Raw genomic sequence first — 57,671 nt, 5'->3', positions numbered from 1 at the left:
AAATTAAACTATCCATAACAAAAAAGAAGCATCAATCGATGCTTCTTTCCTATAAGAGTCTATTTGGCTTTTGCTTCAACCGGAGTTTTCCGATAAAGTTTTTGGCTGATTAAAGTTTGAATCGTTAAAAATGTTCCTCCGACTACCCAGTAGAGTGGCAGGGCAGCTGGAGCGCTAAACGAAAACATGACAATCATCAGCGGCGACATTAACCCCATTATTTTCATCTGTTCACGCTGCTGAGCAGGCATCGTCGATTGCGATACTTTAAATTGAAAATAGTAAATCAGCCCGGCAATGATCGTAATGATAATATCAGGGTGTCCAAGACTGAACCATAAAAATTTATGGGTAGCTATTTCTTCTGAACCCCGAATCGCATAGTAAAATCCGGTCAAAATCGGCATTTGAATTAGAATTGGCAGACAGCCGATATTTAATGGGTTAACACCGTGCTTTTGATAAAGTCCCATCATTTCTGCTTGAAGCTCTTGCTTCTTCTTAGGATCTTTTTCAGCTTTCAGCTTCTGCTGAATGGTGTCCATTTCCGGCTTTAAGGCATCCATCTTTTCCTTCATAATCATTTGATTTTTATATTGCCTTAACATTAAAGGCATCAAGACAAGCCGGATGATCAAGGTTACCAGGATGATAGCCAAACCATAGTTACCATGGAAAAATTCGGCAATATATTCGATACTGACAGTAAACGGTTGTACGAAATAGGTGTGAAAAAAGCCATCATTATTTCCGCTAGTGCCGTTTGTTGCCTGTGACGAACATGCCGATAACAAGATCGTGGTGAAAGCTAAAAGAGCCATTACTAGAATTGAAGATTTTTTGGTTTTCATATTTCCTCCTAATTAATCCGTGTTATTGTGATAATTGGGTACATAGGAAGGAAATAGGTTCTTCGTCATCCTCTTTGGAATATTCTTTTCTGCGAATATATTTAACGATTCTAATCAGAATCATGCTGACATTTAGATGGTAGTTCCTTTTATAGAAAATCAGTGGGTGAATAATTTTGGTGTCCGCAGAATTTGACAACGTTTCGGAAAATGAATATTCAACTCGGTAAGCCCAGATAAATTTCAAAATCATGCCAAAGTAAATACTTATATATAGGGCTGTTATAGTATTATAATCCGAATGATCGATAAGCAGTTGAAACAAAAAATTTCACCTCGCACCTAAGCCGATGATATGAGTATATAAAAGAAAAGGCAAATAATCAATTTTAAATATAATGCCAATGTCTGGGGATTAGACAAGAAAAAGCGGATTTTTCCGCTTATGCCCAATAAAATCACACCAAGCAAAAAGGAAGCAAGGAGGGGAGAGCTCTGTGTCTCATTCATAAAAAATCACAATCGGGCTGTTCAAGGTTCTGCTTATCGAGCTTAACAGTTCGTACATAAAGATGCACCTTCTCACAAAATGGAACTTGTAGTTTACCATCTTACCATACTATAAAATTAAAAAGACGGTATAAAGATTCGGCCTTGTTCACAAAAGTGTAAACACACTAATTCCGAAGGGAATTAGTGTGTTGCAGGCTGGTTCCAATGTGCTGTTAACATTTGAGAGGCAAAGTCCACCTTTTCTTGGCTTGGCGGTTCCACATGATGTAATTGATATTCGTGACCAAGTGCTTCCCATTTGTAGACTCCAAGTTTATGGTAGGGAAGAATGTCAATCTTTTGGACGTTTTCAAGTGTGCCGATAAATTCTCCAAGCTTTTCAAGGTCCTCCTGATCATCGGTTACAGTTGGAACAAGAACATGGCGGACCCATACAGGTACTTTTCGATCAGATAAAAACTTGGCAAATTCAAGAATATGATCATTCGCCATCCCAGTAAGCTGGATATGTTTTTTCCGATTGATATGTTTTAAGTCAAGCAAAATTAAGTCAGTATACTGGAGCAGTTCTTCAAGCTGCTCAATAAACAGCTTTGAATGGGAAAAACAACCGCCGGATGAATCAATGGTTGTATGAATCCCTTTCTTTTTGCATTCCTTAAACAATTCGGTAAGAAACGGGACTTGAAGCAATGGCTCGCCGCCGCTGACAGTAATGCCTCCTCCTGATGCTTGAATGAAAGGCAAATAGGATTCCAAATCATCGATGATTTCGGAAACAGACATTTGTTTCCCGGTACCGATCTCCCAAGTGTCAGCGTTATGGCAAAACTGGCAGCGCAGCAGGCAGCCTTGCGTAAAGACGACATAGCGGATTCCAGGACCATCGACGGTTCCCAATGTTTCAATTGAATGAATATTTCCAATCATGATGATTCTTCTCCTTTTTTAAAAAGGGTCTGACGCGCGCTAGATATAAGGTCCGGCAGATAAGACTTCTTTACGCCAGATATTATTTAGCGGGGTCAGACCCCTTAGCTATTTATTATAGTGACTCGTGGAACGTACGGTTGATGACATCAAGTTGCTGTTCTCTTGTCAGTTTGATGAAGTTAACCGCATAACCCGATACACGGATGGTTAATTGCGGATAAAGTTCAGGATGTTCCATCGCATCCATCAATGTTTCACGGTTAAAGACGTTTACATTCAGGTGATGACCTGTTTTGATTGCGTAACCATCCAAGATGGAAACCAAATTGCGAACTTGGTTATCTTCTTCTTTTCCTAAAGCCTTAGGAACAATGGAGAAGGTGTTGGAAATTCCATCCATTGCATAGCTATATGGCAGCTTGGCAACAGAAGAAAGGGAAGCCAATGTTCCTTTTGTATCACGGCCATGCATTGGGTTAGCGCCTGGTGCAAATGGTTCCCCGGCACGGCGGCCGTCAGGTGTATTTCCAGTTTTCTTGCCGTAAACAACGTTCGAAGTAATTGTCAAGATAGATAGCGTATGAACAGAGTTGCGATAGGTTTGATGCTTGCGCAATTTTGTCATAAAGCTTTTTACAACTTCAACGGCAATGCTGTCAACACGATCGTCGTTATTTCCGTATTTAGGGAAGTCCCCAGTTGTTTCAAAATCAACCGCAAGGCCGTTTTCATCACGGATCACTTTTACCTGTCCATACTTAATGGCGCTCAGTGAGTCGGCTACAACACTCAATCCGGCGATGCCAGTTGCCATTGTTCTCAAAACTTGTGTATCATGAAGTGCCATTTCAATTCTTTCATAGCTGTATTTATCATGCATATAATGAATGACGTTCAAGGTATTAATGTAAAGACCGGCAAGCCAATCCATCATTTTATCAAATTTTTGGATAACTTCATCATACTCTAACACATCTGAAGTAATTGGTCGATAGTCAGGTCCGACTTGTTTCTTCAGTTTTTCATCGACACCGCCGTTGATGGAATAGAGCAGGGCTTTTGCCAGATTGGCACGGGCACCAAAGAATTGCATTTGTTTGCCAATTTCCATTGCAGATACACAGCAGGCAATGCCGTAGTCATCGCCATACTCAAGGCGCATGATATCATCGTTTTCATATTGAATGGAGCTTGTTTTGATTGACATTTTAGCACAATACTTTTTAAAGTTTTCAGGTAACTGCGTAGACCATAATACAGTTAAGTTTGGCTCTGGAGCAGGTCCCAGGTTATCAAGAGTATGAAGGAAACGGAACGAGTTTTTCGTCACAAGCGGGCGTCCATCGATGGCCATACCGCCGATTGATTCCGTTACCCATGTAGGGTCGCCGCTGAACAATTCGTTATAATCTGGTGTACGGGCAAACTTGACAAGACGAAGCTTCATGACGAAATGGTCAACCAATTCTTGAGCGTCTTGTTCTGTTAATGTCCCATTTTGCAAATCTCTTTCAATATAAATATCAAGGAAAGTAGAAACACGGCCAAGGCTCATCGCGGCACCGTTTTGCTCCTTAATGGCAGCGAGGTATCCAAAATACAGCCATTGGAATGCTTCAGCAGCATTTTTAGCTGGACCTGAAATATCGTATCCATAACTTTCTGCAAGTTCTTTTAGCTCTTTTAATGCGCGATATTGCTCAGAAAGCTCTTCACGTAAGCGGATATTGTCTTCTGTCATTACCTTGCTAGTGTTATTGAAATCTTTTTGTTTCTCTTTTATTAAGAAATCAACACCATACAAAGCAACCCGGCGGTAGTCGCCAATAATCCGGCCGCGTCCGTATGCGTCAGGAAGACCAGTGATAATGCCTGCTTTACGTGCAAGCAACATTTCGCTTGTATAAGCATCAAATACACCTTGGTTATGCGTTTTTCGGAACTCAGTAAAAATTCTTTCAATTTCAGGATTTAGTTCATAACCATAGGCTTCACAAGCTGCCTTAGCCATGCGAATTCCGCCAAATGGCTGAAGGGAACGATTAAAAGGCTTGTCAGTTTGTACGCCGACCACTTTTTCAAGGTCTTCGTCTAAATAGCCAGGTCCATGAGAAGTAATCGTAGAAACCGTTTCGGTGTCCATATCAAGGACGCCGCCTTTTTCACGTTCCTGTTTTGTAAGATCCATCACTTGGTCCCAAAGCTTATTGGTAGCATCTGTTGCACCAGCTAAAAAGCTGTCATCGCCTTCAAACGGAATGAAGTTTTTTAAGATAAAGTCGCGGACATTAACTTCTTTTTGCCAAACTCCTTTTGTAAAACCTTTCCATTGTTCCATTTTATTCACCTCTTATTTTAATAAACGAAATATAACAGAGTTGAAGTATCTCTCACACCTTGAGTATAACAGTTTTTGTGGTGAGTACAGGGGGAAATTGTTAACAATTTGTGAAAATGTGAACAAAACGGTGTTTGAGGGGGTTTTTCGTGAACAATTTATGAACAGTGCTAATAGGAGAAAGAAACTGTACTATAAAAATTGTTAGGTGTGTTTCATCTGTTATATAAAGGGAATGTTATGATATCAACGTTTTAATAGTGGAAACCTGTGAAACAGCAAAAAAAAACAGGAGAAACATCCTCCTGTCTGCTAGTCGACAACAATATCGGCAATCATCGGCCCATTGTGATTACGGGTTGAATGTGCTTCACATATTAAATGATAGATGCCCTCTTTATTTATATGGAGGTCAACCACAGTTTGTTCGCCCTTTTTTACTTTCCCTTTGATATCGGTGCCTTCAACATAAAAAGGATGCTCCTCGCCATTGATTCCGGTAATGTACAATTTTACCTTTTCGCCTTTTTTAATCGAAATGGTACCGGGATCCCAGCGGTATGCTTCAATTTCTTTCCCATTTTTCAGCTTTGACTTATATTCGACTGTCACCATATGAATCTCGCGAACTTTTCCTTCGTCCTGTTGATTAAAAACCGCGGCGTCCCCTGCTTTTAACATGAACCATGCCGATACAGATGCCAGCAAGACACCGATTGCTACAAAGAATAATAGCGTTTCCTTTTTTAAGACTAAAAATTTCATTTCAAACCCTCCATATCTATTTGTCCTATTTATACATATGCCTATTAGGTAAGAAAACTTGTCTACTTTTTAAAATATTGATTGTAATAGGAAAATAGGCGGGGGTTGAAGCTGTCGCAAACTGTCAACAATAATGGATGGACTGCTTTTATGAAGATATTTGCTTTGGCTGATAGGGAAGCATAAGTGTCGCTCTGTCTTCGCCCTGGAGGGGCGGCATTCGGTAAGTTCTTTAAATTTCCTGTAGAAACGTTTATAGTAAAGTCAGGAATCAAAAAAATAGGTGGTCGTTTTGTTGGTTATAAAAAAGGATAAGGTCTTAAAAGCGTTAAAGTTTATCTTTCCATTGCTTTTGTTAATATTTGCTGCGAACGAAATAAAAAAATTCGCCGGAAACGTTGATGTAGGGCTGTTAAGAAATGAATTGAATCAACTGAGCTTTATAAGTTTGGTATTACTTATCTTGATTACAGTCTCAGCAGTTCTCCCGATGCTATTTTATGACGTAATACTGGTCCGGAGCTTGGGCGGCGAGGTTCCTCGACGGATGCTTTTGGAACAATCATTTATTGCCAATTCTTTTTCCAATATGATCGGATTTGGCGGTTTAGTGGGAGCGATGCTAAGGACCTACTTCTTTAATAAGCTCGAGCGTGATAAACGCAGGCTCGTTAGTCTAATTGCGACCATTTCCTTGTATTATTTAACCGGGATTTCGCTGCTTTCTTGGATTGTCATATTATGCTACCGCGGGAATCCCCTGTTTCAGGATACAAGATGGCTCTATTTCGCTGTTCTGGGGATTGGTTTATATTTTCCGCTATTGTTTATCATACATATTTTTAAAACAAACAGAGATCAAAAACCGTTAATTTCAGGAGAAGAAACGATTAAACTTGTTGTTGTTTCCCTTTTGGAATGGGTTTGTGTGTTTCTGGCAATCTGGCTTTTAACCAAAATGCTGGGGATTTCGATTTCAATCGGGGAACTTTTTCCGGTGTACATCGTTGCCGCAAGTGCCGGAATTATCAGTATGATTCCTGGCGGTTTGGGATCGTTCGACTTGGTGTTTATTTGGGGGATGCAGGACTTGCATGTTCCCGAGGAACAGGTTCTGGTTTTGCTGTTATTTTACCGGCTTGGCTACTATGTTATACCGTTTTTTGTAGGATTGGCATTGTTTATAAAGCTGTATTGGGTAAAGTGGAATCAGTCCTGGAATGATCTGCCCAAGACGATTATCCAGGGCGTAAGCCATGTCATTCTGACAATGCTTGTGTTTCTGTCAGGGTTAATCTTGCTGTTATCGGCCAGTGTTCCCGGAATCATGTCAAGGCTGAAATTGGCTCAGGAGCTCCTGGCCTTTCCAATTATCAATGTATCCCATCAGCTTTCGGTAGCGGCTGGATTTTTGCTGCTCGGATTATCCCGCGGAATTGAATACAGTGTAAAACGATCCTATGAATTAACGATTATGGCACTTATTCTTGCCGCACTCTTCTCCATATTTAAAGGGATTGATTATGAAGAGGCGATTTTTTTAATCATTGTTGCCCTGCTGCTGCGATTCTCCAAGGGACAGTTTTACCGTGAGAGTTATGTATTGACGTGGGGGAAGACGATATTCGATATCACCATTATTCTGATTATTACCTCCATGTACCTTATTATAGGCTACTTAAATTTGCCGGATGCGAAATTCGCCATCCCGGCTAAAATGTTGCCCTATGTGATCGTTGATTATCTTGATTTATTTAAAAGTGCCTTTATCGGGTTAATTATTGCATTGTTAATCCTGGTATTTGGCTATTTAATCAGCTTGCCTAAAAAGTGGAAACTCGAAGCTTCTCGGGAACATGAAAGAGAAATCAGTGGGCATTTAGCCAAATATAGAGGAAATGTATTGTCCCATTTAATTTTCCTGCATGATAAATATATTTTTTGGAACAAAAATAAAACGATTTTAATCTCATTTCAAAAATATGCCGATAAACTGGTCATATTAGGGGAACCGATCGGGGAAAGAAGTGACATTTCAGAAGCCATTGAAGAATTTCAAGAAATTGCGGACTTGTACGGTTACACTCTTGTATTTTATCAAGTTGGGGACGAGATGCTGCCGCATCTGCACAACCACGGATTTGCTTTCTTTAAACTTGGGGAGGAAGCAATTGTTGATTTAAATTCATTCTCGCTCGCGGGCAATAAAATGAAAAGCTTTCGTGCCGTAAAAAATAAATTTGCCCGGGAACACTTTATCTTTGAAATAGTGGATCCTCCACATTCCAAAGCATTATTATGCGAGTTGCAAGAAATTTCCGATGATTGGCTTAAGGGACGAAGAGAGAAAGGATTTTCGCTTGGTTTCTTCGATGAAGGGTATTTGAATAAAGCGCCAATCGCACTCGTTAGGGATGCTGACAAAAGGATAATCGGATTTATGAGCATCATGCATGTCTATGATCAATTTCAATCCCTATCCATTGATTTAATGAGGTTCCGAACAGAGGCTCCACCCGGAACGGTCGATTTTTTATTTCTGTCATTGATGGAATGGGCAAAGGACAAAGAATACAAACGGTTTAATTTGGGGATGGCTCCGCTTTCGAATGTCGGTGTTTCAAGGTTCGCATTTTTAAGTGAAAAAATCGCCGCTCAAATTTTTCTGTATGGTCACTTTCTTTACCATTTTCAAGGTCTTAGAAAATACAAAGAAAAATATACGGATTTTTGGGCACCGAAATATATGGCCTATCGCAGAAAATCTTCATTACCAATCATAATGGCCCAAATTTCCCTGTTGATTTCTAAAAGAAGGACATAGATAATAAAAACTGGTGGAAACAATGCCAACCAGTTTTTTTATTGGAAATTCTCTGAAAAGACTCTTATTTATATTCATAATCTGTTAAAATCAATAGGTAAAAAGTAATCAGTAAGGGTGTTGCATTTGTCAAAGATTAGCGCATTTTTTATAGCTTTTGTCATGTTTTGGTCCTATCAAGCGAATGTATATGCTGAGGAACAGCCTCAGCCTGAGGTAATAAGCGAGGCAGCATGCCTTCTGGATACGGAAACAAATGCCGTTCTTTATAATAAAAACGCCGATGTAAAAATGTATCCCGCGAGCCTGACAAAAATAGCGACGGCCATCTATGCAATTGAAAAAGGGGACCTGGACAGTGTGGCTGTTGTTAGTGGAAACGCCGTGCGTCAGGATGGAACAAGAGTTTATTTGGTGGAAGGGGAGCAGCTGCCCTTGAAGATGCTGGTTCAGGGAATGCTCGTTAATTCCGGAAATGATGCGGCTGTTGCCATCGCCGAGCATCTTGATGGAAGTGTTGAAGCATTTTCGGCCAAAATAAATGATTACCTGAAGACAAAGGTCGGTGTTCAAAATACACATTTCATGAATCCAAGTGGTTTGCATGACGAAAATCATTATACAACTGCCTTGGATATGGCGGTTATTACAAATTATGCGATGAAAAATCCGATTTTTGCAGAGATTTACGGAACCAAGAAACTTTGGTGGGAAGGACAATCGTGGAAGACTAATATTTTGACCCATCATGCGATGCTAAAAGGAGAATTTCCTTACTCCGGAATTATCGGCGGAAAAACTGGTTATACGTCACAATCTAAACAAACATTGGCAACTACAGCTGATAACGGCAAAATAAAATTAACTGCCGTTGTTCTGAAATCGGAGCAGAAACAGGATAAATATAGGGATACAGCTGTTCTGTTTGATTATGGTTTTAGCGGCTATCAACACTCAATATTAAACCGAAATGAGACGTTTACAAGCGAACAAGAGGAATTTTTTCCGAAACAGGACACCGTGATTACGGAGGATTTAGCTGGGACGGTTAAAAAGGTAAATGACTCCGGCTTGTTAACAATTGAAAATCATAATGGCCAGTTGCTTCAATCAGTCCAATTGATGTCTAAAAAAGAGACAGAACATGCATCAGTTTCTCAACTAAGTGAGGGTAAAAAGAAGATAGAAAAGGAAGAACAAAAACAAGGACTAGATGCTGTAAACTCTGTTTATGGAGTATTAATTATTGGCGCTGCCCTAATCATCATAACTGCCGGAAGAAAATTTGCTAAAAAAGTATGAGCCATGGAAGGATTGCCTTTCATGGCTTTTTTTGCGGTAGATTAGTCGTAAATAACATGAGAAAGGATATGAGAATCATAGAGAGGACCAACAGCCAGGCCAATTCCATATTCCCCGATTCCATAGCGATATATATCGCGGTAGGCGCCGTTTGGGTCTTGCCGGGTATATTCCCCGCAAACATCAGCGTTGCCCCGAATTCTCCCAATGCCCGGGCAAAGCTGAGGATTAACCCGGTAATAATTGATTTAACAGATAATGGAAGGGTAATCTGAAAAAACACATGTAGCTCATTCGCCCCGTCCACCCTTGCCGCCTCTTCAATGTCCTTATCGACAGATTGAAAGCCTGTTTTAACAGTTTGGTACATTAAAGGGAACGCAACGATTGTTGAGGCGATTACGGCAGCCAACGGAGTAAAAATAATCGACCGCGCAAATAAACCTTCAAAAAATGAACCGATCGGACTATTTTTGCCAAAAAAGTATATTAATAAAAACCCGATAACAGTCGGCGGCAACACTAGAGGCATTAATAAAAAGGTTTCCAATACCATTTTTCCCCTAAATCGCCTAAAGGCTAGCAGCCTACTTGCCAAAATTCCCAAAACTAATACAATCGCAGCCGAAATGGAAGCCACCTTGAGCGACAATAGAATGGGGGGCCAAAATTCACTGTGCATTTACATTCATTCCTTTAACATGATGCATTGTTCAATAACATCCTAATAAGATGTTCTTTCTACCTCATTATAACGAATGGGGAATCGTCGTAAAAGAATAAAAAAAACTGCCGAATGGCAGAAAGTTCACTTTTCTCGTTCAGTTAACGGGGCCTTTATAAGGCAAGATGTGGAAAATAATGATTATTTTTTTTGAGTTTGACTCGTAAGATGGATTAAGGTGCTGCTTTGAAAGGGGGTAGAGGAGATGGATATGGAAAAATTAAAGCAATGGCTGGATCTTGCCAAAAATATGCAGGGCGGCGACTTCTGGGGCAATATTTTCGACCAGGAATTCGCCAAGCAATTTATGAATGACCAGCAAATGAAAATGCCCCCCGCCAATCAGCAAATGGGTATGGAAGCGCAAAGACATCAATCATTCCCGAATTATGAAATATTGGAAGGCAGTGAAGATGTGGTCGTGATTATTGAACTTCCAGGGATTATGAAAGAAAATATTGAATTGGGAATTAGCAATAATATTCTGACTGTTAAAGGAAAGGCCATGCCATTTCAACCCAATTTAACAATTTCCTATTCGGAACGGTTTTCCGGGGAGTTTCATCGTCAAATACAGCTTCCTGATTCAGTGAACCCTGGTGATATAGGGGCAAAGTTTTGGAATGGGCTGTTAATTGTCAGTTACCGGCGGACGACCCAGGTCGGCGACGTTATTCCAATTGAATGACTTCAAAGTCCATACTATAATTAGTGGACATGATAATCGTTTATGCCCATATATTTTATATAAGGTATAAACTTAAGGGAGCGTTTGTCGGATGGCATTAAACTTCTTATTCCATATATTCCGAAAAACTGAGACAAAAGTGGAATGGCAAAAAAGATTGCTTTCTTTAGAGAAAAATATTGCCGAATTAGAAAAATTGGTTTGCGTGCTGCAAGAACAAGCCAAACCGGACAAAGCCAAGAAAACAAATGATCCCCCGATTATCATTGAAAAAATAAATATTGAAAAAATTATTCTTGATAAATATGAGCTTAACAATAATCTAGGACAACTGGGAATTAAGGAGCTTAAGGGGAAATTAAATATCGGGGCTACCTATGGAAGTGAGTTTACACCAAGTCTTGCGGAGGACGAAAAGAGTAAAAAGTCAAAGGTAGAGAAGAGAGAGCAGCAAACACACGAGAAAGGACCTAAGGTTAACATTAACGCAAAAAAAGACTAAAGTGAATCCTTTAGTCTTTCGAAAAAGTTATTGAAGTCTGCTTTCCACTTCCCGGCATACTTCATCTGCAGACATGCCGTTCGCCTCTATTACCGGAGCTTTCGTGACGGTATCATGGATGCCCATTACATTTGAATCAAGACCGGTTATAACGCAGCAATCAACATTTTGCACATCTGATTGCTGTTTTAATTCCACTACGTCGTACCCCTTTTCCCGCAATGCCTGTTGAACATTTGTAAGAGATTGTTCTACTCCAACCTTAGCCATACAAACACCTCCTCCTGTAGATTATCATGCCTAAATTTACTGTCATTATTCTGAATAAGCGTCTTTTAGGTTTCAAAAGCTAAGATGGGAGGTGTTTAAATTGAGTAAACGCAGAAAAAAGAAGGCAGATCCATCTACGATAGGATTAAATTCTCCGCAAGTGGAAGGGCAGGGCACAACAACATCAGAAACCGGTTCAAGAATGGAACCGTCTTCAAGAAAAAAGACGAAGATATTTTAAACAGAGAACGGGCACCAATTCTATTGGTGCCCGTCAGAATTTAGCTATACATTTCTGCTACTTGCTTTTGGATCTCCGCATTTTCCAGGTATTCATCATAAGTCATTTGTTTATCAACCAGGCCGTTTGGCGTCAGTTCAATAATCCGGTTGGCAATGGTTTGGATGAACTGGTGATCGTGAGATGAAAAAAGCATCGAGCCTTTAAAGTTAATTAACCCATTGTTAAGGGCGGTGATGGATTCCAAATCCAAATGGTTGGTCGGTTCATCTAGAAGCAACACATTGGCGCCGCTCAACATCATTTTGGAAAGCATGCAACGCACCTTTTCGCCTCCAGACAAAACACTGGCTTTCTTTAACACTTCTTCTCCAGAGAACAGCATTCTTCCTAAAAAGCCGCGCAGGAAGCTCTCGCTGTCATCCTTCGGTGAAAATTGCCGGAGCCAGTCGACTAGATTTAACTCGCAGTTTTCGAAAAACTCAGAGTTGTCCTTTGGGAAATAGGCCTGCGAGGTAGTAATTCCCCATTTAAAGCTCCCGCTGTCCGCTTCTAACTCACCCATTAGGATTTTAAAAAGAGTAGTTTTGGCTAGTTCGTTGGTTCCAACAAGGGCAATTTTATCCCCTTTGTTCATGATGAAGCTTAAATTATCCAGCACTTTTATGCCATCAATCGTTTTCGTCAATCCATCTACTCTCAATAAGTCATTTCCGATTTCGCGGTCGGGTGTAAATCCGACATATGGATAACGTCTAGAAGATGGTTTGATATCATCTAAAGAAATTTTATCCAACAGCTTTTTCCTGGATGTTGCCTGCTTTGATTTTGAAGCATTGGCACTAAATCGAGCTATAAAGCTTTGCAATTCTTTTATTTTTTCTTCCTTTTTCTTGTTGGCGTCCTGGGCCATTTTTAAGGCTAACTGGCTGGATTCATACCAAAAGTCGTAGTTGCCGACATAAATTTGAATTTTTCCAAAATCCAAATCTGCGATATGGGTACAAACCTTGTTTAAGAAATGACGGTCGTGGGACACCACGATGACCGTATTTTCAAAGTTTATTAAAAATTCCTCGAGCCACTGAATCGCTTTGATGTCGAGGTGGTTGGTTGGCTCGTCAAGAAGCAGGACATCTGGTTTGCCGAATAATGCTTGAGCAAGCAATACTTTCACTTTCTCGGATCCGCTTAATTCTGCCATTTTTTTGTCGTGAAGTTCTTCGCCAACGCCTAGTCCTTTTAAGAGGATGGCCGCTTCCGATTCAGCTTCCCATCCATTTAATTCGGCAAATTCACCTTCAAGTTCGGCTGCCTTCATCCCGTCTTCATCGGTGAAGTTTTCTTTCATATAGATGGCATCCTTTTCCTGCATCACTTGATACAGTCTTGTATGCCCCATTATGACTGTCTTTAATACTTCATGCTCTTCGTATTCAAAATGGTTCTGTTTTAAAACAGCCATTCGTTCATTAGGACCCATCTGTACGGTTCCGGATTGCGCTTCTATTTCCCCAGAGAGAATTTTTAGAAATGTGGATTTACCCGCCCCGTTAGCGCCAATCAGACCATAGCAGTTCCCTGGTGTAAACTTGATATTTACATCTTCAAACAGTTTACGGTCTCCATATCTTAAACTAACATTACTTACAGTGATCATATAACTAGCATTCCTCCAAAAACATATTGCCTTAAATTATATCATTAAATAGAGGAAAGAGCGAATTTTTCAAGGGGAACACTAGATAACATGAAAAATTTTCTAAAATTTTTTTTGCGTTTTCACACTTTATTCATAATTTTGTTGTAAAATTAGCTTAAAGAGGGTGATATACGTGGCCAAAAAACAGCTTGCCGAACTCGTTAACAAGTTAAAAAAGGCAGGAATAAAAGCGAGTCTAACCAAACCAAAGTCCAATTACCATTTATCATTACAACAAATAAAAAAACTTCATTCATCCGTGAATTAAATCGGAAAATTGGAATAAAAAGCGATTACTCCAAGGACTAATCGCTTTTCTTATTACCTAATTTCATCCAAGATTGTGTCGTAAACTTCTTTTTTATTAAAATCTTCCCCCATCGGAAACTTTTTGACAAATTTATTATTTTCATCGATAAGATAGGTGAAGGTTGTATGGACAAATTGGCCGTTCCCGGGATCCTTGTATTGAAATTGCATTGCTTCGCCAATCTTCCGAATTTTTTGCTGTTCTGTTTTTATGTTTTGTTTATCGCCGGTCAGGAATAACCAAGAATTGCTGCTCTTTATTCCGAAATCCTTCATATATCTTTTCAAAATCTCAGGAGTATCACGATAAGGATCAATGGTTATCGTGATAAATTCAATATCCTTGCCAAAGACACCGGCTTTTTCCAAGTCCTTTCTTAACTCAACCATCTTAATTGTTGTAGTCGGGCAAACGTCAGGGCAATGGGTGTACATAAATTCGATTAATTTTAATTTTGTGTTATCCTTGCCAAACTTATATTGTTCGCCATTTTGATTAATTAATGTAATATCTCCTGGTATTGCTGTGTTTGCATCGCGTATAAGAAAAAATGAGATTCCGGCTGCAACCCCGATAAAAACGGCAAGACTGCAAATAAGATAGATTTTTTTCATTGGTTCCCCTCCTACCATAAACATAAAGAAGTTTTTTTAAAAAAGATATGGATATTTTGTGAATAAATGAAAACTCGCAGATTGGCGAGTCCGTTAGGACGATGACAGAGGCATAGTTGAATTTATACTTTCCTATTAGTCAAAAAAGCAATTGGCCGTAAAAAAAGCTGCCATTAATCTGACAGCCTTTTCACAATATCTATTTATTTCTCAAATATTGCTTTGCCAATAACTGTTTTACCTCATTGTAACTTAGTCCCGATTGACTGTTTAATCTTTTTACTTCCTCTATATCTGTTCCAGCAATTGTGTAGCGTTTCTGTTTGGAAGTCATAACTTCACCTCAATGATAAAATATTTGGAAATGGAATGGCGATTTTTGGACATACTATTTTTAAAAGGAGGCGGTTCCCATTTTTTTTGGCAGACGGACAAAAGATGAAGAAATGGAAACAATTCTGGTAGACACCGAAATTTATACATGTATGGATGATACATGTATAGGCTGGATGAGAAAGGACTTTGTTTCGGATGACATGCTTTGCCCGATGTGCGGAAATGGCATGGTTCAGGAAATTCGTGAGCTTCCAAAAATATAACGATCAAGTGAGCAAAGACTGTCTGATGTACTGACAGTCTTTTTCATATCATAAATTTTCATTTTGCTGACCAATTTCTCCTGATGCAATTAAGGTATTGGCCTATTCTAACCGGGCATGCTCATCTACCGAATCCCCAGGTACATTTTTTTTATTCTGAAACACAGCTCCATTATTTATGGTCATAACTGCTTTTTTAGGGGCAGTAGTTAGGTAATCTTCCTTCTTTGCCATATGATCATCTCCTTATTAAAAAGGATTAGCGATTATTTAAGATGCTATGCCTGAATAATTCTAACCTTATTAGTAATTCTTGCAAAAAAAACTCTCCGATAATTTCGGAGAGTTCAGTTTACTCTGCTTTTTTGGCAAGGCAGCGATCGCATTCCATCAAATATGACTCTGCTTGCTCCTCCAAGTGCTGGCCGCACTCAGCACATTCTTTTTTAGGCAAATTACGAAAAAATTCAACCGGACTCATTAACATAATAGGCATCCCCTTCATTAGCACAGATTTTTTATTATCATATTGTTGTATAACAGATGTAAGAAAAAAATATATTACTCAACTTTCTTGGACAGGCAGCGTTCGCATTCCATTAAGTATGATTCTGCTTGTTCCTCCACATACTGACCACACTCAGGACATTCCTTTTTAGGCAGATTGCGGAAAAACTCAACTGGACTCATTAACATTTTAAAATTCCTCCTTTATTAATACAGTTTATTTAATTACCATTTGTTATAGTACAGTATAAACAAAAAAATTGAAAATGTGTAGACTTTTTTTAAAAAAATTCAAAAAATTTTTTAATGATTGGCCGTTTGAGATTTAGCGTTTGTTCAATAAACAGCATGTAATGCTCATGAAGGGTGCCATTAAGGTTAAACTAATCATCAAATAATGACGAAAAAAATATTTTCACTTCCATATCGAATTACTTTCCATTACAATCATAGTAGAAAAAGGTTGAATTGGGGGTGGATGCGAGTTCATGACTGCTATTATTGGAGAATTTCATCCGTTTTTATTCATCATCGCAATTGGTTTAACCATTATGGCATCCTATACCGCACTGGATATGTTTACATTAATCAAATCCTCAGGGCAAAATAAAAGCCTTTTGTTCTTGAGCGGGACATTGTCATTGGGGGTTGGAATTTGGGTTACAAATTTTATGGGGTTAATGGTAACAGAAAGCGGCAGAATTACCCATTACTATATACCACTTACGATCCTATCCATTTTTATAGGAATTTCCTTTACAGGAATGGCCTTTATTTCATTTTTTAACAAAGTAGTTGGTTTCTTCCAGTTAGTGATTGGAAGCTTATTTTTAACCTTCGCGGTGCTTGCCATTCATATTATCGGCATCTATTCAATAAACGTTTTATTTAAATTTAATGTTTTTTTATTTGCTTTTTCTGGGTTGCTCATTTTTGGTTCCTTTTTATTTGCTTTATGGCTGCTGTTTTCGCCAAAAAGCTTTACCAGTGAGAACCAGATATGGTTAAAACCTGTAAGTGCCTTAATCATGACCGGAGCAATAGCCGAAGGGCATATCCTGCTAAAAAAATCGACTGCTTTTCTCGCTGGTACTGAGATGATTAAAGGAACAGCGGGAGATAATTCCTTTTTTATTTATTTGGTATTATTTGTTTCAGTTTTAATTATGAGTGGACTAATTGTTTCGAGTGCATTGATAAGCAAGCAGCTCGCAGCGTCTGACACAAACCTGAAGGACATAAAAGCTGCGCTTGATGCCTCCACCATCGTGGCCATTACGGATCCAAAAGGAACGATTGTTTATGTGAACGATAAGTTCGAAGAAATCTCAAAGTATACGAAAGAAGAGATTATAGGAAAAAATCATCGTATCTTAAATTCTGGGTATCACCCCAAGGAATTTTTCCGCGATCTTTGGACTACGATTGAATCCGGAAAAATTTGGAGGGGGGAAATACGCAATAAGGCAAAGGATGGTTCCTTTTATTGGGTCGACACAACCATCGTGCCGTTTATCAATAAAAAAGGAAAACCAGTCCAATATATTGCGATTCGTTCAGACATTACCCAACGGAAAAATGCGGAAAGAAGCTTACTGGAATCAACAAAAGAGGTTCGAGATATTACCTTTGCCCTTAATCAATCGTCCATTGTAGCCATAACCGATGAAAAAGGCAGGATTACCACAGTTAACGAAAAATTTTGTGAGATTTCCAAATACAGTCGTGAAGAATTGATTGGAGAGGATCACCGAATTTTGAATTCCGGGTACCATTCAAAGGACTTTTTTAAAAATCTGTGGAAAACGATTGGGACTGGAAAAGTGTGGAAGGGTGAAATTCGGAATAAAGCGAAGGATGGATCATATTACTGGGTTGACACGACCATTGTCCCGTTTTTAAACGAACAAGGTAAACCATATCAGTATTTGGCCATTCGTAATGATATTACAGAACGGAAGCGGCAAGAAGAAGTTCTGCATCGCCAAGATAAGCTTGCGGCAGTGGGGCAATTGGCTGCTGGTGTAGCCCATGAAATTCGCAACCCGCTGACTTCGATGAAGGGATATGCCGAATTCCTTCAGTTGGATGAGCAAGACCCGGAGCGGCTGGAATTTTTAAATATTATTCTCGATGAAATTGAACGAGTCAACACCATTGTCGAAGACTTTATGGTGCTCGCAAAACCAAAAGCCGTGGAATTGGAAGAGAAGAATGTTGTGCCGGTGATCAGGAATGTGATTTCGCTGCTTGAGTTCGAAGCCAGAAAGAAGAATGTCCGACTTCATTTCAATTGTAATCAGGATATTATCCAAATTGAATGTGATGAAAATCGGTTAAAGCAGGTATTCTTAAACTTCATTAAAAACGGAATGGAAGCGATGCCGAATGGCGGCGACCTGCACGTGAAAACGATGATTCATGATAATAATGTGCAAATTTCAATTCAGGATACCGGAGTTGGAATCCCTAAGGAGAAGCTAAAGAAGCTTGGTGAACCGTTTTTTACTACAAAGAAGAATGGCAATGGCCTAGGCCTGATGGTCAGCTTTAAAATAATCGAAAGCCATAATGGCAAAGTCTTTGTTGAAAGCGAACCAAACAAAGGTACCACCTTTAATATTATGCTGCCGGCCAGAACGGCCTAAAAACGGGAGAGGTAAACTTCTCCCGTTTTTACTTTTTAAAAAATAGACAAAAATTTTTACAAAAAATGAAACAATTGGCTAGTTAAATAGATTAATATGATTATATAAGTATTAATGTTTTTATTGGGAGGGAATAGAGTGAGCGAAGCTGGTTTAGTTAAAACGATTTGTGGATACTGCGGAACTGGCTGCGGATTAATTCTCGAGGTAGAAAATAATAGAATAAAGAAAATCCGCGGCGACAAGGATGCTCCTGTAAACAAGGGACAAACATGTGTAAAAGGGGCGTTTGCTTATGAATATGTCCATGCGAACAATCGCTTGACCACACCATTAATCCGCAAGGCCGGACAATTGGTCGAGTCTACTTGGGATGAGGCTTACCAATTTATCGCGGGAAAACTGTCCGAAATTAAAACAACGTGGGGACCTGAAGCAATTAGTATGTTTGCTTGTGCGCGAAGCACAAATGAATCAAACTATGTTACACAAAAATTTATGAGAACGGTTATTGGCAGCAACAATATTGACGGCTGTAACCGAACCTGACACGCTCCGAGTGTTGCCGGTCTGGCAACTGTTTTTGGAAGCGGTTTCCCGACAAATACACTGGAAGATTTCGATAAAGCAGAGGTACTATTGTTAATGGGCTCAAACACAACGGAAGCCCACCCGATTATTGCAAATCGCATGAAGAAAGCCATAAAATCCGGACTTAAAATTATTGTGGTTGACCCGAGAAAAATAGATATGGTCAAAGTTGCCCATCGTCATTTGCAAATAAATGTCGGGACTGACATAGCCTTAATTAATGCACTCATTCGTGTCATCCTAAAGGAACGCCTTTATGACCAAAGCTTTATTGAGCGGGTTACTTTGGATTATGAAAAGCTTGCCAAGCAAGTCGAGCCATACACTCCTGAATATGCTGCCGCAATAACTGGGGTGGCAGCAGAGGATATTGTGGCAACTGCACGCGAATATGCAAGTTCAGCCGGTTCCATGATTGCTTATACATTAGGGATTACCGAGCACCATTGCGGGGTAAATAATGTATTTGACATTGCTAATCTTGCTTTATTGACTGGCAATATAGGTAGACCAGGTACTGGAATTATGCCGCTTAGAGGGCAAAATAATGTCCAGGGTGCCGGGGATATGGGCTGTCTGCCTAATCAATTGCCAGGAGCAATGAGCCTGGCAAACGACGAATTCCGAACCCGCTATGAACAGGAATGGAAGGTTACATTAAATCCAAAAGTAGGTGACACGCAAACACGAACATTCGACAGGCTGGAAATGGGAGAATTGAAGGCACTGTATATCATTGGTGAAAACCCGCTTCTTGCAGACGTTCATATGAATCATACAAAAAAGCTATTTGAAAAGTTGGACTTATTAATTGTCCAAGATATTTTTATGACGGAAACGGCTAAATATGCCGATGTTGTTTTACCAGCGCGTTCGTGGGGCGAGGTAGATGGAACATACACGAACACAGACAGGAGAATTCAACGGGTCCGCAAAGCGGTCGAAGCCCATCCAAGCACAAAAGAGGATTGGGAAATTCTTTGTGAACTGGCCACCATTATGGGCTATCCAATGCATTATCACAACAGTGAAGAAATTTGGAATGAGGTTCGAAAAATGGCGTGGGAAATGTATGGCGGTATTTCCTATAATCGACTCGACAAAGAATACAGTGTCCACTATCCATGCCCTGACGAAAACCATCCGGGAACATTTATTATGCACGAACGCTTCCACCAGGAGCCTGAAACCAAAAAAGCGCCGTTTGTACCGGTAGATTATACTGCGCCGATGGAGCTGCCGGATGAAGAATATCCATTTACTTTGACTACAGGCCGCCGTTACGAGTCTTATAACACCCACACCCAAACGCGGCATTATGCAGCAGGTGTGAAAATCAAGCAAACCGAAGAAACGGTGGATATTCATCCGAATGATGCAGAGGCGCTGGGTATAACAGATGGGGAAGTCGTTAAGGTCCGATCCCGAAGAGGTGAACTGGAGGTAAAAGCCAAGGTTACCGAACAGGTTGTTCCTGGTTTGGTATTCATGAGCTTCCATTGGTATGAGACCCCGACCAATGTGTTAACCTTAAACGAATATGACCCGATATCGGGTACCGCGGAGTATAAGGCATGTGCGGTGGCGATTTCGAAAATTTAAGCTGCTAAAATGTGAAAGAAGTATGGGAAAACGGAACTTCTCAAATTGTCGAGAAAGGGTATCTTTCTCGACAATTTTTTATTCTATCGAAATTTCAATTGCGTTTTTTATTAAGAAATCCTGCTATTGGGCCTGTTGATTTCCACTCCAGGTGCTTCGCTTTCCGCGGGCGGTTCGGGGAGCCTCCTCGGTGCGTTCCGCGCCTGCGGGGTCTCCCCTGTCCCGTACTCCCGCAGGAGTCTTCGCACCTTCCGCTCCAATCAACAGGGTGGAATTAACTAAAGGATTGCAACACACATAGAATTTCCCTTAAACATTTCATAAAATGCCATTTCATGACGCGTTTGACTTGATTTTCTCCTCACTCGTTTCATAGGAACGGTCTTATAACGCGTTTGGCTTGATTAATTCGCTAAACACGTCATAAAAGGCGACCTTATAACGTGTTTGACTGGATTTTCTCCTTATACCTGTCATAAGAGGCAATCTCATAACGCGTTTGGCTTGATTAATTCGCTAAACACGTCATAAAAGGCGACCTTATAACGCGTTTGACTGGATTTTCACCTTATACCTGTCATAAGAGGCAATCTCATAACGCGTTTGGCTTGATTAATTCGCTAAACACGTCATAAAAGGCAATCTTATAACGCGTTTGACTGGATTTTCTCCTTATACCTGTCATAAGAGGCAATCTCATAACACGTTTGGCTTGATTAATTCGCTAAACACGTCATAAAAGGCGACCTTATAACACGTTTGACTGGATTTTCACCTTATACCTGTCATAAGAGGCAATCTCATAACACGTTTGGCTTGATTAATTCCCTAAACACGTCATAAAAGGCGACCTTATAACGTGTTTGATTGGATTTTGTCCTTATACCTGTCATAAGAGGCAATCTCATAACGCGTTTGGCTTGATTAATTCGCTAAACACGTCATAAAAGGCGGTCTTATAACGCATTTGATTGTATTTTTCCCTCAGACGCGTCATGTGAGAAGGACGCTTAACGCGGAGATCGGGATTTTCCCCTCAAACATGTCATGAGATCTGATTTTATAGTTTTTTCTTTGGTTGCATGGAGTATTCTTATATTATAAAGGATCTGTTGAGATGCGCGGAAGGCACGAAGACTCCTGCACCCCCGTGGAAAGCGAAGTCCCTGGAGCGCATATCAACAGACATGTCGAATAATCAATTTTTAACTAATATTAAACTAAATTAACGCGATTATTTGTAAAGTTATTAAATAAAATTAAGGCTGTCGAGAAACTCTCGACAGCCTGAGAAGTACGGGTAAACCGTACTTCTTTACTATGTCCTAAATAAGTCAACAATTGGTTTAACTTGCTTGTTTGAAGTTGTATTGCACTTCTTCCGTTGTTGTCTCCCTTTGGTAAAAAAACCAGTTTAATGCAATCGAGATGACATAGAATGCGATAAAGAAATAGAATGCTGTCGCATAGGAACCAGTGCTTCCGACGGACCATGCAAATAATTTTGGTATTAAGAAAGAACCGTAAGCTGCAAAGGCTGCAGTAAAACCGATGACAGGTCCTGCTTCCTTTACCGAAAAGATAAATGGAATCATTTGGAATGTAGAAGCAGAACCGATTCCTGCTGCAACAAACAAGATTAAAAAGGAAGTTAGGAACCCTGGAAATTGTTTCGTGCTTAAGAAGTAAATGACTCCTAAAACACCTATTGACATAACGATCAAGACAAATGCTGTTACTCTTTCGCCACCGATTTTATCGGAAATCCAGCCTCCTGCCATCCTTGCAGAAGCAGCAACTAACGCTCCAAGGAAGGCGAGTGATACGTATTCAGGAAATTGGGATTTCAATAACAACGGGAACGCTGCAGAATATCCAATAAAGGAACCGAAAGTCGCCACATAAAGGATTGTCATGATCCAAGTGTGTTTTCGTTTAACAATGACAAATTGTTCTTTCACTGATTGTTTTGCGGCAGGTACATTATCCATTTTAAACCAAGCAAGCACTGTCATAATAATAATGGGAATGACCCAGATAAACGCAGCGTTTTGTATCCAGACCGCTTGACCGTTAGCTGATACTTGTTTGTCGCCAAATAAAGCAAAAGTTCCGGAGGCAATGATTAATGGTGTTACGAATTGTACAACAGAAACTCCCATATTACCTAGACCGCCATTAATGCCAAGCGCAGTTCCTTTTTCTTTTTTCGGAAATAAATAACTGATATTGTTATTAGAGGATGAGAAATTTCCTCCCCCTAAACCACAAAGTGCCGCTAATAACATCATAACAGAATATGGTGTGTCAGGATTTTGAACTGCTATACCAACGCCAATTGCTGGAATGACCAATACAGCAGTCGAGATTACAGTCCAGTTTCGTCCGCCTACTGCTCCTACAGCGAAAGTGTAAAAAAAGCGAAGCGTTGCTCCTACTAGACCCGGTAATGCTGCTAGTGTCAATAATTGAGCCTGTGAAAAGTTGAAACCAACATCGTTTAGTCGAACGGCAACCACTGACCAAATTTGCCAAACAATAAACGCTAGCATTAAAGATGGTACTGAGATCCATAAGTTTCTTCGTGCATGTTTTTTTCCTTCTGTGTTCCAGAACTTTTCATCCTCTGGATTCCAATAAGTTATTCGTGGCATTTTATTTCCCCCTAGGTTCAATGAAATTTTTAATTCGTGTGTTAGTTTTGCTGTTTGCATTATTACTATAAAACAGATGGTAACATGATTTTTGTGACGTATGTCACAAAAAAAGTGAAGGAAATGTGAACTCAGAATGTTTGACAAAAAGTTGTAATAATTAGCCCGATTCCAATAAAAAAAGACCCTCCAAACATGGAGGATCTCTTGTTTCAACTTTATTTTGAATGGCCCGTTTCTTCTTTGAACATTCCTACATAATGCTTTGTTTCCCCGAAATCATCCTTGATTGCAGTAATCGTTAACCACTCTCTATAAAGCTCTTGATTTTTTCGTTTGTTCCAGATATATCCTTCCCAAATGTCATTTGTGAGTAAACTTTCCCACATGTCTTTATAAAAGACGATATCATGTTCACCTGACTGAAGGACGCTTGGTGTTTTTCCGACCACTTCTTCCTGGGTATAGCCCGTTATTTTTGTGAAAGCCGGATTCACGCGTTGAATCAGCCCATTTGTATCGGTAACACAAATGCCATCAATGGTATGATTGACAATTTTATCGGACAAATCCAATTTTTCGTGATAGTACAACCAAACGACGATGACGAAACTCGCCAAGGAAAATTCCGACAATATCATAAATCCGATTGCATAATGATTTGTTAATGAAAATAGTATCGTAAGGATAATCGGCGGGAAAAAACCCCCGATTCCACCCATTGCCGAAACAATGCCATTGACGATTCCGCTTTGTTTTGAAAAATATAGCGGAACCAATTTGAAGATTGCCCCATTTCCTATCCCAGCAAAGAATGCAACCAATAAACAACCGAACGAATAGATTGGCAGGGAGGGAGTAAAGGACAGTAGAAATCCGGCAAAGGTAAGGCTGAAGAAAACCGCCATTAGAATCAAGAATGGGTTAACCTTATCTCCAAGCCAGCCGCCTATCGGCCTGAAAATGGTTGCCAATGCAATAAACCCGGCAGTTCGCATTCCGGCATCCACCTTAGTTAAATCATAATGATTGACCAAGAAGGATGGCAAATAGATAGTGAAGGCGACAAACGCGCCAAATATTATAAAGTAAAAGAAACTTAAGCACCATAGTTTTGGATTTTTGTAAATTTCTTTCATTTGTTGTGATAAAGGTTGAATGACCTTCTTTTCCCGGCGGTCGCCAAAGAGAAAATTGATGACAGCAAACAATATAGCGATAATTAAATAAATTTTGATAGTTGTTCTCCAGCCGTATTCATTGGCAAGTATAGGTGCAAGAAAAGAAGTAATGGCTGTACCGATATTGCCTGCTCCGTATATCCCGTTAATAAAACCATGTCTGGCTTTCGGGTAATATTTTGGCAGCGAGGTGACGCCGATTGAAAACACGGAGCCGCCAATACCAAGCAGAAACCCGCCAAGGATCAGCATCGTCATTGAGTTCGCATAACTGATCAAAGCAATTGGCACAAGTAAAATGATAAAACTAATAGCAAATAAAAATCTCGCTCCAAGTCGATTTGTCCAATAACCGATTGGGACACGAAGGACGGAGCCAAGAATTACAGGTACAGCGGTTGCCCAGGCAATTTGTGTTGAAGAGAGCTGTATATCTGCTTTAATAAATGGCATTAGCGAAGAGAGAAGCACCCAAATCATAAAGCCGGCAATGAGACTTCCTGTTTGAATAAATAGCTGTTTTGTGCCTTGCATCAAGAAAATCCCCCTTTTCGTCCGTACAACATTTGATAGGTAGATTTATATAGTAAAAAACATGAATGTAATAGAAAGGTTTTCCCCCGATGAATTATAATACATAATTCTGTCACAATCAGTGAGGAATCACACATTTCATCCTGAAAATAGAGCAATTCACATAATTTTATTGATATCCAAAAGGCAAAATAAAAATGGGTAATTTTTTATATCAAGGAGGATTAAAAAAAGATGGCTGATCAATTTGCAGTTATTGGGTTAGGTAGATTTGGATTAAGCATAGCCAGAAGTTTATTTGAATCAGGCCAAGAGGTGCTCGGAGTTGACGTTAATGAGGAAAGGGTAGAAAATGCTCATCCCTATGTAACCCATGCAATAATAGCGGATTCGACGGATGAAGAGACGTTAAAATCAATTGGAATCCGTAATTTTGATACGGTCATCGTGGCAATCGGAAATGATATTCAGGCTAGCATACTAAGTGTTTTGATGATAAAGGAGCTTGGTGTAAAAAAAGTGATTGCAAAGGCGTTAAATAAGCTTCATGGCCAAGTGTTAACCAAAGTCGGGGCAGATTGGGTCGTTTTTCCTGAGCGGGACATGGGAATCAGAGTAGCCCACCAGCTTTTATCCCCAAACGTACTAAATTTTATTGAGTTATCAAAGGATTATAGTGTTGAAGAGATAAAAATCCCGGAGCAAATGACCGATAAAACATTAAGGGAGCTTGATTTGCGGGCCAAATTTAATCTAAGTGTCATTGCCATTCGTCATGAGAACGACATAAACATCTCACCGTCTCCCGATAAGATCATTGACCAGGGAGACGTGCTTGTAGTAATTGGAGAAAATCGTGACCTGGAGAGATTTGCAAATCTTCAGTAGCGATAAAAGAACGAAGGCAGGAATCCATTCCTGCCTTAGATCATGTCTTCATTTTCCTTTTCAATTTCGCTCGGCTGCGGCCTCTCTTTTGATACGACGCTTCCCAGAACTTCCCGTTCAAAAGGACCGACATCTTTTCCTGCACCAGGTGCAATATTCGCCATTGGCAGCTGCTCTAATTCTTTCCCTCTAGGCATATGTCTTCCACCCTTAACCTTTCATGTTAATCTTCGATAAGTTCACTGATTTCTACGATCGTCCGCTCTTCAAGTGGTCCTCTTAGATGGACGGTCGCCGTCCTTCCATCCTCATTCAACTGGTCAATCCAGACAGACGTACCGTTATACTTAACATTAATGTCGGCTGATGATGACAAAATTTGTTTAACACGATTGGCATTCATATGTTGTCACTCCTTGAAAAATAATCATTTTATTCTTTGTAAGGCTAGGTTTTTTCATACATCACGATTTAAATGTAACAACTTCCTACTATTTTATAAATCCATATCTATGGCCACTCGATATCATTGCCTTCGATGGTACCAGGCTGTGAAACATCTTCAAGGCTTTGTAAATAATTTTCTAGTTCGATCTGCAATTCCTTTGGTGCCCCTGGACGCAAATGCCAATTGCCAGGCTCATCAACAAAGTATGGACTCTTAGTAAAATCAGGTCTGATTCTTGGCAAAATATCTCCTCTTTTCTTTGTTCAGTATCTTCATTCCTATTGTTTGCAAATTGTGTTGTTTAAATGAGCCCTATTTAAATGAGTCTTATTTCGGATTGCGGAAGTTGACTTTCATGTATATGATAACTAGAAGCGATGCAGAAGTTTTAGACCTGCATTTTCTAAAACAGGCAGAAAATAAAAAAATATTTAAAATCAAAATTGTTGAAACTAATTGGGATCGTATTCGTCTTATATAATTAAGAAACGGACAGTCATGTCCCACCGTGTACAGGCATAAAAATAAAAGGGATAATTTAGGGGAAACAGATTTGCGATATTTGTCATTAATGGAGGGAAAATGGCGGTATCTTTTGTGCAAAACAGCGATAAATAGGCGCCATCCTGGTTTTTCTTTTATAGGAAAATATGGTATAGTAAGTGGGGTTCGTTTACCGAAGTTGATTTGGTAAGTGAGAGGAGAAATAAAATGAATAAATTGCAACTTTTCAAAAAAATGGATAAAAGTCATATAACATTTTTTGCTATTGCCGTCGTATTATTTTGGCTTAAGACTTACGCGGCATACCAAATTGAATTTAACCTGGGAATTGATAATACTCTTCAAAAATTTTTACTATTAATAAACCCATTAAGTTCAGCGCTGTTCTTTTTTGGGCTTGCCTTGTTGTTTAAAAAGCGGTTTAAGCTTGTTTTGATCGTGACTAACTTTTTTCTATCGTTTTTGTTATACGCAAACATTGCCTATTATCGCTTTTTTAATGATTTTATTACCGTACCTGTTTTAATGCAAACCAAGACAAATGCTGGACAACTTGGGGATAGTGCCTTATCACTAATGTCTCCATTAGATATCTTTTACTTTACAGATTTCTTTGTCCTGATTGCTCTTGCGTTAACTGCTTTCAAACAGATAACCGTAACCAGTAAAAATACCTTTAAAATTGTGATTCTGTTTGCGATAACGACATTTCTTTTTAATTTAGGTTTGGCAGAAAAGGACCGACCACAGCTGTTAACACGTTCCTTTGACCGAAATTATCTGGTGAAATATCTCGGTGCGTATAACTTTACCATTTATGACGCAATTCAGAATATTAGATCTTCGAGCCAACGGGCGCTAGCGGACTCAAGTGACGTAACCGATGTGGAAAACTATCGGAAAGCTAACTATGCCGAACCAAATCCAGATTATTTTGGCAAGGCAAAAGGGATGAACGTCATTTATATTTCTATGGAATCGTTACAAACGTTCATGATTGATTACAAAATGCCGGATGGCCAGGAAGTAACACCATTTTTAAATTCATTAACCCGTGATAAAAATACATTCTATTTTAAAAACTTTTTTCATCAAACTGGCCAAGGTAAAACCTCAGATGCAGAGTTTTTAATGGAAAATTCGTTATATCCAATGGCCCAAGGAGCTGTATTTGTAAATAAGGCACAAAACACGTATCAGGCGATGCCCGCTATTTTAAAGGGACAGGGATATAGTTCAGCTGTCTTTCACGGGAACTATAAAACATTCTGGAACCGGAACGTGATTTATAAAGCATTTGGCTACGACCAATTTTTTGATGCCGAATATTATAGCATGACTGATGAGAATACGAAGAACTATGGATTGAAGGATAAGCCGTTTTTTACGGAGTCCATGCCGATGCTTAAAAGCTTGAAGCAGCCATTCTATACTAAAATGATTACACTATCTAACCATTTCCCGTTTGAGATGGATCCAGAGGATACAGACTTCCCGGCTGGTGATTTTGGCGATACGGTAGTTGACCAGTATTTCCAGTCTTCCCATTATATGGACCATGCACTTGAACAATTTTTTAATGATTTAAAGGCATCAGGACTTTATGAAAACACAGTGGTTGTTATGTATGGTGACCATTACGGAATTTCTGAAAACCACAATGATGCAATGGCACAAGTTCTCGGGGTAGAGGAAATTACTCCGGCGCTAAATGCAAAATTACAGCGAGTACCTCTATTTATTCATGTCCCTGGTGTTGATGGCGGGATTCAAGAGCAGTTTGGCGGCGAGGTGGATGTTCGACCGACTGTCCTACACCTGTTAGGGATTGATACAAAGGATTATTTGGAATTTGGATCAGATTTATTATCTAAAAATCACCGTAATTGGGCCTTATTTAGAAACGGCGATTTCGTATCGCCTGAAGTGGTTCAAGTAAAAGGTAAATGTTATGGAACTGAAACAGGTGAATTGCTGGAGAATTCTGATACATGCAAGAGCATCGAGGAAAAGGTAAATTCTGAGCTGCAAATGTCGGATGAGGTGGTCTACAAGGACCTTCTCCGCTTCTATCAACCGGATGGATATAAAGCAATCAATCCAAATGACTATGAATACCTAGGTCCCAAAATGAATAAGGGAAGTAAAGCTTCCACAAGTAATTAAATAAGAAAACGCTGTGCATTCATGCACAGCGTTTTCTTATTTAAAAAAGCACTGGGCTATACATTTGTCAAAGTAATTTTAGGAAAATATTGAAAAATCCTTAAAATAGTGTAAAATTTCACTAAAGGAAATATTTTCAACTAATAAGGAAATTTATATTTTTAAGGGGCGATTTTTTATGGAGCCTTTCAGCAGGGAAGAGAAAAGAAGAATTTTTCGAAATGAGTTATTTAGCCTGAAAGAAGAAGGGTATTTATCAGATGGTATTGTTGAAACTGTTGCGAAAGCCCATCACCAATACCATACTGATTTGTTAGCTTTGGAAAAGGCGCCAGAACCAGTCAGCATTAAGGCTCAACCAGCTAAAACCATTATTAAAACGAAGCCTGTGAAACCTCCCAAAGTGAAGAAAACGCTAAGTCCCGAGGAGATTCGCGAACGGAATATTACTTGGTCGTTAAATATTGGGGTAATCTTTTTATTAATTGGGGGTTTATTTGTCGCAACCAGTACATGGGAATCTATGACAAGCTTAATGAAAAGCGGTTCGATTGCCGTAGTGTGCCTGTTATTTTACGGAATTGCTTACATAGCACAACGAATATTAAAAATTGAAAAAACCTCATTTGCCTTTATTGTTCTGGGTAGTTTGTTTTTGCCGATTTTTATATTATCTCTTGGCTGGTTTGGATTATTAGGACCCTATTTATCCATATTCGGAGAAGGAAAATATGTACTGGGAATGTTGGGAAGTATTCTTCCTATCGGGGTCTATCTGGTTTTTGCCAAAAAGCTGTCAGCACGGCTATTTGTTTGGTTCTCCTATGTATCCCTTTCAGCAGGGGCGGCATTTATGTTAGCCAGCTTAAAATTAAAAACCGATTATTTTTATTTGGGAATGATGGCGTTTACCGCCCTATTGATTTATTGTTACCATTTTTTTAAGGGCAATGCTTCCTATCAATTGTTTACGAAGGAATTTATTCCTTTTGTTCAAGTTAATCTTGTTCTAGTATCATTATTCATGCTGTACTTTTATGATAACGAGGTAATCTATGGCTTTAACCTTATTTTGACAGCGATTGTTTATCTTTCAATGATGTATGTGAGCGGAAGGAAAGAATATCACTTTGTTTTTACCGCGATGATCGTTTATGCAGCCTACCAGTTAATCGAAAACAGCTTCTTGGATTATTTTAGTGAGGCCGTTTATGCCCTAGTTGGGTTCGGGTTTGTCTTTGTTCCGAGATTATTAGGTGATCAATTTCAATTAACCAAGGTATTCCAATATACAAGTGCCATCATTTCCGGCTTTGCATTTATTTACATCACGGTTGAAGGAATTCTGCTTCGAGCCGGTGACCCATCGATTGTATTGATGCTGGCATATTTCATTATTGGAGCAAACTTTGTCTATTTGTCACTTAACAGTGCGATGGCGTTGTTTCCGTATTTAAGTGCTGTTTTTACGGCCTCAGGGATTTTCGAAGCCGTGTCACTTATCGTAAAGCCGATTGAGGGCATTGATTTCTCGCTGATCCTGTTTATGACTGGTTTTTCTCTGTTTCTTGTTTTCGGCATGATCCTGAAGGTTAAATGGCTTGCCGTTATTAGAACAAGTTCAAAGGATATAGGGCTTGCTGCCATATTTTTGGGGCTTTTGTACGCACTTGTTTTCTACCAATGGCGGGAACTGGGTTTCATGCTCCTGCTATCGCTTTTGATTGCTTACTTATTGATAAAGAAAGAATCAAGGTTATTTTTCAAGGAAGCAGCTCTTTGGATATTGCCAGGGTCGCTCGGTTTCTCGCTGATCTTTTTTGGCGAAGAACTCAGGGCATCGAATAGCGTATACGCAACGGAATTTGGCAATGCTGCAAACTTTGCTGCAGGGGCACTGCTTGTGCTTATGTCCAGTTTCATTTGGAATAAGGTTCGTGAACGGGAATTAAGCCAAACTTCGTTATATGTTTCGGCCATTTTGTATGCAATTGCCAACGCACATGGAATAATCGGGCCGGTGAATCTGCAATGGTTCCAACCGCTGATTTTCCTAATCGGAATCGGGATGTATTATTATCTTTATAAAAAAATCGGTACGAAGTTGGCACCGTTTTTCGTCAGCAGTGAAGCGGTCTTGTTTTATTTCTCTGTCATTCAGGCCATCTTGCTGCAATGGGAATTCACTAGAACCGTACAATCGCTAATTGCATCTACTTGTGCGGTGCTCCTGTTGTTGATCGCTTACCTCTTTCGGAAACAAGATGCCAATCTATCATATGCTTTTGCATGGACAGGACACAGTCTTTATCCATTGGCGCTGTTATTTACCTTGTTTTTCTATCATTCAGAAGCAGTTTATAGCTTTTTAATTGCTATACTGGTTTACGCAGCGAGTACGATAGTAGCTAGAGGGGAATGGCAAATTAAAGTGTTCCTATACGGAAGCTTCACAACAATATTCTTTGTGGTTTCGACTGGCTTGGAGCATTTCTTTGGCCGTCAAAATGGCCAATATGAGTTTCCTGTTACAACAGGGATCATTTTGTTATTTACCATGCTTGTAAATGATGAGTTCAAGAAGCGGACAATATATTATTTGGTGCCATTTTCAATCATTGGGATCGCTATTATGTTGTATTCGTACCCGTTTGAATTGGTCCCATATCTTGTTACAATCGCCTATATTCTCCTGACTGTATTTTATCTGCGTAAAATTAACTGGGATGTATTGGGGATCATACCGCTGTTTTTACTGTTTGTGGCAACGGGCGAATATTTATTCTTGACTGAAATGGCGCCAATTTCTAAAATGCTTCTCGCCGGATGTATAGGTGTATCATTGGCGGTAATTGGTCAATTCGTTTATAAAAAATTAGTTGAAACGGGATCAAAACTTACAGCGATAAAATGTGACGGTTTTACTTTCATATCCTTCCTGTTTTTCATGCTAATGTACATTTTTGTGACTGAAGCCCTGTGGACGCAGCCGATTCCTGGATTATTGATTGCCGGCACTCTTTTTATGCAAAGAAAAAGAGTGCCCGGAAATTTCGCGGTGCTGCCAGTCATCCTGGGCGGTGTTTATTTGCTGCAACCGTACTATGCTGTGATTAACGGGCTTACGATCCATCCGCTTTGGGACAGGGAAGTCCGGGTATTGCCGTTTATCATCCTAATCATCTTTATCCGGAGAATGTTAAAAGGGCGGTATGCACAGGTTACGAAGGCAATACAGTGGGCCGTATTAATCATCGTTTCGCTTTTGTTAATTCAAGATGGGTTAGCCAGCAATACGATTTATGATGCCATTATTGTCGGATCATTATCACTGCTGTCGATGATTGCAGGTATGTCTCTCCAAGTAAAGTCATACTTTTTTACTGGTGCAGGTGTTTTGCTGCTTAATGTATTCCTCCAAACAAGACCCTATTGGGGAAATATGCCATGGTGGGCCTATCTATTAATTGCCGGGTTTATTCTGATCACCGCTGCAAGTTTAAATGAATGGAATAAACAAAAGACCTTAAAAGGCGAAACAACCTTTATAACGTTCTTGAAAGAAAAAATGGTAGATAGGGTAAAGCAATGGGAGTAAAGGTTAAGGTGACGTTGCTAGATGGGGAGGATTTAATAGTGTGTTTTTTTAAAAAAAATCAGGCTTTTTTATCTCTCAGAATGATGAGTTTCAAATATTTATTTGAAAAATTATAAAAGCTTTTTGAATTTTACTTAAAAATACCCCCTAATTAGGCATTGTCTGTTCGAAACATTTAGTAAATGACAAACTTAACTCGGGAGGTTAGATGGTAATGGGTATGATAACGATTGACATTGATAAATTACTAGAAGCTACTGCAGATCTAACATCTGAGAAGGGCAATAATAAAGTCAACCTAGTTGAAATTGATAGTTTGCTTGATAGCACGAAACATTGGTAAGACCTTCAACTTTGTTTCCTCCGATTAACTATATAAAGATCCTTCATGCCTTCTTGAAAAAGAAGGCATTTTTTTTTGTTTATTTCATATGCAAGTGTTAATCGAATATGTATGCCGCTTTAAAGCAGAAAAATATTTTTATCATTTCTATTGCTTTTGGACTAAAAAAATACTAGAATAATTTTTAATATATTTAATTTTTAGAAAAATGAGTTCAAAACCATTAAGGGGGAAATTTAACCATGAGGAGAAAATTAAAAGGCGTTTCCATTGCTTTAGCAGGAATGCTGCTTCTTGCCGGATGCGGAAGCAAGGAGTCTTCTGGCGGTACAGAAAATGGCGGCGCAGATAAGAAGTTTACAGTAGGGATCAGCCAATTTGCGCCGCATCCTTCACTGGATGCCGCTACCGAAGGCTTTAAAAAGGCACTTGAGGATAAGGGCCTAGAGGTAAAATTCGATGAACAAAATGCCCAAGCCGATATGAATAATACGCAGACCATTGCCAAGAATTTTGTCGGCGATAAGGTTGACTTAATTTTTGCTAACGCTACTCCAAGTGCGACCGCAGCTTTAAATGCGACCAAGGATATACCGATTATCTTTACCTCGGTAACCGACCCAGTTGGCGCAGGTTTGGTAGAAGCGTTTGATAAGCCAGGCAAAAATATTACCGGAACGACTGATAACCATCCTGATGCAACGAAGAAGACCATTAACTTTATTACCGAAGAAGTGAAGGCCAAGAATATTGGTGTCATTTATAACTCCGGGGAGCAAAACTCAGAGGTTCAAGTAAAAGAAGTGGAAAAGTTGGCCGAAGGAAAAGGGGCAAAACTAGTTAAAGTATCGGTTGCCAATACATCTGAAGTAAAGCAAGCTGCAGAGTCGCTTGTAGGCCGGGTTGATGCCATTTACATCCCAACAGATAATACGGTTGTTACTGCGCTTGATTCCGTCATTTCTGTAGCCAATAGCAAAAAAATTCCGTTATTTGTCGGTGAACTTGATTCAATGAAAAAAGGTGCCGTTGCGGCCAGCGGATTCAATTATTATGATATTGGGTATCAATCAGGTTTAATGGCTGTTGACATTTTAACAGGCAAGAAAAAAGCTTCAGAAATCAATGTTGAATTGCCAAGCAGCTTAAAGCTGGTAATTAATAAGGATGCAGCTGAAGCTCAGGGATTAACAGTCAAGGAAGAATGGAGCAAGCTTGGCGAATTTTACGATGGCAAATAATTAAAAAATCGCAGGAGCCATTCCTTTTTAAGGATTGGCTCCTGCCAAGAATACATAAGTATAAGTAACAATTACTTATTAGAATCAAAAGAATCTTATGTCTTTAGAAGAAAGGATGAACACTATGTTTACAGCCATATTTGGATCATTCGAGGCAGGTATCATCTATGCGATTATGGCACTGGGCGTCTATCTATCCTTTCGTATTCTTGATTTTCCAGATTTAACGGTAGATGGCAGCTTTGTAACTGGCGGAGCAATAGCCGCCATCATGATTACGAACGGGGCTAATCCATTCCTGGCAACAGTGATGGCACTCCTGGCGGGTTTTATAGCAGGATGTATGACGGGCATCCTTCATACGTTTGGGAAAATTAATAACTTGCTCTCTGGTATTCTCATGATGATTGCCCTTTATTCTATTAATCTTAGAATCATGGGACGCTCCAATATTCCGTTATTAAACACCGAAACGTCATTTACAAAAATTGGCGATTTGTTTGAAAGCAGCGGAATTGATTCATTTTTCAACAACCTTTTGGCCATGGTCGGTTTGGGTGACAGTTTGCCGGAAACATGGGGCATTTTGTTTTTCATGTTGATTGTGACCTTCTTAATTAAATTCTTGACCGATTGGTTTTTGCAGACAGAAATCGGGCTCGCCATAAGGGCAACTGGGGACAACAAGCGGATGATCCGCAGTTTTTCCGCCAATACCAACCTCTTGACAGTTATCGGACTTGGTCTTTCCAATGCCTTGGTGGCATTTTCAGGCGCATTGATTGCCCAGCAAGGCGGTTTTGCCGATGTTGGAATGGGAATCGGGATGATTATTATTGGTTTGGCCTCGGTTATTATTGGTGAAGCGTTGTTTGGAACAAAAACAATTGCCAGAACAACACTTGCGGTCATTGGCGGGGCAATCATTTACCGGATTGTCGTTTCATTGGCCCTCAGATTTGATTTCCTAGAGCCAGGAGATATGAAGTTGATTACAGCGATTATTGTAATCCTTGCATTGACAACACCGAAAATGATTGAACGATCGAAAGAGAAAAAGCGAAAAGCTCGCAGAAAAGCGGAACAACTTCATTTCCTGCAGGCTTCTGTGGAGCGGAAGGGTGAAAATCATGCTGCAGTTAAATCAGATTCATAAGATATTTAATGAAGGGTCACCAGATGAAAAGATTGCAATCGACCAGATTAATCTGACCCTTAAAGAGGGAGATTTCGTTACTGTAATTGGCAGTAATGGTGCAGGGAAATCAACATTAATGAATATTATTTCTGGAGGCCTGTTTCCCGATATCGGCGAAGTCTTTATCGACGGCAAAAATGTCACCAACATGTCCGAATATAACCGTTCGAAAATGATTGGCCGCGTCTTTCAAGATCCGATGGCGGGCACCGCTCCGAGCATGACGATTGAAGAAAACTTGGCGATGGCCTATTCACGAAATAAAACAAGATCATTGCGCAGGGGCGTAACGAAAAAGCGGCGTGATTATTTCCGGGAGGTCCTCGAATCGCTCCATTTGGGTTTAGAAAACCGGCTTAATGCAAAGGTAGGCATGTTGTCAGGAGGGGAACGCCAAGCCCTGTCACTCCTGATGGCTACCTTTACCGAGCCTTCGATTTTGCTTCTTGATGAACATACAGCCGCTCTGGACCCTTCCCGAGCGGAACTGATCACCAAACTGACAAAGGAAATCGTCGAGAAATATAAGCTGACAACCTTAATGGTCACCCATAACATGCAGCAGGCAATTGACTTGGGCAACCGCTTGATCATGATGGATAAAGGACAAATCATCCTTGAAGTGAATGAAGAACAAAAGCAGGGGCTTACAATTGAAGGACTGCTTGATGAGTTCAAACGAATCCGCGGCGTACAAATGGTAAGTGACCGTGCAGTTCTCTCATGATCAAAAATATTTTATTTTGAAAAACGCAAGCACATTTTTACCGGTATATATTTTAAATGCATTTATGGTAGAAACATGCCGATCTTGGGCATGTTTCTTTTTATTGTAAAAAAACAAGTGTTTAATGCCCAAAAGCGTTATTGCTTTACCCCCTGCTCTTGAGACAAACGGAGTTGATTACTTACAATAAATTCAGAAAATGATTAATTATTAGGGGGTTTTGGAATGAGAGAAAAAAGAGTATTGTCGGAACAACTTAAGGATGACTTTTTCCCGGTACGGGATGTTGACTATATTGAAATCTACAGCGGTAATGCCAAGCAGGCCTGCCACTATTTCTGCACAGCTTTCGGGTTTCAGCCAGTCGCCTATTCCGGCCTTGAAACGGGCAATCGTGAAACCGTTTCCTATGTATTGCAACAAAGAAATATCCGTCTTGTTCTGACTGGATCCTATACAGAGAGCAGCACTGTTGCCCAATTTGTAAAAAAACATGGCGATGGTGTCAAAGACGTGGCCCTCTTGGTCGATGATGTTGATCAGGCGTTTGAGGAAGCGGTGAAACGGGGGGCGATTGCTCACGTTGTCCCATTTTTGCTGGAGGATGATAATGGTACAGTAAAAAAAGCCGTGCTCGGTACATACGGTGATACAATCCATTCGTTAATTGAACGTAAAAGCTATCAAGGGGCTTTTTTACCAGGCTACAAACCATACACTAACGCACTTCCGGTAGAGGATGCCGGTTTAATCGGCTTTGACCATGTGGTCGGCAACGTGGAAAGCATGGAGGAGTGGGTTGAGTATTATTCCAAGGTGATGGGCTTTAAGGAATTGAAGCATTTCACCGACAAGGATATTACCACTGAATATTCTGCGCTGATGTCAAAGGTGATGCATAACGGAGGCAGAATAAAGTTTCCAATCAATGAACCGGCAGAAGGGAAGCGCAAGTCGCAAATTCAGGAATATCTCGAATTCTATAACGGACCGGGGGTTCAGCATTTAGCCATTTTAACGGAGGATATTGTTACAACGGTAGTTACATTAAAGAAAAATGGCGTCGAGTTCCTCTCAACTCCTAGTGCTTATTATGATTCGTTGGCCGAGCGGATTGGAAAAATTGATGAAGAAATCGAAAAGCTGCGCGAGTTAAATATTTTGGTAGACCGTGATGATGAGGGCTATCTCCTGCAAATCTTCACCAAGCCAATTGTGGACCGTCCTACGCTGTTTATTGAAATCATTCAGCGTAAAGGCGCGCGCGGCTTCGGTGAAGGGAACATCAAGGCTTTGTTCGAATCCATCGAACGGGAACAGGCTAAGCGGGGCAACCTTTAATAGTTAGCGGATAAAAAAGGGGGAAATGATTCTCCCTTTTTTCCAATAGACTAATAGCAAAAAGAGTGGTGATGACATGGAAATTTCTCCGGAAAAACTCGACTGGCGTCAGGCATACAAATTATTGACCGGCTCAATCTTGCCGCGTCCCATTGCATTTGTAACAACAGTCGACAGCAAGGGAATAGCCAATGCCGCTCCGTTTAGCTTCTTTACCGCAATTTGCGCTGACCCGCTGCTGATTTGTTTTTCACCAATGAGGCGAGGCAGTGACGGGGCCAAAAAAGATACGTTAAATAATATTGAGAATACCGGCCAATTTATCATCAACATTGTCAACGAAGAGATTGCAAAGCAAATGAATGATTGTGCCATTGAATTTGCTCCTGATATAGACGAACTCGAACAGGTTGGCTTAACAAAGGTCCAAGGATGCAAGGTGAGCGTACCGCGAATTAAAGAGTCGCTTGTTCATTTGGAATGCGAGCTCTACCAGGTTCTTCATTTTGGTGACCAGCCCGGAGCAGGGAGTCTGGTGATTGGGAAAGTGATTCATGTTCATATTCATGATCCATTATTTGACCGTGGAAGAATTGATACGGAGAAATTGAGGCCGATTGGCAGAATGGCGGGAAATCGCTTTACCGAACCATTGGGAAAAACCTTTGAAATGATAAGAAAACAGAAGCCGAATGATTGAAATTGTTTTTGTATTTGTAATGGAAAGAGGGTGTGACCGTTGTATTACCGCCAACTCGGAATGATCCCACATAAACGCCATACAATGTTTAAAAAGGAGGATGGGAGCCTCTTTCGTGAGCAAGTAATGGGAACACGTGGATTTTCTGGAACGCAGTCGATTCTTTATCATCACCACATGCCAACAGAGGTGGTGAAGGCGGAATTCGCCGGTAGTTATTTGCCGGAATATGAAGAACAACAAACATTAAAACACCGTCACTTTTTTACAAACAAGGTGATGAGGGAGGGAAATGCCCTAACTGCCCGGGAGTATCTATTGGGAAATCATGATTTGCTAATTGGGACGGCAAATGTGACGGAGGCAATGAATAGTTACTACCGGAATGGAGACGGTGACGAGCTCCTGTTTATTCATCATGGTTCGGGAAAACTGGAAACAATGTTTGGGACGATTAGCTATCGGCCGGGAGATTACCTGGTCATTCCGATTGGGACGATTTATCGGGTGGTTCCAACCCCTGGGATCCCGACGAAGCTGCTGTTTGTTGAAGCATTTAGCCAAATCACGACACCAAAAAGATATAGGAACGAATATGGCCAGCTCCTCGAGCACAGCCCGTTTTGTGAGCGGGATATTCGTGGACCAGAGGATTTGCTCACCTATGAGGAAAAAGGGGAGTTTGAGGTCGTAACGAGGTCCAGGGGGGCGATTCATTCCCATATTCTTGGTCACCATCCGTTTGATGTCGTAGGCTGGGATGGGTACCTGTATCCATGGGCCTTTAACATTGAGGATTTCGAACCGATTACGGGAAGAATTCATCAGCCGCCGCCTGTGCACCAGAACTTTGAAGGAAACAATTTTGTTGTTTGCTCTTTCGTCCCAAGACTCTATGATTACCATCCGGAGTCCATTCCTGCTCCGTATTATCACAGCAACGTTAACAGTGATGAGCTTCTATATTATGTAAAAGGGAATTTTATGAGCCGAAAAGGCATTCAGGAAGGCTCGATTACACTTCACCCAAGCGGAATTCCCCACGGGCCTCACCCAGGAAAAATCGAAGCGAGCATCGGCAAGAAGGAAACGTTGGAATTGGCTGTCATGATTGATACTTTCCACCCGCTTAAGGTGGTAAAGCAGGCAAATGAGCTTGAAGCGGCTGATTACATGTTTTCATGGATCTGAAAAAACTGAACAGGATGAGCCGGCAATCCAGCTTGACAGGTTGGATTGCTTTATTTTTTTTGAATCCATATCTAAAAGTGATATCCTATTATTAAACTGTTTATAGTAAAAGAGGTGAAATGATGGAACTGGAAACGATTTTGTCCAAATTAAATAATCACATTCCATCAATACTCGGCAGCAAGAAATTTTCAAAATATGCTGTGATGGTACCGCTCATTCTTAAAGAAGATGGAATTCATGTATTGTTTGAAGTTCGTTCAATGCAATTGAGAAGACAGCCGGGCGAAATTTGTTTTCCGGGCGGAAAAATTGATCGCGAAGATGACAATGCCGAATCGGCCGCTATTAGAGAGACAATGGAAGAATTGGGAATAACCAAGGATTGCATTTCTCAAGCTTTTCCACTGGATTTTATGGTTTCGCCTTTTGGGATGATGGTCTATCCTTTTGCAGGATTCATCACAGCTCCTGAAAAAATAACCCCTAATCCTGCCGAGGTTGGGGAAATCTTTACTGTGCCTTTAGATTTTTTTGTTCAACATGAACCGGAAATTTATCATATTGAATTTAAAGTTGAACCTGAGAAAAACTTTCCCTTTGACTTAATTGTCGGCGGTGAGAATTATAATTGGACGACGAGGGGAATGGAGGAATATTTTTATCAGTATGAAGGCAAGACCATTTGGGGTTTGACAGCAAGAATATTGGCCCATTTCATTGAAATCGTTCGGTAACGGCTGTTTCAATAATCGCTTAAGAGGTGCTTATAAAAGCGAAACTGTCCTTCTGGAATGAACATTTGTCCGCCGATAGAGGAAAAAACTCTTGATTAATTTCTAAATTATAATAAAATTAAGATTATATTTGCAGACAATAGGGAGATGTAAAAATGAAGGTGGTAAAGTTTGGGGGATCCTCTTTAGCATCAGGGGAACAACTTAAGAAGGTATTCCAAATTGTGATGTCAGACCCCGAGCGGAAGGTGGTTGTTGTTTCTGCCCCGGGAAAGCGGTATCCAGATGATACAAAAATGACAGATTTGCTGATACAATGCGCAAAGAAAAGATTGCGCAATGAAGACCTAAAGCAGCAGTTTGATGCCGTGATTGGACGCTATCAGCAAATTGCCGAGGAATTGTCTCTGCCAAAAGAACTGGTCAATGAGATTTATGAAGATTTATCTAAAAGACTTAATCGGGATACCAGTTTTCCTGACCGCTTCATTGACTGTCTCAAAGCGAGCGGGGAAGATAATAATGCGAAGTTAGTGGCAACATATTTCCAAAAACGGGGTATCGAAGCGTATTACATTGACCCAAAACAGGCAGGGTTATTGGTCAGTGATGAGCCGGGAAATGCACAGGCTCTCCCCGAAGCATATGAACGTCTCCATGCTCTCAGCACCCATCCGGGCATTTTAATTTTTCCGGGATTTTTCGGCTATAGCAAACAAGGCGAGGTATATACGTTTTCACGAAGCGGTTCAGATATTACTGGCTCTATCCTTGCCAATGCCCTTAAGGCCGATTTATACGAGAATTTTACTGATGTGGATGCTGTCTATTCAGTTAATCCATTTATTGTCGAACGGCCGAAAGAAATCAAGGAATTGACCTTTCGTGAAATGCGTGAGCTTTCTTATGCCGGTTTCAGTGTGTTGCATGATGAGGCACTAGTGCCGGCATTTCGGGCAGGCATTCCGGTCAATGTAAAGAATACGAATAATCCAAGCGCGCCTGGAACGAGAATAGTCGCCGAGCGGGATAATACAAATGGACCTGTCATTGGGATCGCCAGTGACAAGGGCTTTTGCAGTATCTATGTAAGCAAATACTTAATGAACAGAGAGGTTGGATTTGGCCGAAAACTTTTAGGGATATTTGAGGATTTCGGGCTTTCCTACGAGCATACTCCGTCTGGAATTGATGACGTGTCTGTCATTCTAAAGGAACATCAGTTTGATGATAAAATGGAGCAGGCAATCATGGAACGTATTAAGAAGGAGCTGCATGCCGATGAGGTCAAATTTGAACATCACCTTGCACTCATTATGGTGGTAGGCGAGGGAATGCGACATAACATAGGGACAATGGCCCGAGCCTCCAAGGCATTGGCAAAGGCTGATGTAAATATCGAAATGATCAACCAGGGCTCTTCCGAGGTCAGCATGATGTTCGGAGTCAAAGAGGTCGATGAGATAAAAGCAGTGCAGGCACTATATGAGGAATTTTTTGCCCCGGTCACCGTTTATTAAATGGAGAAAGCAGTCGATTTAGGACTGCTTTTTAGTATGTTCTTGTATGTATTCGGCATTCAGAAGATGTCGTTTATGGCAGTATATTTTTTGAATATAAAAAGGCTGAAAATATGCAAAAATGAATAAAAACCTGCATATTTTTAGCCTTTTTATAATTTAGGACATTAAACAAAAGCGCCCTTTAATGGAATAAAATTTCTGCAACTCTTTTATTAAATAAATGCTTTAAAGAGATACCATATGGTCATTTTTTACTTAGTATTACGTTTAGCGTTGCAGCTGCTTTAGGCCATCCAACGTAAAAGGCCATATGTGTTATCAAAGCAATAATTTCCTTTTCATTAATTCCATTCTTTTCAGCTAATTGTAGATGAAATGGTAGTTGTTCAGTATTTCCGATACTAATTAGAGAAGATAGTGTACATAAACTTCTTTCTCTGGATGTTAAAGTAGGATCCCTCCATATTTTTTCGAATAATATATTTTCGCTATAATCAACAAAATCAGGAGCCATATCCCTCATTTTCTTTGGTATATTAGATTCAATATAATCATTCACTATTCTTTTCCCTCCCTCATATTAACCATTTGTGCTACTCCTTGACCAAATGACCAGTTTTCAGCAGATGTCTCGTTTAGTGTAATAAAAATATCAGTTGTAGAGATGTTTAAATGATTAGAAATAGCTTTTGATATGGATTGATACAAACTCTTTTTCTGATTTATGGTTCTTCCTGGCCCACATGTAATAGAAACATACATTATTTTTTCTGTTCTCTTTTCCTCTCCTTTTAACAGGTAATTCGGATCGTAAAAAAATTGTTTAGATGGGTAGTGTAAAAACATGTGAAAGTAATCATCTTCCGGAATTTTAAAATGTTCAATTAAAGAATGATGAATACTAATACTCACCTTTTTTAACTCTTCATTACTTAATAGACCTTCTGGATAATAAACATTAACAAACGGCATATATTCACTCCCTTTCTTATAACTTTATTTTACTTTCGTGATTTCGATTTGTATAATTGAAAATAAATCATATAATTATCAATAAAACCGATAAAGATGAGGTGTGAAGATGGAAGTAAAAGAGTTAAATACATTTAAAATGATTGTCGAAGAAGGAACTTTCTCACTTGCGGCAAAAAAATTAAACTATGCTCAATCAACCGTAACAACACATATAAAAAAATTAGAAAATGAACTTGGTTTTCTTCTATTTGAACGAGGATGGGATGCTCGGTTAACAGATGAAGGTACTTTATTTGCAGAGGAAGTGGATAACTTGTTAATGCATTGGGATTATTCAATTTCTCAAGCGCAGCGTATAAGCAATGAGGAGAAAGGAACATTAAAAATAGGACTAACAGAATCTGTTGCAAAAAAATTAATCCCGTCAATATTAGACTATTTAAACAATGAGAAGCCGTATATACATTGTGATTTTGTTGTAGGAAATACAGCACTTTTATCTCAAATAATGGAACAAAAAAAAATTGATTTTGCTGTTTGCGGAAACAACAAAAATAGTTCTAATGTGAATTTTACTCCATTATGCAACGAACAAATCGAATTTATTGTCAATGACCCTCATCATCCAATCTTACAGAAAAAGTCAGTTGAAATATCGGATATCATTAATTACCCTATTTTAATTGGAGAGAATAGTTGTTATTATTATCAATCTGTGAATGCTTTCCTATCAGAAAACAATCTATCATTTAAAAGAGTATACAATTGTAGTGCACTACATCTCATTCCACAAATCGTTTCTGGAGATGCAATAGGCATTATCCCTAAGGGAACTATTTTAGAGCAAAGTAATATCTCATTTAAGGTCAAGGGATTTGATTCCAAAATGCCTATAGGATTATTAATTCCTTCAAAAAAAAGAAACTATTTAAGTCAAACTAAACAACAAATTATTAAATTGATTGAATCGTCATTCGTTACCAGTAAAGATTTATCCTAAAAATAATTGACTACATTAGTTTAATAAAATACCTCACAAACCCGTATTTTCATGGTAAATAAGAAGATCCATTTTGAAAAAAGATTGATCAAAATGGATTCTTTTACCGGCCTATTTAAGTATTTGTTTTATAAAAAGTTTGATGATTTTCTACCTTGATCTTCAACAATCTGGCCCGTTTGTTCAATAAGCGCAGCGTAACAAAGTCTGTATAAAAATTAACACCTATACATTTTATCTTTGAAAAGAGATTCATAAAGATTAATAATTATCCTGCCAAAACCTACATCATTTAAATGCCAGAAACAGGTTATTTTCTTGGTTGTTAATATAGACTTCGAATTTTTCTTTTTCAAGCTTCCCTTTTTCGACTAAATGAAGTATTCTTTCTACTGTATTTTCTTTGAATTTTCCTTTGATAAAGTGGTCGAACAAATCTGATAGCTCAAGACCTATATTTAGATATTTATTTGCCAAATTTGAAGGTATTAAAACAGGGTATTTTTCTAAATCGATTTTCCAATTTTCGACTATTTTATTAATACCTTTTACACTCTCATTCAAAAGTATTAATCTTCTAATTTCGATTGCTTCTCTTCTGCTTTCATTAATATCTTTATCATTAAACGCATACTCTTTAACACACTCACTACCAACGTTGATTGTTTCCCTGGTTTTTCTATTTACAATGTAATGAATATATCGTGTAGGGGTATTGCAAAGCCTACATTTCAACCACTTTTCTCTGTTTTCTCCCGAATCCAGCATTGGTTGGGTACTTTCTTTCCATTCATTTGTTGCATTTTGTTTAACCAAAGGGAGTATATCTTGTATAAAGTCTTTCTGCTTTTTCGGTAGTTCTTCAATCAATTCCTCAGTTACACGTTTATTTTCTCTCAATAATTGATAAAACCAATCGTAATCCTTTGTAATTTCACTAATTAGGAGTAATGTTCTATCTTTTTGATTTAAAAACAGCTTATTAGCCACATAACCACCCCGTATTGGTAAAATATTCATGTAAATTATACCATTCAGTTTAAATGATGAAATTAATTTTCGACAAAAATAACGATAATTCTATGAACGTTAAAAGAAAACACACAAAATGGCAACTTTGTTTTTAAGTAAGGATTCCCATTATGAGGTCGGTAAACGCAGCTATGCGTGTCTTAAGGTGATTAATTACCAAAATATTATTATGTGATGATATACTGGCTTAATTTGGGCTTCTGCTTAGCTTCCAGGATGACAAGTAACTCGACTGGGATTAGAGAGTTCATTCCACCAGCTAGCTCTAAGAAAGCACCTGTTCAGGCAATTTCAATTGATTTCAGAGGTTGATAGATTTACTATTATAGAGCTAATCAAGCGCCGTTAAGCTAACGGAGGCAATAGCTGAACAGGGAGTTGTCTATACGGCAGCTCCAATTTGCGTTAACGGGGCAGGTTAGCATTCCTGTAGATCGTTATTTTTCGACTTTGAAAAAAATAGGGCTCCTCAGTAAGATATGAGTATAGACACCACTCTAACTCAAAACCTTAAGGAGGAACCCTACTATGAAGTTTAAAATGCAAAACAAACAAAATCAACAAGAATGCTACGATATAGCTTGGGATAACGGATGGGGAGAAGGATATGCGACAGGTCAAGTAAACCAAAGATATAGCATTGTTAGAACTCTTATACAAATGGGCAAAACAGACCAAGAGATTGTTTATATAGCAACAACCAGCTATGTTGAATTAAAAGACATAAGAAATCAGCTTAATGTATATCATGGTTATTTTGAGTTTGAAGCATCAAGATATGAACTTATCAGGACTCTTCTAAAAGAAGGTAAAACGGATGAAGAAATTGTCAAAAAGGCGCATTCAAGTTTTTATGAATTGGAACAAGTGAAAAAACAACTTAAACAGTATAATGGAAAATTCAAATGGGAAATGCAGTAAATAAAGAACTTAATATATGAGAAAGCGATAAGTCCTGGTGAACCAAACGAAAATAATGGGAAGAAATGTACTTAAACTAAAGGGCGCTTTACTTGAAGAAGAAAATCTTACATAAGGAGGTCGTTTAAGGAATATCGGCAGCAAAAAAGGCACTCATAAGTGCTGTTACCTTCCGCATATAGATATGTAAAATGTGTTTATAGCCAAAAAGGCGGTGGAAGTGATGAGTTTCGCTTCATGGTTTGCTGTAGGCATTGGGGTAGCTGTCGCAATAGGTCTATTCGGTCGTAAATCAAAACAGAAGAGAAAATAAAGAAGGCACTCGAAAAAATATTAACAGGTTCGGTTGGGAGTTGCAAAACACCAATTCGTAGCAGAATTCTTTTTGCCTTATAAAAGCTAGTATCACGAACCTTCTCGAACGTAATTCAAAAAGTAAGTTTTAGGTTTTTAATTAAACTACGTCAGTGTTTATACCAGCCAAGAAAATCGTCCTTGTGAGAAATTCTCAATGTATTGTGTCGTTTATGGAAATTCTCAAGGTAAGTTGTCGTTTTTTAAGAATTTCTCAAAAGGACAGTCGTTTATCTAATTTTATTTGTCGTTTTTGCCTTGATAAATAAAGGTTTTAAGGAGTTGCTTTCTCAAGTATTTTGTCGTCTTACAGTTCTATATTCCTTTGCTTTCCTTTTGTTCTTATTGCGCTCCAAATGGCAATCGCCAACCCTCCTGCGGTATCGGAGATTAAATCAATCATCGTATCCTTATTCCCGCCTCCCTGCAGGGTCATGTTGAAAAATTGGTCGCAGCTAAATTCATAGATTTCCCATAAAACGCCACCAAATGTTGCGAATGACAAGGTAAACCAGAATACAAACCATGGGGATATTTCATGACCGGCATTTCTGTGAATAAGTCTTTCGTATAAGGCAATTCCGGCAAAGGCCAAAAGAGCACCGCTGACGAAATGCAAAAAGGTATCCCACCAGCCCAAGCCATACCAGCCCCGAATGGAGCCAAGATACTGTGATCCGACCAAAAAAATTAAATAGGAAAAGACGATGGGCAGATTAAATTGCAGTTTGGTAAATAACGCCAGCAGAAGAGGAATAGCCCCGCAAACAATGCCGCCAATCGCCACCGTTGATTTAAAGGATTCATCAATATTCCGGTAGTAAAACGCAAGAACCGCCATGAATATAACATACAATGCACTTACTATCATTACGAGTTTTCGATTCATATTAATCGCCCCGCTTATACTTTCTGTTTCCTAACCCCGGCATAAATCGCCACCAAAATGCCTCCTGCAACCCCGCATAAAAGGTCATACATCGTATCCTTGTTCCCGCCTCGCTGCATCGTATGGGTAAAAGTCACATCGCCAACAAATTCGTAAATTTCCCAAAGCACGCTCGCCAAAACAGCAAGTGAGAGCACGAATAAAACAAGAATCCAGGCAGATACGTCCTTCCGTACCGGTTGCGGAATGAGCCGTTTATATAAAGCAATCCCAATGATGCCGACATACAACCCCTTATAAAGGTGCAATGTCGAATCCCACCATCGATGATGAAGATAAAAGCTTGCAATCGAACCCAAAAACAGCGAACAAAATAAAAATAAAAAATACCCAGCTATCATTGGAATATTAAAGGGGTTGTTTTTTAATTTTAACAAAGCTAGCGGCAAGGCAGAGGCAAAAATCCCGCCAAGGGCAACCTGCCACCTCGAAGAATCATCCTTTATGAGGTAGTATATGAATAATCCCGCCATAAAGAGAATGAATGCCAGACTTAAGATAATAATGACTTTCCGCTTCATTGCTGCACCTCATTATAAAAATCCTTTTGAAATTATCTTAAAATCCTCAGAAGGACTTTAGTTAAGCTCGCAAATATTGGTATGAAAGGGTATAGTGTTATTGTATCCAAAATAAAAGCAGATATTTGAGAATGTAATTTGGCGGTGGTTCTGATGCAAAGGGCACAAATTCCAGTCTATGAACGAATAGCGATTGATTTGGCGAACCGGATCTATGATGAAGAATTCAAAGTTGGGGAAAAAATTCACGGACGTTCAACGCTCGCAAGTGAATATAAGGTGTCTCCGGAAACAGTCAGGCGTGCAATAAAAATCCTCGAAGATGTAGAAATTGTTCATTCAACAAAGGGCAGCGGCATTGTTATTTCATCAAGGGAAAAGGCGTTTAAATATATTTCCAGATTTTCGAATTTGGCAAGCATTAAAGATCTTGAGAAACAAATGGTTTCCCTGATGGCTGATAGAAACAAGCTGGATGAACAACTGCACGATACATTAAGGAAAATATTGGATTACTCCGGCAAGCTTCGCCACACCAATCCGCTGGCGCCGATTGAAGCGGCAATTTTCACTGGATGCAGTCATATCGGCAAGACCATCTCAGAGGTCAAGTTTTGGCAAAATACAGGAGGAACCGTAATCGGAATCAAAAGGAAGGGAGAATTAATCATTTCCCCTGGTCCTTATGCTTCGATTATGGAAGGAGATGTCCTTTTGGTCATTGGCGATGAAGAAACATATGACCGTGTGATTGATTTCTTGGAAGAATGAAAAAAAACAAGCCAGCTCCGTTAATACAATGCTGGCTTGTTTTCTGTTTCTTAATCAATGAGTCCTTCTTTTTGTAAAAATTCCCTTGCCACTTTAGCAGGCGATTGTTTGAGGCTGTCAACCTTGTAGTTCAACTCACGCATTTTTTCATCCGTAATTTTTCCGGCAAGGCTGTTAAGGACTCCTTCAAGTTCAGGATGTTCCTTAAGGGTTTCCTCTTTAATAATTGGTACAGCGTAATAGGGAGGGAAGAAGTTTTGATCATCCTCCAATACCTTTAATTGAAACTCCTCGATTAATCCGTCCGTTGAGAAGGCATCAATAACATCGCTCTTATGATTTTCGAGGGCGGTGTAGCGCAATCCTCCATCTACCGGTTTTACATCTTTAAATTCCATGTTATAGGAACTAGCAAGACCGGTTAAACCGTCCTCACGGTTTGAAAATTCAATGGTTGGTCCCATTATCATCTCATCGCTGACGTTGGCCAAATCGGAAATGGTCTCCAAGCCATAAGTTTCGGAAGTATCCTGTCGTACGGACAGCGCGTATGTGTTGTTAAAGCCAAGCGGTTTTAACAATTCAATCCCATACTTTTGGCGAAATTCCTCTTTTACGTAGTCGTAAACCTGGTCAGGATTATTTTGCGGTGCCTGATTTAATATATTTACAAGTCCAGTGCCGGTGTACTCTACATACATATCAATATCGCTGCTCTTGATGGCGCTAAATGCCACTTGGGTGCCACCGAGATTCAACTTTCTTTCTACCGCAATATCCGTTTTATTCTCGATTAATTCGGCAAGAATGTTACCTAAAATTAATTGTTCGCTGAAATTTTTCGAGCCAATCGTAATTTTCTCATCAGCTTGAGCCTTCGAATAAATGGAAAACGCACCCGCGATAACAAGTATAATGCTGGCAAATGAAATGATTAATTTTTTTGTCGTTTTACCTGTCTTTGATGCGGAATGTTGTTTATTTGTATAAGAAAGCGAGCTCTCGAGTTTCCCGACAACAAAATCAATTAACAGGGCAAGAATACAAGCAGGGATCGCTCCTGCCAGAATCATCGCATTGTCAACTGTTTGAACCCCTGAAAATACGAGATAACCAAGACCGCCGGCACCAATAAATGCGGCTATGGTCATTAATCCAACGGCTGTAACAGCCGAAATTCTGATCCCCGCCATAATCATCGGGAAGGCCAGCGGCAGCTGAACCTTTTTCATCGTTTGGCTTTTTGTCAAGCCGATGCCTTTGGCGGCTTCCAGAATGTCCCGATCAATATTTGTTAATCCGATATACGTGTTTTTTACAATTGGCAGCAGTGAATAAAGTACAACCATTACTATTGCGGGGGTGCTGCCAATCCCGATAAACGGAATAAGAAAACCAAGTAAAGCCAAACTTGGGATTGCCTGAATCACGTTGGTGGTTCCGATAATTGGCTTTGACAGCTTTGGTTCTCTTGAAATCCAAATCCCGAGTGGAACTCCAATTACTGTTGCAATAAGAACGGCCAAGACACTCAAGTAAACGTGTTGTCCTAACAGTTCTAATATCTGGTTATAGTTATTGCTTGCATAACTCCATAAATCACCCATTAAAAGGCCACCTCCATATCAATTAGTTGACTGCTTAATGCGGATAGAATACTGCTTCTTGTGATTAATCCGGTTAACTGGCCTGATTGATTAGTTACAGGAACATAGCCGATGCGGTGTTCGTTCATTGTGGCAAGCACCGAAATTAAATTCGCTTCCTCTGAGACAGAAAGGACATTTTGTTCCATTACATCTTCAATTAACGAATTTCGGTTTAATAATTGGATGCCTTTTAGGGTCACCAAACCAATCAGCAAATTACGCCTATCCGTCACCAGCAAGCTGTCAACCTTTTGCTCCTTCATAATCTCAATTGCCTGGAGAACGGTTCTCTTGGAGGCAATTTTTACCGGATTGGAAATCATAATATCTTCGGCTAGCAGAAGCTCAGGATTATTCCAAACCCGCCTTTTACCAATAAAGTCTGACACATAATCGTTGGCCGGATTTTTTAAAATGTTTTCCGGGGTGTCATATTGGAGAATATCCCCATCTTTTAAAATACAAATCTTGTCTGCTATTTTAATAGCTTCGTCCATATCATGGGTAACGAATATAATTGTTTTATTTAATTCCTTTTGCATTTGGAATAATTCGTCCTGAAGAGATGATCGTGTTACAGGGTCTAATGCACTGAATGGCTCATCCATTAGGATGATATCGGAGTTTGTAGAGAAGGCTCTTGCCACACCAATCCTTTGCTGCTGACCGCCGCTCAGTTCTTTTGGATAGCGGTGGATATATTCCTTGGGATCCAAGCCGACCAATTCAAGCAATTCAACTGTTTTCTGTTCAATTGACTCTTGGTTTTCACCTTTTAATTTTGGGATTAACTCCAAATTTTCTTTAATCGTCATATGTGGGAAAAGACCAGTATTTTGAATGACATAGCCGATGTTTCTGCGAAGTTCAATCGGATCCATTTTGGAAATATCTGTACCATTAACAGATATCTGCCCTGATGTCGGCTGAACCAGTTTATTGATCATTTTAAGCAATGTCGTTTTCCCGCAGCCGCTGGGTCCGATAAAAACAACCAACTGACCTGCTTCGATATTCAATGAGAAAGAGTTAATGATTGTTTTTGTCCGGTATTTCTTTACTATATTCTTAAATTCTATCAATATTTTTCACCCCTCTTAGAAATGTAACAACTTAATAGTATTATATGAGTTGTTAGCTAGCAACAACTTAATGCTAACATAAGAGTTGTTGGTTTGTCTATTTGCAAAATATTTGGGTGATTACAAGTCAAAAAATTTCATGAAGTAAAGAAGAAGTGCTAATATAAAGATAATTATGAATGTTTTAAAAAGAGGCGAGGGATACACAATGATCCTGATTCGAGAAAAATTAAGTATTAAGTTTTTCTTGTTCCTTTTAGCTGCATTTTTGCTGATCCATGTCCCCTTTATAGGAAACTATATTCGCGTCATTAATACATTGATTCATGAGTCAGGTCATGCGTTTATTGCTTTGTTGGGCGGGGATGTGGAAATGATTACTTTATTAATGAATTCGGAAGGAGCAACCTACATCAGTTCCTCAACCTGGATCGGCAGTTTTTTTACAAGTCTTGCTGGCTATACCTTTGCTTCATTCGCGGCTTTTGTCTCCTTCTTGATGATTGGGAGAAAAAAGCAGATTTTGCTAATTGATATTTTACTGGGGTTCATACTAATCAATTTAATCTTTTGGGTACGCAATCCATATGGCATCTTTTGGCTTTGTTCGTTTGCGGGAGGGTTTCTGTTATTGTTAATTAAAGGAACGCAAAGCTTTAGGGATCATCTTTTACTGATGATAGCTTCGATCCTGTTAGTGGACTCTGTTCAGAGTGCCTTTGAAATCTTTTATTTGAGTGTGACGCATCCTCAGTATGCAGGAGATGCGACTAATCTTGCCAGACTGACAGTAATCCCTGCACCCGTATGGGGAAGCATCTTCCTTCTCCAGGCACTTTGGTTTTGTTATTATGGGTTAAAGCGAGGATACTACAAGCTGGGATTCAATGATAAGGCCGGCCCGTTATCGGGTTAGTCTTTTTTTTTTGCATAAGAAATTGTCTGAAATGTAAACTATAGGTTATGGAAAATAGTTGGGGTGGGTGCAGAAATGGTTAAACTTTTTACAGATGTCGATTTGGATGGCCTTGGCTGCGGTGTATTGGCAAAAATGGCTTATAAGGACGAAGCGAGGGTTTCATATTGTTCTTATCGCAATCTAAATCAACGGGTGGAAGCCTATATTACAAATCCGACAAACGATAATAATGAAATATATATTACTGATCTGGCCGTCAATCCGGAGATCGAGAAAAAATTGGCGGAAAGGTATACGAATGGCAAACATATCCGTGTCATTGACCATCACGTCACTGCGCTGCATTTTAATGACTATCCGTGGGGCAGGGTGATTCCCGAGTATGAAAATGGCAAAAAAACCTGCGCAACCTCGTTATTCTACGATTATTTAATCGAGGCCGGTAAGTTGAAATCTACCCAGGCGTTAAAGGAATTTGTTGATTTGATTCGCCAATATGATACGTGGGAATGGGATGAAAATAATAATACTGCCGCAAAACGGCTGAATGACTTATTTCATATCATGAACCGGGAACAATGTGAAGAGGAAATGATCAAAAGGTTAACAGAAAATACGGAGTCATTCACTTTTTCAGAATCCGAAAACATGATCCTGGACATTGAGGAGCAAAAAATAAGTCGCTATATTCACTCTAAAAAAAGACAGTTAATTCAAACGTTTGTGGGCGATTATTGTGTTGGAGTTGTTTCTGCGGAGCAGAATATGTCAGAGCTCGGGAATGCCTTAAATACCGAAAATCCACATCTGGATATGATTGCGTTAATTAACCTCGGCAACAAAAAAATTGGGTTTCGAACCATTCATGACCATGTGAATGTGGCCGAGTTCGCAAGAGGGTATGGAGGCGGTGGACACCCAAAGGCCTCAGGGGCTGACCTAACGAAAGAGGCATTCGAAACATTCATAGTAAATGTTTTTGCTCTCCTGCCGCTCAAACCGGATGCGGAGCGTAATGAATTCAATCTGAAGGAATCGGAATGGGGTTCGAGCTACGAAAATCATAAAGGAGAATTCACCTATATTTTCCCTTCTGGCGATGGAGATTTTTATGTATTTCATGATGGCGAGAAATTGCCGCCCCAGTTTTCAACATTTATGGAAGCTGAGAAATTTGTAAAGAGAAATTACTCCTCGTGGCTTCGGTATGACCGGGAATTTCTTAAAGAAATGGCGGAATTGCTTCGGATCTCCGAAGAGGAACTAAAGGAAAACTTCTCTGAAGTGATCACCACTCGGATAACAGATATTTTATACGGAACATAACAGTCTGGCTAAAGCCAGGCTTTATTTTTTTGATATATAAAATGGGAAAATCATCGTAGGAATATTTTATCATTATTTTAATATTGTAACTTTGGTGCAAAGAAAAGTAATTTCTTCAACATGCTCCTGTAATAATGCTGAGGTAAAATGATAAAAAAGATATTTTTAAAAAAGTATTTCGCATTTCTGATAAGAGGTGAAAATATGGCAGTCACATCAAAGCGAAGCAAGTATTTCGATAATGCCAAATTCGTTTTGATCATCCTTGTTGTCTTCGGCCATGTCATTAGTCCATTAAAGGAACATGATGGCGTACTTTATAATATTTACAGCATTATTTATCTTTTCCACATGCCGGCGTTTATTTTTATATCCGGTTATTTTTCGAAGGGTTATCAGAACGAAGGATATTATCGGAAATTAATAAAAAAGTTAATACTCCCTTATTTCATTTTTCAGTTCATTTATTCTGTATTTTATTATGCTATCGGCAAGGAAGCATCCTTTCAAGTTGATTTTCTTCAACCACACTGGTCCCTTTGGTTTCTATTAAGCATGTTTTTCTGGAATCTTTTGCTCATCCCATTTGCCAAACTGAAATGGCTGGGATTGCCGGTCGCAATCATGATTGGAATAGGAGCCGGCTATATTGACCAGCTTGGCAGTTTTTTAAGTTTATCGCGAACGGCTGTCTTTTTTCCTTACTTTTTTGCCGGGTATTTAATAAGTGGACCCCAATTAAAGGGGCTGTTAGGAGGGAAATATTCCCGGGCAGTCGGTATAACGATCCTGATTGGCGCAATATGTTTGTTCGGGACCAGTATATCGCAAAATACAGTTCCTTGGCTCTTGGGTGACAGTTCGTACGCTGCTATGGGGAATGAAGGGGTGGAGGCAGGTTTTTATCGAGGTGTGCTATATATCATCACAGCGATGGTTGTGTTTGGTTTCCTGACTTTGATCCCGTCAATTCAGTTCAGTTTTACAGAAATCGGTGAGAGGACACTGTATATCTATCTGTTTCACGGTTTTATCATCAAACCGGTTCATTCCATTATTCCTAAAGAAAGCTTCACATCAGTAACAGGAAGCTATCTGCTTCTGTTTGGCTTTTCTTTTATCGTTTGTCTGCTATTAGGCAGCTATTTGGTAAAAAAGTTCACCAGGCCGTTTGTCGAACCAAAGCTTTCATTCAGCGGCAACAGCGGGAAATAAATTAACTTACGTAAAAGGCCATTCCACTGAGGAATGGCCTTTTTTGCAATTACTTGTAGTAGTAAGGGGGAAGAACTATACCAACTAAAGGATTTTTTTGTTGGTATATGATAAAATTATACTAAGATCTTCCAATCGTCTGGGGCGGGGTTTCCTTGCGAGCATAGGTCCTTTTTACTATCTCCATTTAGGCAGTGAAAAGGGCATTCCTATGTATGTGGAAGGTTCATTTTTTATTTAGGAGGAATTTATGATGGAAAAGCAGATGAAGTTTTGCAGGAAGTTCGATCCAAGTATGGGGGCTATCTACTATGAGCCATAGTCAACCTGCCAACAAGGAATTTTTTATTCAGCAGTTAGTGATGATTGATGAGAATATTAAAGAATTGAATAACCTCTATATTTCATCAACACCATTGCCTGAACGATTAAAGCATTTTTTTAATTTATACGTATTAGAGGTTGAAGAGTTCCTGAAACAAAATCGTAAATCAAATATCATTACCAACATTCCAAAGGTTTTTATCGGGACGAAGGTAACCGTCATTTATGACGAAGATGATGAAACAGAGGACTATGTCATCTGTTTTCCTGAGGACTCAGACCCTGACCGTGGGTTTATTTCATTTCTATCACCTGTTGGTAGACAATTATTATTGAAAGAAATCGGTGAGCGAATACCGTTGAAAGTTCCGACGGGAGAGCTTGCTGTTACAATTAAGGAAATTTCCTATGTGGGATATTTGTTTGAGTCTGAAAGGGAAACAAAGGAAGCATAGTGTTTTTATTAAACTTCTAAGACCGAACGGCATTAATTACGTTCGGTCTTGCTATGCCGTATTAAAAGCTAAAAAACGAGCTTACGATATTTTTCTTTTTTCTTTTTACCTTTCCATCTGCTAAAACGAAAGGTTTTTCTTCGGATGTGGTTTTCATTTTTGTTAATTCTGTTTGCAGTTTCTCAACTAGGTCCGATAAGTCTTTAATATTTTGCCGAAGCTCTTCAATTTCCCTTCTGTGCTGAAGCAATTGGTATGAAACGACCGAATCTGCCTTGGAATGGACACTAACTTCGATTTCTTTTAGCTTTTCCTGCAGCTCCTGCATTTCTATGTTAGTATTAGCCGGTTTTACTGCCCCTTTTCGAGCAGGCTTTATTGCCTTAATAGGGGCAATATCTTGGAGTAACACCCCGTTTTGCAGCTGTTCATGTATCTCTTTTAAAAGCTGAATATCTTCGTTCTTAAAGAAATAATGGCCGCGCTCATTGCGCTCCATCGGCAAATTTAGCTGCTTTACCCACCGTTGAATCGTGCTTACAGAAACACCCAATAATTTTGCTACTTCAGCTGAATTCATTAAAAGCCCCTCCTAAAGGAAAATAGCCGTGAACTCCAGTGGTATCAACAAAAATCGAAGGTTAATTCCAGAACTTCCACCATTTCTTATCCTTTGTTGCTGCAGCCTCTCGGAAATTAGAAAGCATGTCGCGGAATGCCGCCTCTCTTTGTCTAACATCATGCCGATACTCTTCGCGCTCCTCAATGAAAAATTCACGTTCCTTTATAATTGACTCTGACAATTGGCTGATTTCGGTATTAGTGTTGTCTATATAGGAAGTAAGTTTAGTTGAATTTTCATTTAATTGCTTCGTAAGAGAGTAAATTTCATCGGCAGTTTCAATTGAAACATTTTTAATATTATTGGCCAGGTAACGTAATTTGTCATTTGTGTCCACCGTTGCCTGCTTTAATGTATCGGTTATTTCCTCTAGCTCTGCCTTGGTATTGGCGGAAGATTTATAGATGGAGTCAGACAGGGATTTGACGGTCAACAATGTCCCTTTGGAAATTTCCTTTTTGACCTCGTCAATGACTTCTTTTCGGACTACCGATCTGATCTCTTCTTTTACTTCATGTAAAAAGGTCATCTTATACGTATCCATTGCTTCAAAAAATTGACTGGCACCCGGCAAAGTGTTGCCGTTTGTGGAAACCTGTGATATGGGTTCGTCAACAATCTCAAGCGAAACATCCGTAACACTCGTTTGGGAAACAGGAGGTTCTTCAGAGGTTTTCACATCCTCCTTTTCGATTTCAGTCGTCGATTCGGGAGGGGTTAACTTGTTTTGCAAAAACTCCCGGATCATTTCCTTACTGGCCTTATTGGAATAAAGCTCCTTAATTTCGCATAATTGATTTATTTCCAGATCCGAATAAATTCTTGCCCCTTGTTTGGAGCGCGGTATCTCAAGCAATCCGGTTAAATCCTTTTCCCATTGCCGGATTATTCCGGGAGCGATATTTATTTTTTTGGCAGCTTCTTTTAATGTATAACTCTTCAAAAAAAATCATTCCTTTCTATTTATCTCGGAAATAATTCGCTATAACTTACTTATTCACCACTCCATATGCATTTTTCCTGCAGCCTGACAAAAGCTATCAAAACAAGACTGAAATCATGGAATAACAACATATTTCTTAAGAGACCAGTGGCTTTTCCGAAAAATAGCGAACGAACTCGCTAAACTGGGGGATTATTATCTTTCAAATCTTTATTCGAAAGGTAGATGGGGTTACCCGAAAGGAATCAGCGAGAATGACAACTTGTTGAACAAACAGCCTAATCGACATAAAGAATAGGCTGTTTTTTATGGGAAAAATTTCTTAAGATTTTTGTAAGATTTGATTAATAAAAAAGAAACGATTGCTGACTAGAATAAAAATTAGATAAGAATTGGTGCTTGATAAGCATAAATAAAATTAAAGGATGGGATAAAATGAATAAAGTGATGATATTAATGGTTGTGTTAATGGCATTCTTAACGACAGGTTGTTCCGTACAACTAACTACACCCAACGGAATTGACGCAAAAGCAGATATACTAGCATCAAAGGGAGAAGAACTTCAGTATGAATTTGACAAAGCCTTAGAGTTTGTAAATGAATTAGATGACAAAAACACAATTAGTTCGAAAGACCAGAAAAAAATGGATAGCCAAATGGAACAGGTTATTGATGTTATTGATGAGTTTAAAGAATTAGAAGTCCCTGTTATGGGAGGAAAAATAAAGGATATTGCTGACAATAACTTGAAGCAACGAGAAGAGGTTCTTCATGCGATTCATGAGAAGGCTCAAAAAGGAAATGTAGAAAAAGATGATTTACAGGATTTGAAAAAAGCTTTATCGGCAGATTTTAGTATTAAATTTTTTAAATAAAGTACCATGGGGCTTCTTTTGAACTGCCCCCTGTCAAGTAGACAGTGGAAATAATAAAACGGAACTAGGCGGCTTTAGCCCTGTATTCTAAGGGACTGAGGCCGTTTAGTCCTTTTTGTAGTCGTTTTTCATTGTAAAATTGTATGTAGTCTTCAATGTCCTTCTTCAACTCTTCAAATGTACTGTACTTGTTTAGATAATACTTCTCGCATTTCAATGTTCCCCAAAACCCTTCCATT

Annotated in this window: 56 protein-coding genes; 28 read left to right on the top strand and 28 right to left on the bottom strand. The window is 39.4% G+C overall.

The genetic code is table 11. From position 1 onward, the window contains the following. Positions 1-59: 59 nt before the first annotated feature. The 5 genes from yidC to M3234_RS23430 all read right to left on the bottom strand — a co-directional run bounded on the left by yidC (position 60) and on the right by M3234_RS23430 (position 5,400). Positions 60-851: a membrane protein insertase YidC gene (yidC, locus tag M3234_RS23450; protein WP_262307044.1), complete on the bottom strand. Its 792-nt coding sequence runs from the start codon at positions 849-851 to the stop codon at positions 60-62. Between the two features lie 22 nt (positions 852-873). Next, positions 874-1,176 carry a hypothetical protein gene (locus M3234_RS23445; protein WP_262307043.1) on the bottom strand — a complete coding sequence of 101 codons (303 nt, stop codon included), beginning with the start codon at positions 1,174-1,176 and terminating at the stop codon, positions 874-876. A gap of 368 nt (positions 1,177-1,544) precedes the next feature. Continuing rightward, complete coding sequence (gene pflA, locus M3234_RS23440; protein WP_262307042.1) at positions 1,545-2,294, bottom strand: pyruvate formate-lyase-activating protein; 750 nt, start codon at positions 2,292-2,294, stop codon at positions 1,545-1,547. 115 nt (positions 2,295-2,409) lie between these two features. Next, positions 2,410-4,635: a formate C-acetyltransferase gene (gene pflB, locus M3234_RS23435; RefSeq protein ID WP_262307041.1), complete on the bottom strand. Its 2,226-nt coding sequence runs from the start codon at positions 4,633-4,635 to the stop codon at positions 2,410-2,412. Between the two features lie 312 nt (positions 4,636-4,947). Next, positions 4,948-5,400 carry a cupredoxin domain-containing protein gene (locus M3234_RS23430; RefSeq protein WP_262307040.1) on the bottom strand — a complete coding sequence of 151 codons (453 nt, stop codon included), beginning with the start codon at positions 5,398-5,400 and terminating at the stop codon, positions 4,948-4,950. A gap of 295 nt (positions 5,401-5,695) precedes the next feature. On the opposite strand from M3234_RS23430, the gene mprF reads away from it, so the two are divergent. Both mprF and M3234_RS23420 read left to right on the top strand, forming a co-directional pair. Beyond that, complete coding sequence (mprF, locus tag M3234_RS23425) at positions 5,696-8,224, top strand: bifunctional lysylphosphatidylglycerol flippase/synthetase MprF (RefSeq protein WP_262307039.1); 2,529 nt, start codon at positions 5,696-5,698, stop codon at positions 8,222-8,224. 117 nt (positions 8,225-8,341) lie between these two features. Then, a complete protein-coding gene (locus M3234_RS23420) occupies positions 8,342-9,526 on the top strand; it encodes a D-alanyl-D-alanine carboxypeptidase family protein (protein ID WP_396953986.1) in 1,185 nt (394 codons plus the stop codon). Positions 9,527-9,545: 19 nt separating this feature from the next. Here the strand turns inward: M3234_RS23420 and modB are convergent, their stop codons facing one another. Continuing rightward, positions 9,546-10,208, bottom strand: a complete 663-nt coding sequence (gene modB, locus M3234_RS23415; protein ID WP_262307037.1) for a molybdate ABC transporter permease subunit — start codon at positions 10,206-10,208, stop codon at positions 9,546-9,548. Between the two features lie 247 nt (positions 10,209-10,455). Between modB and M3234_RS23410 the strand changes: the two genes are divergently transcribed. Both M3234_RS23410 and M3234_RS23405 read left to right on the top strand, forming a co-directional pair. Continuing rightward, a complete protein-coding gene (locus M3234_RS23410) occupies positions 10,456-10,938 on the top strand; it encodes an Hsp20/alpha crystallin family protein (RefSeq protein ID WP_262307036.1) in 483 nt (160 codons plus the stop codon). A 91-nt stretch (positions 10,939-11,029) separates the two neighbouring features. After that, complete coding sequence (locus tag M3234_RS23405; protein WP_262307035.1) at positions 11,030-11,440, top strand: hypothetical protein; 411 nt, start codon at positions 11,030-11,032, stop codon at positions 11,438-11,440. 27 nt (positions 11,441-11,467) lie between these two features. On the opposite strand, the gene M3234_RS23400 is transcribed toward M3234_RS23405, so the two are convergent. Then, complete coding sequence (locus M3234_RS23400) at positions 11,468-11,710, bottom strand: YkuS family protein (RefSeq protein ID WP_262307034.1); 243 nt, start codon at positions 11,708-11,710, stop codon at positions 11,468-11,470. Between the two features lie 100 nt (positions 11,711-11,810). On the opposite strand from M3234_RS23400, the gene M3234_RS23395 reads away from it, so the two are divergent. Next, positions 11,811-11,951 (top strand): YuzL family protein, encoded by a 141-nt coding sequence (locus M3234_RS23395; RefSeq protein ID WP_262307033.1) that lies wholly within the window; start codon positions 11,811-11,813, stop codon positions 11,949-11,951. A 40-nt stretch (positions 11,952-11,991) separates the two neighbouring features. On the opposite strand, the gene M3234_RS23390 is transcribed toward M3234_RS23395, so the two are convergent. From M3234_RS23390 to M3234_RS29395, 3 genes are all read right to left on the bottom strand, one after another. Further along, the gene (locus tag M3234_RS23390; protein WP_262307032.1) at positions 11,992-13,611 is read right to left on the bottom strand and encodes an ABC-F family ATP-binding cassette domain-containing protein; all 1,620 of its coding nucleotides are present in this window, start codon (positions 13,609-13,611) and stop codon (positions 11,992-11,994) included. Positions 13,612-13,974: 363 nt separating this feature from the next. Further along, on the bottom strand, positions 13,975-14,577 hold the full coding sequence (locus M3234_RS23385; RefSeq protein WP_262307031.1) for an SCO family protein: 603 nt from the start codon (positions 14,575-14,577) through the stop codon (positions 13,975-13,977). Between the two features lie 199 nt (positions 14,578-14,776). Continuing rightward, positions 14,777-14,911, bottom strand: a complete 135-nt coding sequence (locus tag M3234_RS29395; protein WP_285858637.1) for a hypothetical protein — start codon at positions 14,909-14,911, stop codon at positions 14,777-14,779. Positions 14,912-14,990: 79 nt separating this feature from the next. On the opposite strand from M3234_RS29395, the gene M3234_RS23380 reads away from it, so the two are divergent. Beyond that, positions 14,991-15,176: a cold-inducible protein YdjO-related protein gene (locus tag M3234_RS23380; protein ID WP_311315690.1), complete on the top strand. Its 186-nt coding sequence runs from the start codon at positions 14,991-14,993 to the stop codon at positions 15,174-15,176. Positions 15,177-15,278: 102 nt separating this feature from the next. On the opposite strand, the gene M3234_RS29390 is transcribed toward M3234_RS23380, so the two are convergent. The 3 genes from M3234_RS29390 to yhfH (M3234_RS23370) all read right to left on the bottom strand — a co-directional run bounded on the left by M3234_RS29390 (position 15,279) and on the right by yhfH (M3234_RS23370) (position 15,872). Beyond that, positions 15,279-15,410 carry a hypothetical protein gene (locus tag M3234_RS29390; RefSeq protein ID WP_285858636.1) on the bottom strand — a complete coding sequence of 44 codons (132 nt, stop codon included), beginning with the start codon at positions 15,408-15,410 and terminating at the stop codon, positions 15,279-15,281. A 118-nt stretch (positions 15,411-15,528) separates the two neighbouring features. Further along, complete coding sequence (yhfH, locus tag M3234_RS23375; RefSeq protein WP_082692971.1) at positions 15,529-15,663, bottom strand: protein YhfH; 135 nt, start codon at positions 15,661-15,663, stop codon at positions 15,529-15,531. Positions 15,664-15,737: 74 nt separating this feature from the next. After that, complete coding sequence (gene yhfH, locus M3234_RS23370) at positions 15,738-15,872, bottom strand: protein YhfH (RefSeq protein WP_262307029.1); 135 nt, start codon at positions 15,870-15,872, stop codon at positions 15,738-15,740. A 299-nt stretch (positions 15,873-16,171) separates the two neighbouring features. On the opposite strand from yhfH (M3234_RS23370), the gene M3234_RS23365 reads away from it, so the two are divergent. Beyond that, positions 16,172-18,331 (top strand): PAS domain S-box protein, encoded by a 2,160-nt coding sequence (locus M3234_RS23365; protein WP_262307028.1) that lies wholly within the window; start codon positions 16,172-16,174, stop codon positions 18,329-18,331. A 114-nt stretch (positions 18,332-18,445) separates the two neighbouring features. Next, on the top strand, positions 18,446-20,524 hold the full coding sequence (fdhF, locus tag M3234_RS23360) for a formate dehydrogenase subunit alpha (RefSeq protein ID WP_262307027.1): 2,079 nt from the start codon (positions 18,446-18,448) through the stop codon (positions 20,522-20,524). Positions 20,525-21,870: 1,346 nt separating this feature from the next. Here fdhF and M3234_RS23355 read toward each other — a convergent pair. Further along, positions 21,871-23,178 (bottom strand): MFS transporter, encoded by a 1,308-nt coding sequence (locus M3234_RS23355; RefSeq protein ID WP_262307026.1) that lies wholly within the window; start codon positions 23,176-23,178, stop codon positions 21,871-21,873. Between the two features lie 218 nt (positions 23,179-23,396). Next, a complete protein-coding gene (locus M3234_RS23350; protein WP_262307025.1) occupies positions 23,397-24,893 on the bottom strand; it encodes a nitrate/nitrite transporter in 1,497 nt (498 codons plus the stop codon). Between the two features lie 234 nt (positions 24,894-25,127). Between M3234_RS23350 and M3234_RS23345 the strand changes: the two genes are divergently transcribed. Continuing rightward, positions 25,128-25,781 carry a potassium channel family protein gene (locus M3234_RS23345; RefSeq protein ID WP_262307024.1) on the top strand — a complete coding sequence of 218 codons (654 nt, stop codon included), beginning with the start codon at positions 25,128-25,130 and terminating at the stop codon, positions 25,779-25,781. A gap of 35 nt (positions 25,782-25,816) precedes the next feature. On the opposite strand, the gene M3234_RS23340 is transcribed toward M3234_RS23345, so the two are convergent. The 3 genes from M3234_RS23340 to M3234_RS23330 form a co-directional block, all read right to left on the bottom strand. Beyond that, positions 25,817-25,978, bottom strand: a complete 162-nt coding sequence (locus M3234_RS23340; protein WP_262307023.1) for a hypothetical protein — start codon at positions 25,976-25,978, stop codon at positions 25,817-25,819. Positions 25,979-26,004: 26 nt separating this feature from the next. Beyond that, positions 26,005-26,184, bottom strand: coding sequence for an H-type small acid-soluble spore protein (locus tag M3234_RS23335; RefSeq protein WP_066313559.1), 180 nt, complete (start codon positions 26,182-26,184; stop codon positions 26,005-26,007). A gap of 107 nt (positions 26,185-26,291) precedes the next feature. Further along, positions 26,292-26,471, bottom strand: a complete 180-nt coding sequence (locus M3234_RS23330) for a hypothetical protein (RefSeq protein ID WP_262307022.1) — start codon at positions 26,469-26,471, stop codon at positions 26,292-26,294. 469 nt (positions 26,472-26,940) lie between these two features. Here M3234_RS23330 and ltaS point away from each other — a divergent pair, with 469 nt between their 5' ends. The 11 genes from ltaS to M3234_RS23280 all read left to right on the top strand — a co-directional run bounded on the left by ltaS (position 26,941) and on the right by M3234_RS23280 (position 41,495). Continuing rightward, a complete protein-coding gene (gene ltaS / locus M3234_RS23325) occupies positions 26,941-28,899 on the top strand; it encodes a lipoteichoic acid synthase (RefSeq protein WP_262307021.1) in 1,959 nt (652 codons plus the stop codon). A gap of 178 nt (positions 28,900-29,077) precedes the next feature. Continuing rightward, the gene (locus M3234_RS23320) at positions 29,078-32,497 is read left to right on the top strand and encodes a hypothetical protein (RefSeq protein WP_262307020.1); all 3,420 of its coding nucleotides are present in this window, start codon (positions 29,078-29,080) and stop codon (positions 32,495-32,497) included. A gap of 214 nt (positions 32,498-32,711) precedes the next feature. Continuing rightward, positions 32,712-32,840 (top strand): hypothetical protein, encoded by a 129-nt coding sequence (locus M3234_RS29385; RefSeq protein WP_285858635.1) that lies wholly within the window; start codon positions 32,712-32,714, stop codon positions 32,838-32,840. A gap of 242 nt (positions 32,841-33,082) precedes the next feature. After that, the gene (locus M3234_RS23315) at positions 33,083-34,081 is read left to right on the top strand and encodes an ABC transporter substrate-binding protein (RefSeq protein ID WP_262307019.1); all 999 of its coding nucleotides are present in this window, start codon (positions 33,083-33,085) and stop codon (positions 34,079-34,081) included. A gap of 124 nt (positions 34,082-34,205) precedes the next feature. Continuing rightward, the gene (locus tag M3234_RS23310; protein WP_262307018.1) at positions 34,206-35,237 is read left to right on the top strand and encodes an ABC transporter permease; all 1,032 of its coding nucleotides are present in this window, start codon (positions 34,206-34,208) and stop codon (positions 35,235-35,237) included. After that, positions 35,212-36,006 (top strand): ABC transporter ATP-binding protein, encoded by a 795-nt coding sequence (locus tag M3234_RS23305; protein ID WP_262307017.1) that lies wholly within the window; start codon positions 35,212-35,214, stop codon positions 36,004-36,006. The genes M3234_RS23310 and M3234_RS23305 overlap by 26 nt, the downstream gene beginning before the upstream one ends. 225 nt (positions 36,007-36,231) lie before the next feature. Further along, positions 36,232-37,347, top strand: coding sequence for a 4-hydroxyphenylpyruvate dioxygenase (gene hppD / locus M3234_RS23300; protein ID WP_262307016.1), 1,116 nt, complete (start codon positions 36,232-36,234; stop codon positions 37,345-37,347). A gap of 76 nt (positions 37,348-37,423) precedes the next feature. Then, entirely contained in the window at positions 37,424-38,047 is a 624-nt protein-coding gene (locus M3234_RS23295) for a flavin reductase family protein (RefSeq protein ID WP_262307015.1), read from the top strand. A 39-nt stretch (positions 38,048-38,086) separates the two neighbouring features. Further along, complete coding sequence (locus M3234_RS23290) at positions 38,087-39,238, top strand: homogentisate 1,2-dioxygenase (protein WP_262307014.1); 1,152 nt, start codon at positions 38,087-38,089, stop codon at positions 39,236-39,238. Positions 39,239-39,360: 122 nt separating this feature from the next. After that, on the top strand, positions 39,361-39,975 hold the full coding sequence (locus M3234_RS23285) for an NUDIX hydrolase (RefSeq protein ID WP_262307104.1): 615 nt from the start codon (positions 39,361-39,363) through the stop codon (positions 39,973-39,975). A 155-nt stretch (positions 39,976-40,130) separates the two neighbouring features. Further along, positions 40,131-41,495 (top strand): aspartate kinase, encoded by a 1,365-nt coding sequence (locus M3234_RS23280; protein WP_262307013.1) that lies wholly within the window; start codon positions 40,131-40,133, stop codon positions 41,493-41,495. A gap of 247 nt (positions 41,496-41,742) precedes the next feature. On the opposite strand, the gene M3234_RS23275 is transcribed toward M3234_RS23280, so the two are convergent. Together M3234_RS23275 and M3234_RS23270 are read right to left on the bottom strand one after the other, a co-directional pair. Then, positions 41,743-42,057, bottom strand: a complete 315-nt coding sequence (locus tag M3234_RS23275) for a carboxymuconolactone decarboxylase family protein (RefSeq protein WP_262307012.1) — start codon at positions 42,055-42,057, stop codon at positions 41,743-41,745. Continuing rightward, complete coding sequence (locus M3234_RS23270) at positions 42,057-42,470, bottom strand: tautomerase family protein (protein ID WP_262307011.1); 414 nt, start codon at positions 42,468-42,470, stop codon at positions 42,057-42,059. Before M3234_RS23270 ends, M3234_RS23275 begins: the two co-directional genes overlap by 1 nt. Before the next feature lie 109 nt (positions 42,471-42,579). On the opposite strand from M3234_RS23270, the gene M3234_RS23265 reads away from it, so the two are divergent. After that, positions 42,580-43,473 (top strand): LysR family transcriptional regulator, encoded by an 894-nt coding sequence (locus M3234_RS23265; protein WP_262307010.1) that lies wholly within the window; start codon positions 42,580-42,582, stop codon positions 43,471-43,473. Between the two features lie 288 nt (positions 43,474-43,761). Here M3234_RS23265 and M3234_RS23260 read toward each other — a convergent pair whose 3' ends face one another. Continuing rightward, complete coding sequence (locus tag M3234_RS23260) at positions 43,762-44,463, bottom strand: hypothetical protein (protein ID WP_262307009.1); 702 nt, start codon at positions 44,461-44,463, stop codon at positions 43,762-43,764. Positions 44,464-45,033: 570 nt separating this feature from the next. On the opposite strand from M3234_RS23260, the gene M3234_RS23255 reads away from it, so the two are divergent. Beyond that, on the top strand, positions 45,034-45,426 hold the full coding sequence (locus M3234_RS23255) for a hypothetical protein (RefSeq protein WP_262307008.1): 393 nt from the start codon (positions 45,034-45,036) through the stop codon (positions 45,424-45,426). Between the two features lie 661 nt (positions 45,427-46,087). Here M3234_RS23255 and M3234_RS23250 read toward each other — a convergent pair. Both M3234_RS23250 and M3234_RS23245 read right to left on the bottom strand, forming a co-directional pair. After that, the gene (locus tag M3234_RS23250) at positions 46,088-46,669 is read right to left on the bottom strand and encodes a DUF2238 domain-containing protein (protein ID WP_262307007.1); all 582 of its coding nucleotides are present in this window, start codon (positions 46,667-46,669) and stop codon (positions 46,088-46,090) included. Between the two features lie 14 nt (positions 46,670-46,683). Next, positions 46,684-47,250 carry a DUF2238 domain-containing protein gene (locus tag M3234_RS23245; RefSeq protein ID WP_262307006.1) on the bottom strand — a complete coding sequence of 189 codons (567 nt, stop codon included), beginning with the start codon at positions 47,248-47,250 and terminating at the stop codon, positions 46,684-46,686. 153 nt (positions 47,251-47,403) lie between these two features. On the opposite strand from M3234_RS23245, the gene M3234_RS23240 reads away from it, so the two are divergent. Next, a complete protein-coding gene (locus M3234_RS23240; protein ID WP_262307005.1) occupies positions 47,404-48,021 on the top strand; it encodes a GntR family transcriptional regulator in 618 nt (205 codons plus the stop codon). Positions 48,022-48,071: 50 nt separating this feature from the next. Here M3234_RS23240 and M3234_RS23235 read toward each other — a convergent pair whose 3' ends face one another. Both M3234_RS23235 and M3234_RS23230 read right to left on the bottom strand, forming a co-directional pair. After that, a complete protein-coding gene (locus tag M3234_RS23235) occupies positions 48,072-49,628 on the bottom strand; it encodes an ABC transporter permease/substrate-binding protein (protein WP_262307004.1) in 1,557 nt (518 codons plus the stop codon). After that, on the bottom strand, positions 49,628-50,752 hold the full coding sequence (locus tag M3234_RS23230) for an ABC transporter ATP-binding protein (RefSeq protein ID WP_262307003.1): 1,125 nt from the start codon (positions 50,750-50,752) through the stop codon (positions 49,628-49,630). The genes M3234_RS23235 and M3234_RS23230 overlap by 1 nt, the downstream gene beginning before the upstream one ends. Positions 50,753-50,960: 208 nt before the next feature. Here M3234_RS23230 and M3234_RS23225 point away from each other — a divergent pair, with 208 nt between their 5' ends. From M3234_RS23225 to M3234_RS23210, 4 genes are all read left to right on the top strand, one after another. Then, positions 50,961-51,668, top strand: coding sequence for a M50 family metallopeptidase (locus M3234_RS23225; RefSeq protein WP_262307002.1), 708 nt, complete (start codon positions 50,961-50,963; stop codon positions 51,666-51,668). A gap of 75 nt (positions 51,669-51,743) precedes the next feature. Then, complete coding sequence (locus M3234_RS23220; protein ID WP_262307001.1) at positions 51,744-52,997, top strand: DHH family phosphoesterase; 1,254 nt, start codon at positions 51,744-51,746, stop codon at positions 52,995-52,997. Positions 52,998-53,201: 204 nt separating this feature from the next. After that, positions 53,202-54,212 (top strand): acyltransferase family protein, encoded by a 1,011-nt coding sequence (locus M3234_RS23215; protein ID WP_262307000.1) that lies wholly within the window; start codon positions 53,202-53,204, stop codon positions 54,210-54,212. A gap of 311 nt (positions 54,213-54,523) precedes the next feature. Further along, positions 54,524-54,991 carry a GreA/GreB family elongation factor gene (locus M3234_RS23210; RefSeq protein WP_262306999.1) on the top strand — a complete coding sequence of 156 codons (468 nt, stop codon included), beginning with the start codon at positions 54,524-54,526 and terminating at the stop codon, positions 54,989-54,991. 61 nt (positions 54,992-55,052) lie between these two features. On the opposite strand, the gene M3234_RS23205 is transcribed toward M3234_RS23210, so the two are convergent. Further along, a complete protein-coding gene (locus M3234_RS23205) occupies positions 55,053-55,571 on the bottom strand; it encodes a MerR family transcriptional regulator (RefSeq protein WP_262306998.1) in 519 nt (172 codons plus the stop codon). 61 nt (positions 55,572-55,632) lie between these two features. Continuing rightward, positions 55,633-56,556, bottom strand: a complete 924-nt coding sequence (locus M3234_RS23200; RefSeq protein ID WP_262306997.1) for a MerR family transcriptional regulator — start codon at positions 56,554-56,556, stop codon at positions 55,633-55,635. A gap of 435 nt (positions 56,557-56,991) precedes the next feature. Between M3234_RS23200 and M3234_RS23195 the strand changes: the two genes are divergently transcribed. After that, the gene (locus M3234_RS23195; protein ID WP_262306996.1) at positions 56,992-57,432 is read left to right on the top strand and encodes a hypothetical protein; all 441 of its coding nucleotides are present in this window, start codon (positions 56,992-56,994) and stop codon (positions 57,430-57,432) included. 64 nt (positions 57,433-57,496) lie between these two features. Here the strand turns inward: M3234_RS23195 and M3234_RS23190 are convergent. Next, the coding region (locus tag M3234_RS23190; protein ID WP_262307103.1) for an IS3 family transposase at positions 57,497-57,671 on the bottom strand (175 nt) is incomplete at its 5' end.

It is taken from the genome of Neobacillus niacini (genome assembly GCF_023715785.1).
In the GTDB taxonomy this organism is placed as follows: Bacteria; Bacillota; Bacilli; order Bacillales; family Cytobacillaceae; genus Neobacillus; species Neobacillus niacini_E.
This window is presented reverse-complemented; position numbering and strand designations above follow the sequence as displayed.

Excerpts from the sequence above, each read along its gene's own strand:
- M3234_RS23270 (WP_262307011.1), bottom strand. The coding sequence starts at position 42,470 with ATGCCGTTTGTTAATGTTTATTATCCAGAAGGTCTATTAAGTAATGAA.
- M3234_RS29395 (WP_285858637.1), bottom strand. The coding sequence starts at position 14,911 with ATGACTTCCAAACAGAAACGCTACACAATTGCTGGAACAGATATAGAG.
- M3234_RS23430 (WP_262307040.1), bottom strand. The coding sequence starts at position 5,400 with ATGAAATTTTTAGTCTTAAAAAAGGAAACGCTATTATTCTTTGTAGCA.
- M3234_RS23355 (WP_262307026.1), bottom strand. The coding sequence starts at position 23,178 with ATGCCACGAATAACTTATTGGAATCCAGAGGATGAAAAGTTCTGGAAC.
- modB (WP_262307037.1), bottom strand. The coding sequence starts at position 10,208 with ATGCACAGTGAATTTTGGCCCCCCATTCTATTGTCGCTCAAGGTGGCT.
- M3234_RS23405 (WP_262307035.1), top strand. The coding sequence starts at position 11,030 with ATGGCATTAAACTTCTTATTCCATATATTCCGAAAAACTGAGACAAAA.
- M3234_RS23350 (WP_262307025.1), bottom strand. The coding sequence starts at position 24,893 with ATGCAAGGCACAAAACAGCTATTTATTCAAACAGGAAGTCTCATTGCC.
- M3234_RS23235 (WP_262307004.1), bottom strand. The coding sequence starts at position 49,628 with ATGGGTGATTTATGGAGTTATGCAAGCAATAACTATAACCAGATATTA.
- M3234_RS23400 (WP_262307034.1), bottom strand. The coding sequence starts at position 11,710 with ATGGCTAAGGTTGGAGTAGAACAATCTCTTACAAATGTTCAACAGGCA.
- M3234_RS23340 (WP_262307023.1), bottom strand. The coding sequence starts at position 25,978 with ATGCCTAGAGGGAAAGAATTAGAGCAGCTGCCAATGGCGAATATTGCA.
- M3234_RS23385 (WP_262307031.1), bottom strand. The coding sequence starts at position 14,577 with ATGAAAAAAATCTATCTTATTTGCAGTCTTGCCGTTTTTATCGGGGTT.
- M3234_RS29385 (WP_285858635.1), top strand. The coding sequence starts at position 32,712 with ATGGGTATGATAACGATTGACATTGATAAATTACTAGAAGCTACTGCA.
- pflB (WP_262307041.1), bottom strand. The coding sequence starts at position 4,635 with ATGGAACAATGGAAAGGTTTTACAAAAGGAGTTTGGCAAAAAGAAGTT.
- M3234_RS23220 (WP_262307001.1), top strand. The coding sequence starts at position 51,744 with ATGGTTAAACTTTTTACAGATGTCGATTTGGATGGCCTTGGCTGCGGT.
- M3234_RS23310 (WP_262307018.1), top strand. The coding sequence starts at position 34,206 with ATGTTTACAGCCATATTTGGATCATTCGAGGCAGGTATCATCTATGCG.
- M3234_RS23225 (WP_262307002.1), top strand. The coding sequence starts at position 50,961 with ATGATCCTGATTCGAGAAAAATTAAGTATTAAGTTTTTCTTGTTCCTT.
- M3234_RS23315 (WP_262307019.1), top strand. The coding sequence starts at position 33,083 with ATGAGGAGAAAATTAAAAGGCGTTTCCATTGCTTTAGCAGGAATGCTG.
- hppD (WP_262307016.1), top strand. The coding sequence starts at position 36,232 with ATGAGAGAAAAAAGAGTATTGTCGGAACAACTTAAGGATGACTTTTTC.
- M3234_RS23210 (WP_262306999.1), top strand. The coding sequence starts at position 54,524 with ATGAGCCATAGTCAACCTGCCAACAAGGAATTTTTTATTCAGCAGTTA.
- M3234_RS29390 (WP_285858636.1), bottom strand. The coding sequence starts at position 15,410 with ATGGCAAAGAAGGAAGATTACCTAACTACTGCCCCTAAAAAAGCAGTT.
- M3234_RS23245 (WP_262307006.1), bottom strand. The coding sequence starts at position 47,250 with ATGAAGCGGAAAGTCATTATTATCTTAAGTCTGGCATTCATTCTCTTT.
- M3234_RS23365 (WP_262307028.1), top strand. The coding sequence starts at position 16,172 with ATGACTGCTATTATTGGAGAATTTCATCCGTTTTTATTCATCATCGCA.
- M3234_RS23390 (WP_262307032.1), bottom strand. The coding sequence starts at position 13,611 with ATGATCACTGTAAGTAATGTTAGTTTAAGATATGGAGACCGTAAACTG.
- M3234_RS23205 (WP_262306998.1), bottom strand. The coding sequence starts at position 55,571 with ATGAATTCAGCTGAAGTAGCAAAATTATTGGGTGTTTCTGTAAGCACG.
- yidC (WP_262307044.1), bottom strand. The coding sequence starts at position 851 with ATGAAAACCAAAAAATCTTCAATTCTAGTAATGGCTCTTTTAGCTTTC.
- M3234_RS23410 (WP_262307036.1), top strand. The coding sequence starts at position 10,456 with ATGGATATGGAAAAATTAAAGCAATGGCTGGATCTTGCCAAAAATATG.
- M3234_RS23215 (WP_262307000.1), top strand. The coding sequence starts at position 53,202 with ATGGCAGTCACATCAAAGCGAAGCAAGTATTTCGATAATGCCAAATTC.
- M3234_RS23265 (WP_262307010.1), top strand. The coding sequence starts at position 42,580 with ATGGAAGTAAAAGAGTTAAATACATTTAAAATGATTGTCGAAGAAGGA.
- M3234_RS23250 (WP_262307007.1), bottom strand. The coding sequence starts at position 46,669 with ATGAATCGAAAACTCGTAATGATAGTAAGTGCATTGTATGTTATATTC.
- M3234_RS23335 (WP_066313559.1), bottom strand. The coding sequence starts at position 26,184 with ATGAATGCCAATCGTGTTAAACAAATTTTGTCATCATCAGCCGACATT.
- M3234_RS23345 (WP_262307024.1), top strand. The coding sequence starts at position 25,128 with ATGGCTGATCAATTTGCAGTTATTGGGTTAGGTAGATTTGGATTAAGC.
- yhfH (WP_262307029.1), bottom strand. The coding sequence starts at position 15,872 with ATGTTAATGAGTCCAGTTGAGTTTTTCCGCAATCTGCCTAAAAAGGAA.
- M3234_RS23295 (WP_262307015.1), top strand. The coding sequence starts at position 37,424 with ATGGAAATTTCTCCGGAAAAACTCGACTGGCGTCAGGCATACAAATTA.
- M3234_RS23255 (WP_262307008.1), top strand. The coding sequence starts at position 45,034 with ATGAAGTTTAAAATGCAAAACAAACAAAATCAACAAGAATGCTACGAT.
- M3234_RS23305 (WP_262307017.1), top strand. The coding sequence starts at position 35,212 with ATGCTGCAGTTAAATCAGATTCATAAGATATTTAATGAAGGGTCACCA.
- pflA (WP_262307042.1), bottom strand. The coding sequence starts at position 2,294 with ATGATTGGAAATATTCATTCAATTGAAACATTGGGAACCGTCGATGGT.
- M3234_RS23320 (WP_262307020.1), top strand. The coding sequence starts at position 29,078 with ATGGAGCCTTTCAGCAGGGAAGAGAAAAGAAGAATTTTTCGAAATGAG.
- M3234_RS23240 (WP_262307005.1), top strand. The coding sequence starts at position 47,404 with ATGCAAAGGGCACAAATTCCAGTCTATGAACGAATAGCGATTGATTTG.
- yhfH (WP_082692971.1), bottom strand. The coding sequence starts at position 15,663 with ATGTTAATGAGTCCGGTTGAATTTTTTCGTAATTTGCCTAAAAAAGAA.
- M3234_RS23195 (WP_262306996.1), top strand. The coding sequence starts at position 56,992 with ATGAATAAAGTGATGATATTAATGGTTGTGTTAATGGCATTCTTAACG.
- ltaS (WP_262307021.1), top strand. The coding sequence starts at position 26,941 with ATGAATAAATTGCAACTTTTCAAAAAAATGGATAAAAGTCATATAACA.
- M3234_RS23280 (WP_262307013.1), top strand. The coding sequence starts at position 40,131 with ATGAAGGTGGTAAAGTTTGGGGGATCCTCTTTAGCATCAGGGGAACAA.
- M3234_RS23285 (WP_262307104.1), top strand. The coding sequence starts at position 39,361 with ATGGAACTGGAAACGATTTTGTCCAAATTAAATAATCACATTCCATCA.